The organism is Streptomyces sp. NPDC053541 (assembly GCF_044544705.1).
In the GTDB taxonomy this organism is placed as follows: Bacteria; Actinomycetota; Actinomycetes; order Streptomycetales; family Streptomycetaceae; genus Streptomyces.
Genome location: NZ_JBITXM010000005.1, coordinates 508924 through 564122, shown reverse-complemented (window position 1 = coordinate 564122; position 55199 = coordinate 508924). Strand labels below are relative to the sequence as shown.

Below are 55199 nucleotides of genomic sequence, written 5' to 3'. Positions count from 1 at the left end.
GGGACCACCCCTTCACGCGTACCAGACGGCATTCGGTGTCGCGGAACGTAGCCGCCGGGGCGCGAACATTCAATACTGATGAACCGTCAGTTCTGCGGTCTCTCCGTCGAGCCCGTCGATCCACCAGATCTGCGCCGAATCGAACCAGTCCGAGGCGCGCGGGCCGCCGCCCTCGTCGTGGCAGTGGAACGCGGCCCAGAAGAGGTCGGCCGGCAGGGCCTCCCGCGGCGCGTACACGCGGTAGACGTACTGCCGCCCGTCCTGCGCGAGGAGGGCCACCATCCAGAACATGCCTCAAGGGACGATAAAGGACGGCCCCGTGGTTGCGCGGAGGGCGTAGGGCAAGGCGGCGCGCGCCCCCGGGGCGGAACTTCCGCGATCTCATCCGCAAGGAGGAGGCGGCGGGCGCCGGAGCACGACCCGGGTGGGATGCGCACATGCTCCTCACCGGGGATGACCTGGCCCTTCGGGCCTGATGAGGTGGAAGGGTGCAAGCCCCCGTCCCTCCGGTCCCGCCGCCCGACCGTGCCTCCGACCGCGCCCCCGACTCCGCGTCCCCGTGCCTTCCCGTCCGCCCGCCGGCGCCCCGGGTCCCGCGACTGCTGCCCGCCGAGCGCCGCGCCGAACTCGCCGACCGGCTGACCGCGGAGCTCGTGACCGCCCTCGACGGCGCCCGGCGCCGGGCCCTGCGGGACGGCGACCGGCAGATCGACACCGCCCACCTGCTGCACTCCCTCGTCGAGTCCGACCCCGAGGCCGCCGCCGCGCTCGGCGACGGCGAGCGGCTCGCCCGCGTCCTCGGCTACCTCGTCCAGCGCTCCATCGGCTACGGGCTGCGCTGGCAGCGCTCGGTCGAGGACACCGGCACCTCCCTGCCCGTCCTGCGCGGCGCCGCCGCCGGCACCGCGGGCTGGTCCCCCGCGGCCGCCGCCGCCCTGGCCACCGCCTTCGAGCGCGCCGCGCGCCGGGACGACCACGGCGGCGCCCACCCGGACGACCGCCGGGTCCGCGGCCTCGACCTGCTCGCCGCGCTGGCCGCCGACCCGGACAGCCGGGCCGCCGAGGTGCTGCGCCGGGCCGGGGTCGAACCCCGTGCCCTCACCGCCCGGATCGAGCGCCCGTCTCAACAGGTGTAACGGGGGTTACGCCCCTGACCGGGTCCTGTCATCATGGCCCGATGCACGCGTCTCAGGGGAGAAGCGCCGGCCTGGGACTCGCCCTGGCCTCGGCCTTCGCATTCGGTGGTTCGGGAGTGGCGGCCAAGCCGCTCATCGAGGCGGGACTCGACCCGCTCCACGTGGTGTGGCTGCGGGTGGCCGGCGCCGCCCTCGTCATGCTGCCCGTGGCCTGGCGCCACCGGGACCTGGTGCGCCGCAAGCCCGCCCTGCTCGCCGGCTTCGGCCTGCTCGCGGTCGCCGGCGTCCAGGCCTGCTACTTCGCCGCGATCTCCCGGATCCCGGTCGGCGTCGCCCTGCTCATCGAATACCTCGCCCCCGCGCTCGTCCTCGGCTGGGTGCGCTTCGTCCAGCGCCGGCCGGTCACCCGGCGCGCCGCGCTCGGCGTGGTGCTCGCCGTCGGCGGTCTCGCCTGTGTCGTCCAGGTCTGGTCCGGGCTGAGCTTCGACCTGCTCGGACTGCTCCTCGCGCTCGCCGCCGCCTGCTGCCAGGTGGGCTACTTCGTCCTGTCCGACCAGGGCAGCGACGAGGCCGAGCCCGCCGACCCGCTCGGCGTCATCGCGTACGGACTGCTCGGCGGCGCGCTCGTGCTCACCGCCGTCGCCCGGCCCTGGGGCATGGACTGGTCCGTCCTCGGCGGCACCGCCGACATGAACGGCACCGAGGTGCCCGCCGGACTGCTCATCGGCTACGTCGTCCTGGTCGCCACCGTCCTCGCGTACGTCACCGGCGTCATCTCGGTGCGCCGGCTCTCTCCGCAGGTGGCCGGCGTGGTGGCCTGCCTGGAGGCGGTCATCGCCACCGTCCTCGCGTGGGTGCTGCTCGGTGAGCACCTGGCCGCCCCGCAGATCGTCGGCGGCGCGGTCGTCCTCGTCGGCGCCTTCATCGCCCAGTCCTCCACCCCCAAGGCGGCGGCCGCCGAGCCGGTCGCGGGCTCGGCCGCGGCCCCCGCGGCGGATACCGGCGTGACGGCCGGGCGGACCTCCGCGTAGGGTCCCCCCATGCACGCGACCGTTCTTCCGCCCCCCGCCCCGTAGCGCGGGCGGCACCTTCCGCTGACGAAGACCGGGCCCGGGGCGGGCCGATCCGGCCCCCGGGTGGTTCGTCGCTGCCCGCCCGCGGAGCCGAGCGACCACCTCACCCCCGTCTTCACACGGAGAACGCACGTGTCGACTTCCTTCGGTCCCGCCCTGTCCACGGGGCGGAGCCTCACCTATCTGATCGTCGCCGGAATCGCCTGGGGCACCGCCGGGGCCGCCGCCTCGCTGGTCTTCCGGGCCAGCGACATGGGGCCCCTCGCCCTCTCCTTCTGGCGCTGCGCCGGCGGCCTCGTCCTGCTGCTCGGCGCACAGGCGCTGCGGCGCGGGCGCGGTGCGGGGCCCGCCGGGCCCGCCGAGCCGAGGGGCCGGCGGCTGGTCCGGATCCTCGGGACCGGCATCGGCCTGACCGTCTTCCAGAGCGCCTACTTCGCCGCCGTCCAGGCCACCGGCCTCGCCGTCGGCACCGTCGTCACGCTCGGCGCCGGACCGGTGCTGATCGCCGTCGGCGCGCGCGTCCTGATGGGCGAGCGGATCGGGGCCGGCGGCGCCGCCGCGGTCGGCGGGGCGCTCGCCGGACTCGGCGTCCTCGTCCTCGGCAGCGGCGGCGCGGAGGTCCGCCCGCTCGGCGTCCTCCTCGCCGTGCTGTCGGCCGCCGGATACGCGGCGATCACCCTGCTCACCCGCTGGCTCGGCCGCACCGGCGGCGGCAGCGGCGACGCGCTGTCCACCACCACCTGGGCCTTCGCCGTCGGCGCGGCGGGCCTGCTGCCCATGGCCGGCGCGGAGGGCCTGCTCCCGCACGCCGACGCGCCGCTGCGGCTGCTCGCCCTGCTGCTCTACGTCGCGGCCGTGCCGACCGCCCTCGCGTACGCCCTCTACTTCGCCGGGGCGGCCGTGGTCCGCGCCGCCACCGTCTCCGTGATCATGCTCCTGGAGCCGGTCAGCGCCGCCGTCATCGCGGTCACCGTGCTCGGCGAACGCCTCACCCTCGCCACGGTCGCCGGCACCCTGCTCCTGCTCGTCGCCGTCACCGGCCTCGCGCTCACCGAGGCCCGCACGCCGACGGCCGCGGCGAGCTAACCCTCCGTCCCGGGCGTGCGGCGGGCCTTGTGGGTGAGGGCCGCCGCGTCGCCCGGGGCGCCGCGGGCGGTCAGGCGGGCGGTGACGCGGTCGCGGATCGCGGGCGGCTTGTTGCCGCCGTACTTGAACTTGGCGCGCACGTCGGTGACCTCCAGGCGCAGCATCCGGATGCCCGGGAGCAGCCGGCCGAAGGGCGCCTCGCCCGGGACGGCGGGGGCCGTGCCGCCCTCCGGCTGGAAGTGGGCGACCTGGCGGTTGAGCGGGGCCGCCTTCTCCTCCGGGTCGTCCACGACGTGGGCCGTGCAGCGCAGCTGGACGGCCGCGTAGAAGGAGGTCGGGGTGCCGTGCTCGGGCGGCGCGCCGTCCGGGGCGGTCCAGTGGCCGGGGACGTAGACGTAGTCGTCGACCACGCTGAGCAGCACGGTGGGCGAACGCTCCAGGTCGTGCCAGAGCGGGTTGGGCCGGGCCAGGTGGGTGAGCGCCCGGCCGTACGGGCCGGGCTCCGGCTCGTAGCGGAAGTGCAGCGGCTGCACCCACGGCGGCTCGCCGGGCGCGCCGTTCACCGCGAGCTGCCCGAAGTCGTGGCGGGCCAGCCAGTCCCGCCACTCGCCCTCGTCGAGCGCGGCGTCCCAGGGGTGGATCAGCACGGGGTCTCCTGGAGGGCGGCGAGGTAGCCGGGGAACGGCAGGGAGGCGGGCTGGTCGGCGGCCGGAACGGGGGTGCCGTAGCCGCGCCGAACCGGGACCACGCCGGCCCAGTGGGGGAGCGCGGCGTCCTCGGGCTCGTCGTTGGGGCCGCCGGTGCGGACCTTCGCGGAGACCTCGGCGAGGTCGATGCGGAGCACGGCGGTGGCGGCGAGCTCCTTGGCGTTGCCGGGACGGGAGTCGGCGGCGCGGCCGGGGACCACGTGGTCGACGAGCGCGTCGAGCGCGGTGCGCAGCTCCTCGGGGTCGGTGACCTGGTGGGCGGTGCCGTGCACCACGACGGAGCGGTAGTTGATCGAGTGGTGGAAGGCGGACTTGGCGAGCACCAGCCCGTCCACGTGGGTCACGGTCAGACAGACGGGCAGGCCCGGGGCGTCCTCGCCGCGGCCGGCGGCGCGCAGCGGCCGGGAGCCGGTGGACCCGTGCACGTACAGGCGCTCGCCCATCCGCCCGTAGAGGGTGGGCAGTACGACCGGCGCGCCGTCGCGGACGAAGCCGAGGTGGCAGAGGTAGGTCTCGTCGAGGATCGAGTGCACCAGCTCGCGGTCGTACGAGGCGCGTTCCCGGGAACGGGTCGGCACGGTGCGCTCGGTGGGGGCGTACTCCCGGGCGGTGGTGGGTGCTTCCGTCGCGGTCATTGCGGACTCCATTGCACTAGTGCATAATCTGTTTTGTGCTAGGAGAGTATCGGATCGAAGGTCGTCGCGCATCGGAGATCGCCGCCAGCGTCGAGCGCGGAGTCGGCACCGGGCAGCTCAAGCCCGGACAACTCCTTCCGCCCATGCGGGAGTTGGCGGCTGACCTCGGGGTGAATCCGAACACCGTCGCCGCCGCCTACCGCACCCTGCGCGAGCGCGGGGTGATCGAGACCGACGGGCGGCGCGGCAGCCGGGTGCGCTCCGCCCCCGCGACCACCGCGCGCGGTTCCCTCCGGGTCGAGGCCCCCGAGGGCGTCCGGGACGTCAGCAACGGCAGCCCGGACCCCGCGCTGCTTCCGCCGCTCGCCGAGGCGCTCGCCGCCGTCGCGCGCGAGTACGCCGAGCGGCCGCCGATGTACGGGGAGGCGCCGGTGGACGAGGAGTTCGCCCGGCTCGCCCGGGCCGCCTTCGACGCGGGCGGGGTGCCCGCCGGGCCCGTCGGCGTCGCGTCCGGCTCGCTCGACGCGGTCGAGCGGGTGCTCGCCGCCCATCTGCGGCCCGGCGACGCCGTGGCCGTCGAGGACCCGGGCTGGGGCAGCCTGCTCGACCTGGTGCCGGCCCTCGGTCTGCGGCCCCTGCCGGTCGCCGTGGACGACGAGGGGCCGCTGCCCGAGGCGGTGGCCCGCGCGCTGCGCGCCGGCGCCCGGGCCGTGATCGTCACCGACCGCGCCCAGAACCCGACCGGCGCCTGCGTCACCGCCGAGCGGGCCGCCGCGCTGCGCGCGGTCCTCGCGGCCCACCCGGACGTGCTGCTCGTCGAGGACGACCACGGGCACGGCATCGTCGCGCAGCCGCTGCACCCGCTGGCCACGGGGGAGGGGAAGTGGGTCTTCGTGCGCTCGGTCGCCAAGGCCTGGGGCCCCGACCTGCGGATCGCCGCCTTCACCGGCGACCCCGAGACCGTCGACCGGGTGCTCGGCCGGCAGCGGCTCGGGCCCGGCTGGGTCAGCCGGCTGCTCCAGCGGGCGGTCGTGCACCTGTGGACCGCGGGCGCGGTGGACCCGGCCGAGGTCGCGGCCTCCTACGGGGCGCGGCGCGACGGCCTGGTGCGGGCGCTCGCCCGGCGCGGCGTCGAGGCGCACGGACGCAGCGGCATGAACGTCTGGGTCCCGGTCGCCGACGAGACCGGCGCCGTCGCCCGGCTCCTCGCCGCGGGCTGGGCGGTCGCCCCCGGCGCCCGCTTCCGCATGGACGCGGGCCCGGCGGTCCGCCTCACCGTCTCGGGCCTCGGCCGCTCCGACCTGGAACCGCTGGCCGACGCGGTGGCGTACGCGGCGGGGCCGGCGCCGGCCCGGAGCTACGGCTGAGCGGGTCCGGCAGGGGTGGCGCCGCGAGCGGATGGCGGTGCTACGAGCGGATGGCGGGGCTACGAGCGGCCGGCCGTCGTCTCGGGCCGTGCGGTGCGGGGCGGGGCGGCGGCCACCGGGGGCTCCGGGGAGCTGCGGCGAGGGGCACGGGTCTGGGTGAGGGCGGCGCCCGCGAGGACGACGATCGCGCCGACCGGGGTGTTCCAGGAGAGCTGCTCGCCGAGCAGCGCGACGCCGGCGGCGGTGGCGATCACCGGGATGAAGTACGTGACCATGGACGCCGTCGTCGGGCCCACCTCGGCCACCACCCCGTACTGGAGCAGCATCGCGCAGCCCGTGCCGAGCGCGCCCAGGGCGATCACCGAGAGCAGCGGGAGCACCTCGACCGAGCCCGGCCAGTCGGTGAAGAGCGGGGTGACCAGGGCCAGTTGGAGCGTGGCCAGACCGACCTGGGAGCCGGCGAGGGAGAGGTTCGAGGCGCCGGTGCCGGCCAGGGTGCGGCGGACGTAGATCCAGCCGACCGCGTAGCTGAAGGAGGCGAGCAGGGCCATCGCCGTGCCCGTGACGTCCAGGCCCGAGAAGCCCTGCCAGGCGCCGAGCACCGTGAGCACCCCGACGAAGCCGATGCCGAGGCCCGCCGCGCGGACCCGGGTGGGCCGGTCCTCGGAGAGCGCCACCAGCGACAGGAGCATGCCCCACAGCGGGGTCGTCGCGTTGCAGATGCCCGCCAGCGTGGACGGGATGGTCAGCTCGGCGTACGAGAACAGCGAGAACGGCAGCGCGTTGAGCAGGAAGGCCGCCACCGTCAGATGGCCCCAGGTGCGCGCGCCGCGCGGCAGCCGGTCGCGCTTCACGGCCATGGCGACGGCCAGCACCGCCGTACCGAACAGGAGCCGGCCGAAGGTCACCTGGAACGGCGCGAAGCCCTCCGTGCCGACCTTGATGAAGAGGAAGCTGAAGCCCCAGATCAGGGCCAGGGCGCCGAAGCGGACGCGCCAGTCGACCTGCGGCCGGCGGGGTGCGGAAGAGGTGGCGGGGCTGCTCATGCCGTCCAGCCTGGCCGAGCCGACCTCGTAGTACAAGCGAGAATTCTTGGAGGGGACCTCTTAGAATCGCTTACATGTTGAATCTGGAGCGCCTGCGGACCCTGGACGCCGTCGCGCGGCACGGCTCGGTGAGCGGCGCCGCCGACGGACTGCACGTCACGACCTCCGCCGTCTCGCAGCAACTGGCCAAACTGGAGCGCGAGATCGGGCAGCAGCTGCTCGCCCGCAGCGGACGCGGGATCCGGCTCACCGACGCCGGACTGCTGCTCGCCGAGCACGCCGCCCGGATCCTCTCGCAGGTGCAGCTCGCCCAGGCGGACATCGAGGCGCAGCGCGGCCAGGTGGTCGGCGAGGTGCGGATCGCCGCCTTCCCCACCGCGATGCGCGGTCTCTTCCCCGCCGCCATCCGGTCCCTCCGCTCCGCCCACCCCGAACTGCGGGTCCACACGGCCGAGCTGGAGCCCGACTTCGGGACCCGGGACGTGCTGCGCGGCGACAGCGACCTCGCCGTCGTCCTCGACTGGAACAACAAGCGGGCGCCCGTCCCCGCCGGGCTGGAGCGCGCCCATCTGCTCGACGACTCCGCCGATGTCGCGCTGCCCGCCGACCACCCGCTGGCCGGCCGGGCCTCCGTCGAGCTCGACGACTTCGCCGACGAGGAGTGGGTGTCCTGGCCGGCCGGCGAGTTCTGTCACGACTGGCTGATGTTCACGCTGCGCGACAAGGGCATCGAGCCGCGCATCGCGCACGTCGCCGGTGACCACCACACCCAGCTCGCACTGGTCGCGGCCGGGCTCGGCGTGTGCGTGGCGCCCCGGCTCGGCCGCCCGGCGACCATGGACGGGGTGTCCTTCGTGCCGGTGCGCCAGCCGGTGCGCCGGCACATCTACGCCACCTGGCGCGCCGACGCGGGCCGCCGCCCCTCGATCCGCGCGGTCGTGGCGGCGCTGCGCGAGGCGGGGGCCGCGTACGACGGGTGAGGTGACCGGGCCGGGCGGGGCCCGTGTACGACGGATGAGGTGACCGGGAGGGGCGGGGGCGGCCGGGGCCGGGGTGCGTGCCACCGGGCCGGGGCCGCGTCAGATCTTGCGGAAGTCCCAGGAGGCGATCGCCTCCGGGGTGAGCCGCAGCCAGGCGTGCCGCCCGTCGTGCGGCATCGCGTCCAGGCCGAAGTTCTTCGCGGCGAAGAGGCGCTCGGGAGCCTCCAGTTCGGGGCAGGGCTCGCCGGTGCGCGGGGCCTCGCCGACGAACTCCACGGTGCCCGACAGCTCCACGCCGCGCAGCTCCCCGTACTCCACGCCGTCGTCGACCACGACCGCGACCTGGGGCCGGGCCCGCAGCTCGGCCCAACGGCGGCTGCGGGTCAGCGAGTAGAGCCAGAGCGAGGTGCCGTCCCAGGCGAACCAGAGCGCGCTGACGTGCGGGCGGCCGTCGGCCGACACGGTCGCGACCCGGCAGGTGCGCTGTTCGGTGAGGAAGGCGTCGAGCTCGGCGGGGGTCATCATGATCCTGCGGCCGCGGCGCTGTGCGACGGTCATCGTGCGCACCCTTCTGGATTTCTGATGGCGTGTCAGAAATCATGGGGCCTGGGAGTGGCCGGCGACAAGGAGGCGGACGGCATGGGACAGCGGGAACAGCTCAGGGAACTGCTCGCACCGGACGGTGCCGTGCTGCTCACGGTCGAGTGCCAGCAGGGGGTGGTCGGCAGCGAGAGCGCCCTGCCCGAACTCGCCGCGGTGGCCCGCGCGTCCGGGGCCCTGCGCAACGTGGCCCGACTGGTCGCCGCCGCCCACGCGGCCGACGTCCAGGTCCTGCACGCCGTCGCCGAACGGCGCCCCGACGGGCGGGGTGCCAACCACAACGCGCGTCTGTTCCGGGCCGCCGCCCGGCTCCCCGTGCAGCAGTACACCGGCAGCTCCGCCGTACGGATCGCCGCGCCGATCGAGGTGGCCGCGCAGGACCTGGTGGTGCGGCGGCTGCACGGCCTCTCGCCGATCGCCGGCACCGACGTCGACGCGCTGCTGCGCAACCTCGGCTGCCGCACCCTGGTCGTCACCGGCGTCTCCGCCAACGTCGCCGTCCCCAACGCGGTGTTCGACGCCGTGAACCTCGGCTACACGGTGGTCGTGCCCTCCGACGCCATCGCGGGCGTGCCCGCCGACTACACCCCCGCGATGATCCGCAACACCCTGGCCCTCGTGGCCACCATCACCACCACCGACGAGCTGCTCGGCTGCTGGAAGGCGCCCCGGCGCGCGTCGCGCCCGACCTCCGGCTGACCCCTCGCGGCGTCAGCCCAGCCGGATCGCCTCGCCGGTCACCTCGATCGGCATCGGCTCCAGCGGCTTCGTCGCCGGCCCCTGCTTCACGCTGCCGTCGTTGACGTCGAAGCGGCTCTGGTGGCACGGGCAGACGATCACGCCGTCGGCCACGCTGCCCACCGCGCAGCCCTGGTGCGTGCAGCGCGAGGAATAGGCCTTGAACTCGCCCTGCTTGGGCTGCGTGATGACCACACCCTTGTCGGCGAGCACCTTCCCGCCGCCCACCGGGATGTCGCCGGTCTTCGCGAGCGGCGCGTTCTCCTCGTGCACCTCCGTGCCGCCGGAGCCGTTCTTCCCGCCGTCACCGCTCCCGCCGCAGGCGGCCAGGGCGGCCGTCAGACCCGCTCCGCCCGCCGCCGCGACGACGGTCCTGCGCGCCACACCACTCATCTCGTCCCTCTCGCATGTTCCGCGTGGTCCCCGTGCGCCGCCCATGCTGGCGGACGGAGGGGCGCCACGTCAGCAGGGCGCGGGCAACGGATCGCGCGGGGGACTGGACGCCGCCCCCGCGACGGCGCGGACCCGCAAAGGAAACCGAGTTGAATATGTAACTCGGTAATGTTTTCATGAGGGCATGAAGCACAGCGACCTCGCACCCGTCCTCGTGACCGGCGCCACCGGCCGGGTCGGCCGGATCGTCATCGACCACCTCCTCGACGCCGGCGCACCGGTCCGCGCCCTCGTCCGCCGCCCCGAGGCGGCCGCGACCCTGCCGCCCGCGGTCGAGGTCGTCCTCGGCGACCTCACCGTGCCGGAGACGCTCGACCCGGCCCTGAAGGGGGCGGGCGCGGCACTCCTCGTCTGGACCGCGCCGCCCGGCAGCGCCGAAGCGGTCGTCGAGCGGATCGCCGCACACGTACCGCGGGTCGTCTTCCTCTCCTCCCCGCACCGGACCCCGCACCCGTTCTTCCAGCAGCCCAACCCCATGGCGCTGCTGCACGCCGACATCGAGCGGTTCATCGCGGCCGCCGGCCTCGGAGCGACGATCGTCCGCCCCGGCATGTTCGCCTCGAACGCGCTCGCCTGGTGGGCGCCGGCGCTGCGCGCGGGCGATGTCGTCCGCTGGCCCTGCGCCGCCGCCGAGGCGGCCCCCGTCGACGACCGCGACATCGCGGCCGTCGTGGCACGCACCCTCCTCCACGAGACCCACATCGGCGGGGACTACGTCCTCACCGGGCCGGAATCGCTGACCCACGCCGCCCAGGTGAGCGCCATCGGCGCCGCCCTGAACCGCCGGATCGCGTACGAGGAGATGCCGCCCGAGGAGTTCAGGACCCGGTCGGGCGCCCCCGGCCCGGTCGTCGACATGCTGCTCGCCGCCTGGAACGCGTCCGTCGGCCGGCCCGCGTACCTCACCAGCACGGTCGCCGACCTCCTGGGCCGGCCGCCCCGCACGTTCCGCCAGTGGGCCGCCGACCACGCCGCGGCGTTCACGGGCGACGCCGGCGCCGGGTCCCGCACGGCCTGACCGGGGCCGGCGGCGCGCGTGGCCGGATGACCCCGCCGCAGGGTGTTCCCGCCGATTTCGGCGTACCAGAGTTTTCCGCAACGCCCTTGCAGAGATGATCGGTTGTGACCACTCGGCAGCAGGACCCGGTCGTGCGGCCGGCGCTCGCCACCAGGAGAACGATGAACCAGAGACTGCGACGCTTACTCGGCACCGGCTCCGCCGCCGCGTGCGCGATCGCGCTGCTGGCCGGCTGCGCGAACGGCCCCGGGGCGGAGGAGCCCGGGGCCTCCCGGAGTCCCGGGACCCCGCGGGCCCCGCAGACGAAGGCGGCCCCGCCGGGACGCTTCGCCTCCGCCGACCCCGGTTCCGTCAACACCTACTGGATCACGGCGCCGGACGGCCTGGTCGTCGTCGACACCCTGCGCACTCCCGCGGACGCCCGGAAGGCGATCGAGGCCATCAGGAAGACCGGGACGCCCGTCGCCGCCGTGCTCCTCACCCACTCGCACCCCGACCACGTCGGTGGCGCGGGCGCCTTCCACGAGGCCTTCCCCGACGCGCCCCTCTACGCCTCCGCGTCGACCGACCGGGCCATGCGCGAGGACAAGCGGGGCTTCTACCCGCTGGCCCGTTCCGCCAACTCCGCCTTCCCCGCCCGGATCACCTACGCCGACAGGACGTTCCAGGACGGTACGCCACTGCAGGTCGCCGGCCTGCGCTTCGAGACCGCCACCTTCGACCACGGCGAGTCCGACACCGCGACCGTCTACTACCGCCCCGACACCGGCGACCTGTTCGCCGGCGACCTGGCCACCAGCAAGGTCACGCCCGCCCTGCTCGAAGGGAACAGCTGCGGCTGGCTGCAGATCCTCGACGCACTGGGCCGGCGCTTCCCCGAAGCCAGGACGACCTACCCCGGGCACGGCCTGCCGGGCCCCGCCACGCAGCTCGCCGCCCAGCAGCGCGACTACCTCGTGCGGTTCCGCGACCTCGTCCGGCCCGCCGTCGCCGCCGGCTCGCCCGCCGGGCGGACGGTCGCCCCCGGCGAACAGAAGACGATCACCACCGAGATGGGGCGCTCCTACCCCGGTCACCCGCCGGTCGCGGACCTGCCGACCCTCGTCCAGGAGAACATCAAGGCCGTCGCCCGGGAACTGACCGCCGAGAATCCCGCCAGGCTCCCCGCGGCCTGCTCCGACAAGCCGCGGGAAGCCGCGCTGCTGCCCCCGGTCGACGCCTACGTCGACGCCGTCAACAAGGGTGATCTCGACGCCCTGACGGGCGCGTTCGCCGCGGACGCCGAGGTCGTCGACGTGGGCCGGCGCATCCAGGGGCGCGCCGCGATCCGCGCCTGGGCCGAGAAGGAGGTCATCGGCGGCCGGCTGACCGTGCTCAGGGTCGCCGAGACCCGCCCCGGCCACCAGCGTCTCCTGGTGCAGTTCGCGCCGGGAGGCACGGGCGGCTTCGGCGCCTTCTACGCCTTCACCGTGGAAGGCGCCTCGATCACCAAGGCCGAACTCGCCTACGCCCCTTGAGCCCGACGCCCGGAGGGCCCCTCCCGCGGTCGACGCGGAACGCCCTCCTCAGGCGTCCTCCCGCTCGAAGGCCCGCAGCAGGTCGGCGGCCACGCTCACCGCGATCGTCGCGGGCTCCTTGCCCGTGACGTACGCGAGGCCGATCGGCGTCTTGATCCGGTCGATCGTCGCCTCGTCGTGGCCGCCCTCGGTCGCCAGACGCCTGCGGAACCGCGCCCACTTGGCCGCCGAGCCGATGAGCCCGATCGAACCGAGATGATCCGCGCGCAGCGCCGCGTCGCACAGCGCCGCGTCCTCGGCGTGATCATGAGTCATGATCAGGACGTGCGTGCCCGGGGGGAGTTCGGCGAGCACCTCCTCGGGCAGCAGCGGCGCGTGGTGTACGTGCACCTGCGCCACCGCGTCCGCCAGCGCGGCGAGCCGCTCCTGCGCGAGCATGTCCGCGCGGGAGTCCACGAGATGCAGGTCCAGTTCCTGGCGCGCCAGGATGCGCGCCAGCTCCATTCCGACGTGCCCCACGCCGAAGATCGCCACCGCCCGTGCCACGGGCAGCGGTTCGAGCAGCACCGAGACCGCGCCGCCGCAGCACTGCACGCCGTGCCGGCCGGTCACCTTGTCGTTCAGGGCGAAATCCATCAGCTCCGGCTCCCGCTGGGACGAGGCGATCAGCTCCCGGGCGCGGTCGATGACGACGGCCTCGACGTTGCCGCCGCCGATCGACCCCCAGGTCCCGCTCCGTCCCACGACCAGCTTCGCGCCGGCGTCGCGCGGGGCGTGGCCGCGCACGGTCGCGACGGTCACGAGCACGCCGGGCTCCCGGCGCGCCCGCAGCCGCGCGACCGCGGCGAACCACGTCACGTCAGACACCGGCCGGCACGTCGGCCGACGCTCCGGCGACGGCGGCGGCGCCCGCCGCGGCACCGCGCGCCGACTCGATCGCCCAGTACACCGCCTCCGGCGTCGCCGGCGAGGCGAGTTCGACGCTCACCCCGTCCGGGCCGAACGCCGCCGCGGCCTGCCGCAGCGCCTCCCGTACCGAGAACGCCAGCATCAGCGGCGGCTCGCCCACCGCCTTCGAGCCGTACACCGCGCCCTCCTCGGTCGCGTTCCTGAGCAGCGTGACGTGGAACTCCTCGGGCATCTCCGAGAAGCTCGGCAGCTTGTACGTGCTCGCCGCCTGGGTCAGCAGACGGCCCCGGTTCGGCCCGTCGCCGGTGTCCCAGCGCAGGTCCTCCAGGGTCAGCCAGCCGGCGCCCTGCACGAAGCCGCCCTCGACCTGGCCGATGTCGATCAGCGGGGACAGGCTGTCGCCGACGTCGTGCACGATGTCCACCCGCCGCAGGCGGTACGCGCCGGTGAAGCCGTCCACCTCGACCTCGGCCGCGGCGGCGCCGTGCGCGAAGTACTTGAACGGCGAGCCGTGGAAGGTCCCCGCGTCCCAGTGCAGGCCCTCCGTGCGGTAGAAGCCGGCCGCCGACAGCTGGACCCGCTGGAGGTACGCGGTGCGCACCAGCGCGTCCCAGGGCAGCTCGTCCTCGCGGCCGAGGGCGCGCGCGACGCCGTCCACGATCCGTACGTCCGAGGCGTTGACGCCGAGCTGCGTCGCGGCGACCTGGAGCAGCCGTTCCTTCAGCTGCTCGCAGGCGTTCTTCACCGCCGCGCCGTTGAGGTCGGCCCCGGCGCTCGCGGCGGTGGCGGAGGTGTTGGGGACCTTGTCGGTACGCGTCGGGGCGAGCCGCACCTTGTGCAGCGGGACGCCCAGCGCCGTCGCCGCCACCTGGAGCATCTTGGTGTGCAGGCCCTGGCCCATCTCCGTGCCGCCGTGGTTGATCAGGACGGAGCCGTCCTTGTAGATCAGCACGAGCGCGCCGCCCTGGTTGAAGGCGGTGAGGTTGAAGGAGATGCCGAACTTGAGGCCGGTGAGTGCGAGACCGCGCTTGGTGTGCGGGTGCGCGGCGTTGAACGCCGCGATCTCGCGCCGCCGTTCGTCGAAGCGGGCGTCGCTCTTGACCTGCTCCCAGACGGCGGTGATCCGCTCGGGGCGGGTGACCGGCTGCCCGTACGGCGTCGACTGGCCCGCCCGGTAGAAGTTGCGCTCCCGCAGCTCCGTCGGGTCCAGGCCGAGGAGCGGCGCGCAGCGGCCCATGATGTCCTCGATCACCAGCATGCCCTGCGGTCCGCCGAAGCCGCGGAACGCGGTGTTGGAAACCTTGTGGGTGCGCGCGACGCGGCCGGCGACGCGGGCGTTGGGGATCCAGTACGTGTTGTCGATGTGGCACAGGGCGCGCGCGACGACCGGCTCGGACAGGTCCAGGCTCCAGCCGCCGTCCGCCGTCAGGGTGGCGTCGAGGGCCTGGATGCGCCCCTCGGCGTCGAAGCCGACCCGCCACGTGGCGTGGAAGCCGTGCCGCTTGCCCGACATCGTCAGGTCCTGGGTGCGGTTGAGCCGCACCCGCACCGGGCGGCCGGTCAGCTTCGCGCCGAGCGCGGCGACGGCGGCGAAGCCGTGCGGCTGCATCTCCTTGCCGCCGAAGCCGCCGCCCATCCGCAGGCACTGCACGGTCACCTCGTGACTGTGCAGGCCCAGGACGTGGGCGACGATCTCCTGCGTCTCGGACGGGTGTTGGGTGCTGCTCTGCACGAAGACCTGCTCGGCCTCGTCGACGTAGGCGAGCGCCGCGTGCGTCTCCAGGTAGAAGTGCTCCTGGTCGGAGAACTGGAACTCGCCGCTGAAGACGTGCGCGGAGTCGGCGAAGCCGGCGTCGACGTCGCCGGTCACCATCACGGGCCGGGTGCCGTGGAAGCTCCCGGCCTCGATCGCCTCCCGCAGGGTGACCAGCGAGGGCAGTTCGTCGAGCTCCACCTCGACGGCCGCGGCGCCGAGCCGGGCCGCCTCCAGGGTCTCGCCGAGCACCCAGGCCACCGCGTGCCCGTGGAACATGACCTCGTCCGGGAACAGCGGCTCGTCGTGCTTCATCCCGGCGTCGTTGACCCCCGGGACGTCGGCGCCGGTGAGCACGCGCACCACGCCCGGGACGGCGAGCGCCGGCTCGGTGCGCAGCGCGGTGATCCGGCCGTGCGCCTTCATCACCTGCACGGGGTGGGCGTGCAGCACGTCCTTGGTGCGCTGCACCAGGTCGTCGGTGTAGAGCGCGGTGCCGGTCACGTGCAGGGCGGCGCTCTCGTGCGGCAGCGGCAGCCCGACGACGGGCTTCTCGGGGCGTTGGGACAACTGGCTCATGACGACACCGCCTTGGTGGTACGGGCCTCGGTGGCAGGCGCCTCGGGCGCACGGGTTCCGGTGGTACGGGGCTCGGCGGCCCGCGCGTACAGCTTCCGCAGGCTCTGGCCGAGCATCGCGGAGCGGTAGGCGGCGCTGGCCCGGTGGTCGTCCATGGGCGTGCCCTCGGCGCGCAGCACCGCGGCCGCGGCCTCGACCGTCTGCGCCGTCCAGGGCATGCCCTCCAGGGCGGCCTCCGTGGCGAGCGCGCGGACCGGGGTGGCGGCGACGCCGCCGAGGCCGATGCGCGCCTTGTGGACGACACCGTCCCGGAGGTCGAGCGCGAAGGCGACCGCCACGCTGGAGATGTCGTCGAAGCGCCGCTTGGCGATCTTGTGGAAGGCCGTGACGGGCGACAGCGGCAGCGGGATCCGCACCGCGCGGATCAGCTCGCCGGGCCGGCGCACGCTCTGCCGGTACCCGGTGAAGTACTCCGCGAGCGGGACCTCCCGCTCGCCGTCGGCGTCGGCGAGCAGCACCGACGCCTCCAGGGCCAGGAGCACCGGCGGGCTGTCGCCGATGGGGGAGCCGGTGCCCAGGTTGCCGCCGAGGGTCGCGCCGTTGCGGATGAGCCGGGACGCGAACTGCGGGAACAGCTCGGCGAGCAGCGGCACGGAGCCGTCGAGGCGGCGCTCGATCTCGGTGAGCGTCAGCGCCGCGCCGATCTCGATCGCGTCGGACTCGACGCGCAGCGCGCGGAGTTCGGGCAGCCGGTCGACGGCCACCACGCAATCCGCCCGCCGGGCGCGGATGTTGACCTCCACGCCCCAGTCCGTGGAGCCCGCGACCACCACCGCGTCGGGCCGCTCGCGCAGCAGCCGCAGGGCCTCCGCGAGGGTGCCGGGCCGGACGAACGAGCGGTCACCCTGGGCGTACCGGGTGGCGACGGGCGCGGGCGGCGCCTGGTCGCGGCGCCGGGCCAGCGGGTCGTCCTCGGCGGGCGCGCCGACCGCGAAGGCGGCGTCGCGGATCGGGCGGTAGCCGGTGCAGCGGCACAGGTTTCCGCTCAGCGCGTGCAGGTCGAAGCCGTTCGGGCCGTGCTCGGCGTCCCCGTCGCCGTCGGCCCCGGCCGCGTCGGCGGACGGCGCCGGGTGGGCGCAGCGGTCGGGGCGGTAGTACTCGGCGGCCATGCTGCACACGAAGCCCGGCGTGCAGTAACCGCACTGGGAGCCGCCGCGGACGGCCATCTCCTCCTGCACCGGGTGCAGGGCGGGCGCCGTGCCGGGCGCTCCGGCGGTGGCGAGGCCCTCGGAGGTGACGACCTCCTGCCCGTCGAGGGCGGCGACCGGCACCAGGCAGGCGTTGACCGCCACCCAGTCGGTGGGCCTCTCCACACCGGGCCGCGCCACGAGGACCGAACAGGCGCCGCACTCGCCCTCGGCGCAGCCCTCCTTGGTGCCGGTGAGGCCGCGCTCGCGCAGGAAGTCGAGGACGGTGGTGTGCGGGGCGGCCGGGGCGATCGGCGCCTCGGTCCCGTTGACGGTGATCCGCGGCTCGGTCATGCCGGGCTCCCGTCACGGCGCGGGTGCGCGCGAAGGACCGTCGGTGTGGTCGGTGTGGTCGGTGTCGTCGGAGCGGTCGGTGGCGTGGGATGCGTCGGGTGCGCCGTGTCGGCCAAGGCTCGGGAGCTTTCTGTGTGCGGGGTGCGCTGCGGCACCACGGGAGGCGGAGGGCGCCGCACGCGCCGGGGAGGGCGCGCCGGCGGCGTACCGCGGGGGAGGAGAAGGAGGCGTCGTCGGGGGGCGCCGGCACCGGTCGGGTGCGCGGGACGCCGAGGACCGCGGCGAACGCGCGGGAGGCGCAGACCACGGAGGACGCCGGAACGGAAGCGCGCGGGCGCGCGACGGAGGTGCGGAAGACGGGCGCCGCGCTCCCGCGGCGCCCCGGAACGGCGCTGTCAGCAGCCGTGCGCTATGCGACCCGGTACCCAGACGGTGCTGCGGGCGAGGCGACCCAGGTCAGAGCTGGTGCACATCCGACGGTCGCCTCCCTCCGGTCGTCATGGTCCGATGCCCCGCAAAGTAGTTGCTGCCCTGACCATGGTCAAGAGCCCGTCCGCACCTGGGGACACCAGGGGCGGACGTCCGGGTCAGGCGCGCCGGGCGCGCCCGGCGGCCCGGCCGAGGAACAGGCCCATCAGGAGCATCGCCAGGCCCAGGCCGAAGTGGAGCCAGTTGTCGGGCTCGTTCACCGGCACGAAGTTGGCGTCGCTGCCGAGGTCGATGAGCAGTCCGTACAGCCACAGGACGAGATAGATCAGCCCGCCGCCCACGAGGTACGAGCGGGCGGTGGGCGCGGTCCTCGACATGGCGATGCCGGCCACGCCGAACAGCAGGTGCACGATGTTGTGCAGCACGGACACCTGGAAGACGCCGAACAACTCGGCGCCCGAGTCGTGCTCCGCGAAGGTCATCGCGTCGTAGCCGGTGGTCACGCCCGGAACGAACCCGAGGATCCCGACCACCAGGAACACCGCGCCGACCAGCAGCGCGGCCGTCCGGAGAGGTGATGCCGCGCCGGCCGAGGAGCGGCTTCGAGTCATCATGGCGGTTCCCTTCTGCCCACACGCCCGGCGCACCGCCGGGCACGGTCGCTCGACCGGCGGGTGCCCCGCCCCACGCGATTCATGGCCGGCCGGGCGACGCGGGCCCGGAATCCGCCCGTCGCCGCGCCCCGGCCCCCTCGCCCACCAGTACCGCGCGGCCGGCCGCCCCGTGCTTGACGCCCGCGCAGGGCGGGCATCACCGGAGCGTGAAGTCACGGCCGTACGGGCGGAGTTGGTACCGGGAGCGGCTTCCCCCGTGGTTACGGGGGCTGGTCCTCCTCGCAGTCGGGTGGGCCCTCGTGCTCTGCGCGCAGCAGGTGGTCGACGGATACGGCGCCACCATGGACTACCGCCGGGCGCCGCTCTGCGCGGAGACGGACGACGGCGGCGCCTGCGTACGGCGCGAGGCCGGCACCGTCCTCGACCGGCGGGAGGGCGAGCACTGCACGACCAGCGGCGCCGGCGGCGGCACGAACGCCGGCACGACCGGGGGCGCCGGCACCACCACCTGCACCCCGTACTACGACCTCAGGGTCGCGTGGAGCGGCCGCACCGAGTGGCTGGGCGTGGCCTCCGAGACGTACCGGGAGGCCAGGGCGGGCGACCGCGCCGAGCTGCGGCTGTGGCGGGACGAGGTGGTGGGCCTGGATGTGCGCGGGCACACCCGCACGTACCCGCCGGCCTCGCAGACGGGCGTCCGGCTGTGGCTCGCGGCCGCCTGCCTGCTCCTCGGCATCGGCGCCTGGGCGGCGGTGAGCGGCCGGCCCTCCGGCCTCCTCTCCTTCTCCGGCTACGGCTGGCTCTTCATCGCCTTCGGCGCCGGGTGGCTCGGCTCCATGGCCCTCTTCGGCGGGCACCCCGTCGTCTGGGCCTTCGCCGCCCTGTGGACGGGCTTCGCGGTCTTCTGGACGGTGAGCGCCCGGCGCATGGCCTGACCACCCGGCCCGCCGGTCAGCTGCCGAGCAGGGTCCCGAGCGGCGACAGCTGGTTGCCCGACAGGGGCAGGTTGTCGAGCGGCGGCGTGCCCTGCGCGACGCTCGGCGCCGCGGCCGGACGCGGATCCGGCGCCTGGCCGTCGCCCGGGCCGGCGGCCAGGGCCGCTCCGGCCGAGCCGAGGGCCACGGCCCCGGCCAACAGCACTCCACCGACGAACGTGGACCTCATGGAACCGCCTTCCGAGAGAAGCATCAGGACGTGCGTGTGCGGCCTGGTCAACGACGCCGGCCGGCCGAGGACACCGGCACCCGCCGGGCGGGGCGGCGGCGGGCCCTGGCGGCGGGTGCGGAAACGAAAGGGGGCGGGCCCGCCGTCCGGCGGCCCGCTCCCCTCTCGTCATGCCGTGGCGGCGGCAGTGGCCGTGGCCGCGGTCGCCGTCTCGGGGGCTTCCTCCACGGTGGCCGGCGCGCCCACCCGCTCGGTGCGGGCCGTCTGCCGGGCCCGCAGGCCGAGGCGGGCGATGACGGCGACGAGCGCGAAGGCGGCGGCGCCGATCCAGAAGGTGAGGGTGAAGCCGGACTCCGCGGGCAGGGCCGGGACGCCCGCGGGCAGGTGCTCGATCGTCCGCGAGGCCAGGATCGTGGTGACCACGGCGCTGCCGATCGCGCTGCCGGTGGAGCGGGAGATGGAGTTGATGCCGTTGGCGATGCCGCTCTGGTGGTGCGGGACGCTCGCCATGATGACGGCGGGCATGGCCGCGTAACCGAAGCTGACCGCCGCGCCGACGATCACGCCGGCGCCGATGACGGAGGCGGTGTGGCCGTGGTCGAGGGCGAGCCAGCCGAAGCCCACGGCGCCGAGTGCGGCAGCCAGGGTCAGCGCGGTGCGGGGGCCGCGGTGGCGGACGAGGCGGCCGCCGATCGGCGAGGCGAGCAGCGAGACGATCGCGCCGGGCAGCAGGAACTCCACGGAGGCGCGCAGGATCGAGGCGCCGAAGCCGTAGCCGGTGAGGGGCTCGGGCATCTGGACGAGGTAGGAGACGCCCAGGAAGTTGGCGAACATGCCGAAGCCGACGAGGACGCCGGCCAGGTTGGCCATGAGCACCGGGCGGTGCACGAACATCCGCATGTCGACGAGGGGTTCGCGGACCTTGAGCTCGGTGAGGACCCAGACGACGGTCATGACGGCCGCGGCCGCGAAGCTGCCCAGGGTACGGCCGGAGGTCCAGCCCCACTCGTGGCCCTGCGAGATCGGGAGCAGGAGCAGCAGCAGGGTGGCGCCGAGGGTGAGCGCGCCGAGGAAGTCGGTGCGGCCGCCGGTCTTGTGGCGGGTCGCGGGGACCAGGAACACCACCGCGAGGAGGGCGATCGCGGCGAAGCCGGTGGCCATCCAGAAGGCGCTGCGGTAGTCGGCGTCGGAGCCGGAGGTGAGCAGGCCGGTGGCGACGAGCGCGAGGCCGCTGCCGAACGCCAGGGTGCCGCTGACCAGGGACATCGCGCCGGGCAGCTTCTGCGGGCGGATTTCCTCGCGCAGCACGGAGAGGGCCAGCGGGAAGATCGCGGTGGCGGCGCCCTGGAGGACGCGGCCGAGGATCAGCAGGGGGAGCGAGGTCGCCAGGGCGGCGACGACGGAGCCGGCGACCATGACGCCGAGGACGGCGACCAGGGTGGGCTTCTTGCCGTGCTGGTCGCCGAAGCGGCCGAGCAGCGGGGTGAAGACGGCGGCGGAGAGCAGGGTGGCGGTGGTCACCCAGCTCACGTTCGCGGCCGAGGTGCCCAGGTCGGCGCGGATGAGGCCGAGGATCGGGACCGGCAGGGTCTGCATCATCGACACGACCATGGCGGCGAGGCTGAGCGCGAAGACGACGAGCGTCTCGCGCCGGGGGTCGGCGGCGGGCGGAGCGGTCTGGTGGCTCATGAGCGGGGGAACCTTCTTGGTGCTTCAGTTCGTAGATGTTTGATGTCCTCAAGTAATACGTCGAAGGTAGGGGGCGATGCTTGAGGTCGTCAAGTAAATACTTGACCATCTCAAGGAGCGGGCCTCGGGGTCGCGCCCGGTGGTCCCGCACGCTCGGTACGCGGGAAGGACGGCGCCGGGCGGATCTCCGCCCGGCGAGGACGGGGGCGACAGCCGGCCCGGGATCTCGTTCCGGAGGGGCCCGACCGGGCCCGGCCCGCTGCGTCGAGTGGCCGGTACCGCGCATCCGTCCGCCCCGAACGGAGGACCATCCGCCGCTCAGGGCCGCGGCGCGGAGCGCGGAGGAGGTGGTGCCGGTCTTCGTCCGCCCGGCCGGCCCGGTGTCCGCGCCGAACCGTCTCCCGGACGGTCCCCTCCCTATTCGGGGATCCGCGGCCTGCCGGGCGCCGCGACGCCGGCAAGGTGCTCGGCGTACGCGTCGAGGGCGGCCAGCGCCTGGGTGTCGTCGCGGTCGATGAGCCAGTTGAGGGTGAGGCCGTCGAGGAAGTTCAGGCCGTAGCGGGCGAGGACGGGGACCTCGACGGTCCAGTGGATGCCGGCGAGCTCGGCGATGGCCTCGAGGTGGTCGATGTTGGCCTGGAGATAGTGCTGGTACTGGCGCCGGGCCACGTCGGCGAGGCCCGGCTCGCGCAGTGCGTGCTGGGTGAGCTCGTAGGTGACCAGGTGCTCGGCGGGGCGGGCGCGGATTCCCTCCCAGTACGCGTGCAGTGTGGAGCGGATGATGTCGCGGGGGCCGTCGCCGTGGGCGGGGGACGCCGGTGCGAACGTCAGCGATCTGAGCATGATCCGTTCGATCACGCTGTGCAGGAGCTCCTGCTTGGAGCGGAAGCAGTAGTGGAAGGCGCCCAAGGGGAGCCCGGCCTCGCCGACGACGGCTCGGGTGGTGGCCTTGGCGACGCCGTCGCGGATCATGACGCGGATGGCGGCCTCGACCAGTTGCTCGCGGCGGGCGTCGGCCGACTGGCGGGCCATGGGGGCTCCCTGGATCGTGGCGTGGGGCAGGTCGGGGGCACCGTACCCCGGGTCAAAGCCCCGGGTCACAGGAAGGCGTGGCCCTCTCCCCGGTAGGTGGGGACGACGTCGACGATCCTGCCGCCGTCGACGAGGTGCAGCCGGTCCACGCGTTCGCACAGTTCGCCCGCCTTGGCGTGCCGGAACCACACGCGGTCGCCGAGCCGCAGCCGGTCGGCCGCCTCTCCGGTGAGCGGGGTCTGCACCTCTCCGGCTCCCTCGCGCGGCACGTAGCGCAGACCGGCGGGCCACACGGGGGTGGGCAGCCGGTCGGTGCCGGGCGCCCCGGAGGCGACCCAGCCGCCGCCGAGCACGGTCACGTGGCCGGGCGCGGGGCGGCGGACCACGGAAAGGACGAAGTGGGCGGCGGGCAGCGGGCGGAAGCCGCGGTAGTGGTGGAAGAGGCCGGGTGCGTACAGGCCGGAGCCCGCGCCGAGTTCGGTGACGGCGGGTTCGCCGGAGGTGCCCTCCAGGCTGCCGGTGCCGCCGCCGTTGACGAACTCCAGGGGCGTCAGGGCCCGTACCGCCCTGACGGCGGCGGCGCGGCGCTCGCGCAGTTCGCGTGCGGAGATCCGTTGCATCAGCCGGACGGCGGTGCGGGCGAGGGCCGGGCCGGGCCGGTCGTCGCCGACGCCGGCGATCTGCCCTTCGTACGACATGATGCCGACGAGCCGGAAGCGCGGCCGGGCGAGCACCGCGCGGGCCAGGTCGCGGGCCTCGTCGGCCGAGTGCACGGGCGACCGGCGCATGCCCAGGTGGATCCGGCCGCCGAGGACGCGCAGGGAGGCGTCGAGGTCGAGGCAGACGCGCAGCGGCGGGCCGTCCGGGCCGACGACCGCGGCAAGCAGGTCGAGATGGGCGACGGAGTCGACCATGAGGGTCACGCGGGCCGCGAGCTCGTCGTCTCCGGCCAGGCGGCGCAGCGCGACCGGATCCACCGACGGGTAGCCGACGAGGACGTCCTCGTGCGTCTCGGCCAGCCACAGCGCCTCGGGAAGGGTGAAGGCCAGGATCCCGGCGAAGCCGGGCAGTCGCAGCACGTGGTCGATCAGGGGGCGGCAACGCAGCGACTTGCTGGCCAGGCGGATCGGCTTGCCGCCGCAGCGCCGGGTCATCTGCGCCGCGTTGGCGCGCAGGGCACCGAGGTCGACGACGGCGAAGGGCGGCTGGAGCTCCGCCGTGGCCTCGTCCAGCGCGGCGAAGCCGGCCGGTGCCGTCGTCCCGTCGAGAGCTCGCTTCGTGGCGGTCTGCGTCGGGCTTCCCATGGCGGACGGGCCTTTCTGTCGGCGGACCGGGCGGCGCCAACCTCTCTTGGACAAGTGTCCAAGTCAAGAGGTCGCATCTCTTGACTTGGACGCCTGACCAAGTTCAACTTCCGGGAACCGCGCCCGGTCGCGGGCGGCCGTCGATCCATGCGAGAGGACTTCCGGTATGACCGAGGTATGGCGCAACTGGGCGGGAAACCAGGAGGCCCGGCCCGTACGGGTCCTGCGTCCGGGGAGCACGGCCGAGGTGGCCGAGGTCGTCACGGACGCGGCCCGTGCCGGGCGGCGGGTCAAGGCCGTCGGAGCAGGGCACTCGTTCAGCGCGGCCGCCGTCGCCCCTGACGTCCAGCTGCGCCTCGACCGGCTGGACGGCCTGCGCTCGGTCGACCCGGACAGCGGCCTGGTCACGGTCGGGGCCGGGATGCCGCTGTGGAAGCTCAGCCCGCTGCTCGCCGCCCACGGACTGGCGATGGAGATCATGGGGGACATCGACCGGCAGACCGTCTCCGGGGCGATCTCCACCGGAACACACGGTTCGGGCCGGCGGTTCGGCGGCATCGCCACCCAGGTCCGGGCGTTGCGTCTGGTCCTGGCGGACGGATCGGACGTCCGCTGCTCCGCCGACGAGCGCCCGGAGCTGTTCGAGGCCGCGCGCGTCGGACTCGGGGCGCTCGGGGTCCTCACCGAGGTCACGTTGCAGTGTGTCCCGCAGTTCGCCCTGCACGCCCGGGACACCGCGCTGCCGCTCGCCGAGACGCTCGGCCGGCTCGACGAACTCGTCGAGCACAACGCCCACTTCGAGTTCTTCTGGTTCCCGCACAGCACTACCACACTGACCCGACGCTTCGAACGCCTGCCCGATGGCACCCCGCTGAAGCCGCTGGGCGCGCTGAGCCGCCGTGTCGACGAGGCCGTCAGCAACATCGGCTTCGAGGGGCTGTGCCGGCTCGGCACGAGGGTCCCCTCCCTGGTGCCACCGATCACCCGGCTCGCGGCACGGGCCATGTCCGCCCGGGAATGGACCGACCTGTCGCCGCGCGTCTTCGCCTCGTCGCGCGAGGTCCGCTTCCACGAGGGCGAGTTCGCGATCCCCCGTGAGCACGCGATCGACGCGCTCGAGGAGATCAGGCGCTGGGTCGACACCCACGACGAAGCGGTCTCGTTCCCGCTGGAGGTCCGTTTCGCCGCCCCCGACGACATCTGGCTGTCGACCGCTCAGGGCCGCGAGAGCTGTTACATCGCCTTCCACCAGTACCACCGGATGCCGTACGAGCGGTACTTCCGGGCCTGCGAGGAGATCCTCGGCGGTTTCGGAGGCCGCCCGCACTGGGGCAAGATGCACACCCTCGACGCCCAGGCCCTGCGCCCCCGCTACCCGCGCTTCGACGACTTCGTCGCGCTGCGCGACGCCCTCGACCCGACCGGGGTCTTCGCCAACCGCTATCTCGACCGCGTCCTCGGCCTCGCCCCGCGGGCGACCCCCGTCACCGCCGAAGGCGCCGCCCGCGCCGCCTGACCACGGGCCGGACGCTCAAGCCGCGCCTCGAACGGGTCGATGCCCGCCAGGCCGTGCAGCAGGACCTGGGCGTGCAGGTCGTACCGGCCGCTGACCGAGGCGCACAGCCGGACCTGGTCGAGGCGGGCCAGTGCCCGTCCCGTGGCGCCGGGGAGGCCGTGCGGTACGGACATGAGGTAGACGACCGTGGTCGGCGGCCCGGCGAGCGGGTGCGCGAAGTCGCAGACGCCGACCGGACCCGACCCCACCAGGACCCCGCCCCGAGCTCACCGGAACTCCGACGGCGCGGGCACGGCCGACGCCGACGCTCGGCCCCACCCGGCCCGCATCCGCGCGCCGCCGAAACGCCGAAGAAGCGGCAGGGCGCGTGTGCGCCACGTCGATCGGTGAAACGGATCAGCGCATGAACACTGCCACCCCGGCCGAAGGCGCCCGCTGTCTGGTGACCGGCGCGAGCGGCTACATCGGGGGCCGGCTCGTGCCGGAGCTGCTCGGCGCCGGTCACCGCGTCCGCTGTCTGGCCCGGCACCCGGACAAGCTGCGCGACTTCCCCTGGGCCGACCGCGTGGAGACCGTGCGCGGGGACGTCACCGACGCGGCGAGCCTCCGAGAGGCGTTCGCCGGCGTGGACGTCGCCTACTACCTCGTCCACTCCATGAGCTCCACGCCCGACTTCGAGGCCACCGACCGGCTCGCCGCCCGCACCTTCGCCGCCGAGGCGCGTGCGGCCGGCGTGCGGCGCATCGTCTACCTGGGCGGCCTCGTCCCACGCGGCGTGCCGGAGCGCGAGCTCTCGCCCCACCTGCGGTCCCGCACGGAGGTGGGCCGCATCCTCCTCGACTCGGGCGTCCCCACCACCGTGCTGCGCGCGGCCGTGGTCATCGGCTCCGGATCGGCCTCCTTCGAGATGCTCCGCTACCTCACCGAACGGCTGCCCGTCATGGTCACCCCGAGCTGGGTCGGCAGCAGGGTCCAGCCCATCGCGGTCCGCGACGTGCTGAGATACCTGGTGGGCAGCGCCGGGATGCCCCCGGACGTCAACCGGACCTTCGACATCGGCGGCCCCGACGTGCTCACGTACCGGGAGATGATGGAGCGGTACGCCGAGGTCGCCGGTCTGCGCCGACGCCTGATCGTGCCCGTGCCCGTCCTCACCCCGCGGCTGTCGAGCCAGTGGATCGGTCTGGTCACCCCGGTGCCGGCCTCGCTGGCCAAGCCGCTCACCGAGTCGCTCCGGCACGAGGTGGTGTGCACCGAACACGACATCACGCGTCACGTACCGGACGCACCCGGGGCGCCCGTCCCGTTCGTGGAGGCCCTCCGGCTGGCCCTGCGCCGGGTGCGGGACGCACAGGTCACGACCCGCTGGTCCTCGGCCTCGCCGCCCGGGGCGCCGAGCGACCCGCTGCCCACCGATCCGGACTGGGCGGGCGGCAGCCTCTACACGGACGAACGCGCGCGCACCGTCGAGGCGAGCGCCGAGTCGCTGTGGCGGGTCATCGAGGGCGTCGGCGGGGAGAACGGCTGGTACTCCTTCCCGCTCGCCTGGGCCGTCCGGGGCTGGGCGGACCGCCTCGTCGGGGGAGTGGGGCTGCGCCGGGGCCGCCGTGACGCGGCGCGGCTGCGGGTCGGCGACGCGCTGGACTTCTGGCGCGTCGAGGAGATCGACCGCGGCCGTCTGCTGCGGCTGCGGGCCGAGATGCGGCTGCCCGGTCTCGCCTGGCTGGAGATGGCCGTCGACCGGGACGAGCGCGGCCGGACCTCGTACCGCCAGCGGGCTCTCTTCCATCCCCGGGGCCTCGCGGGCCAGGCGTACTGGTGGAGCGTCTCCCCCTTTCACGCCGTGGTCTTCGGCGGCATGGCCAGGAACATCGCCCGCACCGCCGAGACGGAGAACGGACGGCGGGTCGCGCCGTGAACGGGAAGCGGCCTCTGCCGCACCCGTCCGCCCCGCGTGGCTCCCGCACCCCCAGGCCGTGAGCAGTGACACGAGGAGGCTGCCGCCATGAGCCGTTCATGGGATCTGCAGGGACGCACCGCGGTCGTCACGGGCGCCGCCCGAGGGCTGGGGGCCGACCTGGCCCGCGGCCTCGCCGCCCGGGGGATGCGGGTGGCCCTGCTCGGTCGGGAAGCCGCCACCCTGGAGGCGGTCGCCGGGACCCTGCCCACCCGGAGCCACGTCGTGGAGGTGGACGTCACCGACGACGCCGGGATGCGCCGGGCCGCCGACGAGGTGGCCCGCGGCCTCGGCGCCCCGTCGGTCGTCATCGCCAACGCCGGTGTCGCGGAGGGCGGGCCCTTCGAATCCTCCGATCCGGAGATCTGGCGCCGGGTCATCGAGGTCAACCTCGTCGGGAGCGCCGCGACCGCGCGTTCCTTCCTCCCCGGACTGCGGGCCACCCGCGGCTACTTCCTGCAGATCGCCTCGACCGCGGCCTTCGGCGCGGCTCCCATGATGAGCGCCTACTGCGCGTCCAAGGCGGGCGCCGAGGCCTTCGCCCGCTCGCTCCGCGCCGAAGTGGCCCCGGTCGGCGTCGTCGTCGGCGTGGCCTACCTGCACTGGACCGACACCGACATGATCCGTGACGTCGACCGCCACACGGTCCTGCGGGAACTGCGCGGGCACATGCCCGCCCCCGCACGCCGGGTGTACCCAGTGGACCGTGTCGCGGCTTGGATCGGCCGGGGCGTCGAGCGGCGGTCCGCCACGGTCTACGCACCCCCGTGGCTCCGGCTCGCGCAGGCCGGACGCCCGGTCTTCCCGTTCGTCGTCGACCTGGTGTCGCGGCGCGAACTGCCGCGGCTCATGGACGAGTACACGTTCGAGCAGACCGGACTGCTTGGCCGCGGCGGCCGCATCGAGGAGGCGTCGCTCCGCCGCCCCGGCACCGCCCCCGCGTCGGGGGACGGGCAGGGACGACCATGACGTGCCGAGGCCTGCCGCTTCCGCGGTCCGCCTCGGGGCCCGAATCGGGGCCCGAATCGGGGCCGGCGGTCAGGCGGGCTCCGTGGCCGCTCCGGGCTCGGCCTCGGAAACCGGTCCGGTGGCCGGGGCCGGGCCGGAAGGGGCGGAGGGCCGCCAGGTGCGGCCCGTGCAGGCGGCCGGGAAGGTGGGGAAGAGATGTCCTGCCGGCTCGATGCGCCACAGGTGGGTGCCGCCGCAGTCGCACACGTAGGTGCCCGGCGCGGGGGAGTGGCTTGCCGGAGGGAAGGGCTCGGTAGTGCTCATGGCGTTCTCCGTAGGGGGGCGGCCGGGGGAGGCCGCCGGGATCCCGTTCTTCGGGACTGGTGCGGTGAGCTGATGCACAGGGGCCGCAGAGCGGCCGATTCCGTGTTCCCGAAGCGTCCGCATAGGCTTGCCGCGTGGGTGACGGGCAGGCGGAGAAGAGCGTGACGGAGAACGGGACCAGGACCGATCTGCGGGCCTTCGCGGTCGCCCTGCGGAGGACGATCGGCGAGGCGAACCGCCTGGTGCACGGCTTCGCCTCCGCGGAGAGGCTGCATTCCACCGACGTCCACGCGCTCTCGTTCGTGCTGGACCACCCCGACACCGCCACCCCGGGGCTGCTGAGGGAGCATCTCGGCCTGACCTCGGGCGCCGTGACCGCCTGCCTGGACCGTCTGGAGAAGGCGGGCCACATCCGCCGCAGCAGGGCGGACGACGACCGGCGGGTGGTGCGCATCCACTACGTGCCGGGGGCGCGGGCCGTGGCACGGGCCCACTTCATGCCGCTCGCGCAGGCGGCGGAGCGGGCGCGCGAGCGGTTCAGCGACGAGGAGCTCGCCGTCGTCCTGAGGTACCTGGACGCGCTGAACGAGGAGCTCGGCGAGCTCCGCGCCCCGCGCCACTAGAAAACCGCTGCCACCGTCGACCCACGTGCATCCGTGCGGTGTCGGAGCCCGGAAGGGGGTGTGGTTCAGTTTATTTCAATCATTGAGATTATTGATCGTCGAGATGCTTGGGGGTTCCTCCATGTCCGCACCCCTGCGGTGGGCGCGCAGACTGCTGCCGCTGCTCGTGCTCGTCGGCTGGCTCGCCATCGGCGGAGGGCTGGGCCCCTACGCGGGCAAGCTCGGTGAGGTGGCCACCAATGACCAGGCGGCCTTCCTGCCGCGCAGCGCCGAGTCGACACAGGTGCTCAGGGCCCAGGAGGCCTTCCGCCAGGAAGAGACCCTGCCGGTCCTGGTCGTCTGGACCGCCGAGCGCGGCGGCCCCACGCCCCCGTCCGCTCAGGCGGCCGCCACCCGCGCACTGGCCTCTCTGACGGGTGCCGCGGGCGTGGTCGGCGCCCCCTCGCCGGCCTTCCCTTCCGAGGACGGCGAGGCCCTGCGGGGCGTCGTCCAGCTCCGGCCCGACCTCGGCGACCGGCTGCCCGAGATGCTGGGCACGGTCGAGGCGGCTGCCTCCGCCGTACCGGGCACCGAGGCGTGGCTGGGCGGCCCGGCCGCCTCCCAGGCGGACCTGAGGGACGCGTTCGCGGGCATCGACGGACTCCTCCTCGTCGTCGCCCTGGTGACCGTCCTGGTGATCCTGCTCCTGGTCTACCGGAGCGTCCTGCTGCCACTGGCGATCATCCTCGGTGCCGTCTTCGCCCTGGGGCTGGCCTGCGCCCTCGTCTACGTCCTGGCCGACCACGACGTCGTACGCGTCGACGGCCAGGTGCAGGGCATCCTGTCCATCCTGGTCATCGGCGCCGCGACCGACTACGCCCTGCTGCTGGCGGCCCGCTACCGGGAGGAGTTGGGAGCCCGCGACGGCGACCGGTTCCCGGCCATGCGTGCGGCCCTGAAGCAGTCGCTCGGCACGATCCTGGCCAGCGCCGCAACGGTCGCCCTCGGTTTGCTCGCGCTCCTCCTCAGCGACCTCACGAACAACCGGGCGCTCGGTCCCGTGGGCGCCCTCGGCATCGGCTGCGCCGTCCTGAGCGCGGTGACGTTCCTTCCTGCCGTCCTGGTCCTCCTCGGCCGGGCCGCGTACTGGCCCGCCCGGCCCCAGGAGCCCACCGGGGACGACGCCCACCCCGCCTGGCGCAGGGTCGCCGCGCTCGTCGACCGCGTGCCGCGCAAGGTCTGGGCCGGTTCCCTCGCCGCCCTGCTCGCCTGCGCCGCCTTCTCCCTCACACTCGACTCCAAGGGCGTCCCGCTCGACGAGATCTTCGTCAAGGACGCCCCGTCCGTCGCCGCCCAGGCGCGCCTGAGCGCGCACTTCCCGGCCGGTGCCGGCCAGCCCGCCGTCGTCGTCGCCGACGCCGATGCCGCGGAGCGGGTCCGGACCGCCGCGCTCTCCGTCGACGGAGTCGACTCCGCGACCCTCTTCGCCGCCCCCGGCACGCGACAGCCGCTCGTCGCCGACGGGCGGGCACGGATCGACGTCACCCTCGCCGACGCCGCCGACTCCGACGCCGCCAAGCAGACCGTGGCCGCCCTGCGCGACACCCTGCACGCCGTGCCCGGCGCCGACGCCCTCGTCGGCGGCTTCACCGCGCAGCAGTACGACACCCAGGTCACCGCCGAGCACGACAGGAAGCTCATCGTGCCCGTCGTGCTCGCGATCATCCTCGTGATCCTGGTCGGCCTGCTGCGCTCGCTGCTGCTGCCTGTGCTCCTGGTGGTCACGGTCGGGCTCAACTTCCTGGCCACCCTGGGCGTCTCCGCCCTCGTCTTCGAGCACGTCCTCGGGTTCACCGGGACGGACGCCGCGGTCCCCCTGTACGGATTCGTCTTCCTGGTCGCCCTCGGCGTCGACTACAACATCTTCCTCATGTCACGGGTGCGCGAGGAGACGGTGCTGCACGGAACGCGCGAGGGCGTGCGCCGGGGACTGGTCGCCACCGGAGGGGTCATCACCTCGGCGGGCGTGGTCCTCGCCGCCACCTTCGCCGCCCTGGCCGTCATCCCGCTGGCGTTCCTGGTCCAGATCGCCTTCATCGTGGCCTTCGGCGTCCTGCTCGACACGCTGGTGGTCCGCTCGCTCCTGGTGCCCGCCCTGGTCCGCGACATCGGCCCCGCCGTCTGGTGGCCGGGCGCGCTCCGGCACCGGCCCTGACCCGCAGCGCCCTTCGCGGTCCCCGGACCGGCGGGGCGGGACGCGTCCCTCGCGCGCCCGCCCCGGCGGCGGTGGGGGCGCGGACACGGGCACGATGGTCTCCCGGCCCGGCGAAAGCGCCCGCCCCGCCCGCATCCGCTCCCCGCCGCGGCGGGGAACCGCGGAGGTAGGAACGGGAAACCAGTACGCCGGGGGACGAGCGCGCCACCGGCGGCCGAGCAGGGAGGACGCGATGACCGTCGCCGTCGTTCTGTACACCTCCGATCTCCGGGTGCACGACCACCCGCCGATGCGGGCCGCTCTCGAAGGGGCACGGGAGGTGGTGCCGCTCTTCGTGCGGGATCCGGCCGTGGACCGGGCCGGCTTCGCGGCCCCCAACCGGCTGGCCTTCCTCGCGGACTGCCTGGCCGACCTCGACCGGGAGCTCGGGGAGCGGGGCGGCCGGCTGGTGGTGCGCGACGGTGACACGGTGGCCGAGGTACGGGCCCTGGTGCGGCAGACCGAGGCCGACGAGGTCCACCTGTCCGCCGGTGTGACGGCCTTCGCCCGGGCGCGGGAGGAGCTTCTGCGCAAGGTGCTGGAGGAGGACGGGCGGCGTCTTTACGTGCACGACGGCGTGGTCGACGTCGTGCCGCCCGGTGACGTCACCCCGCAGGGTTCCGACCACTTCGCGGTCTTCACGCCGTACTACCGGCGCTGGGCGGACGAGCCCCTGCGCACCCCGCTGGCCCCGCCCAGGGCGGTGCCGGTGCCGACGGGGCCGCGCTCGGAGCGGGTGCCGCCGCGCTCCGCGATCGCGGACGTCTCGCCGGGCCTCGCCGCGGGAGGGGAGAGCGAGGGCCGCAAGCGGCTCGGCTCCTGGCTGGCGGCGCACGGGGACGAGTACGAGCAGCGCCACGACGACCTCGCGGGTGACGTCACCTCGCGTCTCTCGCCGTACCTTCACTTCGGGGCCGTCTCCGCCCTGGAGGCCGTCCAGCGGGCCAGGAAGCGCGGCGGCGCCGGAGCGGAGGCCTTCGTGCGCCAGCTGTGCTGGCGCGACTTCCATCGCCAGGTGCTCGCCGCCCGGCCCGGGGCCGCCGCCGCGGACTACCGCCCGCGGCACGACCGCTGGCGCCGGGGAGCCGAGGCCGAGGCTGACCTGGCGGCCTGGCGTGAGGGACGGACCGGCTATCCCGTCGTCGACGCCGCCATGCGCCAGCTCGCCCACGAGGGGTGGATGCACAACCGCGGCCGGCTGCTCGCCGCCTCCTTCCTGACCAAGACGCTGTACATCGACTGGCGGGAGGGCGCCCGCCACTTCCTCGATCTGCTGGTCGACGGCGACGTGGCGAACAACCAGCTCAACTGGCAGTGGGTGGCGGGCACGGGGACGGACAGCCGGCCCAACCGCGTGCTCAATCCCGTGCTCCAGGGCAAGCGGTACGACCCCGACGGCGCCTACGTACGGCGCTGGGTGCCCGAGCTCGCCGGCCTCGACGGGGCGGCCGTGCACGAGCCGTGGCGCCTGACCGGCCTCGACCGGGCGGCCTACGACTACCCGGAGCCGCTGATCGAGCTCTCCGAAGGTCTGGCGCGTTTCCGGCAGGGCCGGGACACCGCCTGAGCCCGGCCGCCGCGCTGCTCCGCCCGCGGGGAGCGAATCGATGCGCATCGCCATTCGATATCGATGCGGAAACGATGCGAGTTGAGTGAGGGTGCTCCGTCGCCGGAGTGTGAGGAGACGGAATCGACGCGGTTCCGCCGCACCGCCGCTTCAGCGGCGGTCGCACGCCCCGCAGAGCCGTGACGCCACGCGCCACCGCCCGGAGGAGGAACAGTCATGACCGTGACCCGGACGACCGGCCACCTCGCCACCCCGGCGGAGCCGCGGCCGCCCCGCGCACCGCGCGACACGGCGGCCGACGACGCCAGGATCGCGGGCGGACTGGTCCAGGGAGACGAGCGCTGCTTGGACGAGGCCTACCACCGCTGGGGACGGCTCGTGCACACCCTCGCGGCCCGCGCCCTCGGCGACCCCCGCGAGGCGGAGGACATCACCCAGCAGGTGTTCGACGCCGCCTGGCGGGGCCGGGCGAACTTCCACCCCGACCGCGGGACCCTGCCGGCGTGGCTGACCGGCATCACGCGCCGGAAGATCGCCGACGCGCTGACCGCCCGCACCCGGCGCACCATGCTCACCGCGGCCCTCGGAGCCGCCATGGAACGTACCGGCGGCTCCACCGAAGGACCCGAACGGATCATCGACCGGATCGTCGTCACCGAGGAACTCGCCCGGCTGCCCCGCGTCCAGCGCGACGTCCTGGAGCTCGCCTACTTCGCCGACCTGACCCAGACGCAGATCGCCGACCGCACCGGCATGCCCCTCGGCACCGTGAAGAGCCACGCCCGCCGCGGCCTCCAGCGGATGCGCCTGAGCCTCGACCTCGCCGCGGCCGGTGGGTGACCCGACCCATCCGGCGGCGCGAGCGCTCCGAACGACCGACAGCAGAACCAGGGCCGCCGCCTCGACGGGCCGCGGCCACCACACGACGGGTGGGAACGATGAACGCACGCAGTATCGCCGTGATCGGCGCGGGGGTTGCGGGGCTCACCGCCGCGCACCTGCTGCACCGCACGCACGACGTGGTGCTGTACGAGGGCGAAGGACGGCTCGGAGGACACGCGCACACCCACGAACTCCCCGCGGCCGGGGGCGGCACCCTCCGTGTGGACACGGGCTTCATCGTCCACAACGAGCGCACCTACCCCCACCTCCTGCGTCTCTTCCGCGAACTCGGCGTCCCCACACAGGACTCCGAGATGAGCATGTCCGTCCGCTGCGACGGCTGCGGCCTCGAATACGCCGGAGCCCGCGGCCCGCGGGGCCTCCTCGGCGGAGGCAACGCCCTGCGCGGCCGCCATCTGCGCATGCTCGCCGACGTCCCGCGCTTCCACCGCGCCGCCCGACGGCTGCTTGCCACCGGCGACTCGACCGCCTCCCTCGCCGACTTCCTGCGCGCCCACCGCTTCTCCGCCCACTTCGTCAGCCACTTCGCCGCCCCCCTCGTCGCCGCCGTCTGGTCCTGCGCCCCCGACACCGCGCTGCTCTACCCGGCCGCTTACCTGTTCCGCTTCCTCGACCACCACGGACTCCTGTCGGTGACCGGCTCCCCGCAGTGGAAGACCGTCACCGGCGGATCCGCGACCTACGTCGAACGGATCGCGAAGAACCTTTCCTCCGTACGGACCGCCACCCCCGTCCGGGCCGTCGTCCGCGGCGCCCACCGGGCGACCGTCGTCACCGCCGACGGCGAGTCGGCCGAGCACGCCGCCGTGGTCATCGCCGTCCACCCCGACCAGGCCCTCCGCCTCCTGGCCGATCCCACCGACAGCGAGCGGCGGGTCCTCGGCGCCTTCACCTACTCCCGCAACCCCACGGTCCTGCACCGCGACACCAGCCTGCTGCCGCGCTCGCCGCACGCCCGGGCCTCCTGGAACTACCGGCTGCCGTCCTGCACCGCCCGACCGGGGGCCGTCCAGGTCAGCTACGACATGAACCGGCTCCAGCGCCTTCCCGGCGACGAGCCGCACATCGTCACGCTCAACCCCGGCGACCGCGTCGACGAGTCCACCGTCCTGGCCCGCATGACATACGAACACCCCGTCTACACCGCGAAGTCCGTGGCAGCCCAGCAACTCCTGCCCACCCTCCGCAGCCCGGTCACCGCCTACGCCGGCGCCTACCACGGCTGGGGCTTCCACGAGGACGGCTGCCGCTCCGGCGTCGAAGCCGCCCGCCACCTGGGGGTGAACTGGTGATGACCGGCCCGGTCCCGCCACCCGTGCCCGCCCTGTACGCGACCGAGGTCGCCCACACCCGCGTCGACCCCGTCCACCACGCCCTGCGCCACCGCACCTACCTGTGGCTGGTCGACATCGACGACCTGCCCGTCCTGCCCCGGCCGCTGCGCCCGCTCGCTCGCTTCGACCCGCGCGACCACTTCGACGGAACCGCACCCTCGCTGCGGGCCGGAATCGACGCCTACCTGGCCGCGCAGGGCGTGCGGAACGCGGACGGCCGGGTCCTGATGCTCGCTCACGCCCGCGTCCTGGGGCACGTCTTCAACCCGCTCACCCTGTACTGGTGCCACGACCGCGCCGGGCGCCCCGTGTGCGTGGTCGCCGAGGTCCACAACACCTACGGCGAACGCCACTGCTACCTGCTGCACCCCGACGCACGGGACCACGCCGAGACCGCCAAGGAGTTCTACGTCTCGCCGTTCCTCGACCTCGACGGCACCTACCGCATGCGGCTGCCGCTCCCCGGCGAACGCCTCGACCTGACCGTCCAGTACCGCCGGCCGAACGGGTCCCGCCCCCTGACCGCCACGGTGCGCGGCGCCCGCGGCCCCGCCGGCCCGGCCGCCCTGCTTGCGGCCGCCCTCCGCCACCCGTGGTCCACCGCCGCCGTCTCCCTCGGCATCCGCCGCCACGGCATCCACCTCTACCTCAAGGGGCTGCGCGTCCGGCCGCGGCCGCCCCGCAGGACCCCCGCCCAGGAAGGCACGTCATGACCCTCCCGCCTCCGCCGACCGCGCCCGCCACCACCCGGGCCGGCCAGGTTCCGGTCGACCCGGACCGCTGGCCCGACGTCGCCCGCCTGCCCCGCGCCTCGGCACTGCGCACCGCCGTCGCCCGCCGTCTCGTGGAGCGTGCCCTCACCCGGCTGCCCCTGGGGATACGGACCGGCACGAGCCTGCTCCCGGGACCCACGCCGCCCGGTGGGCACGGCACCGTGCCCACCCTCACGCTCCACGACCCCGACGCGTTCCACCGCCGGATCGGCGCCGACGGGCTGATCGGCTTCGGAGAGTCGTACATGGCCGGCGAGTGGGACGCCGACGACCTCGTCGAGGTCCTCACCGTCCTCGCCCGGCACGTCGACGACCTCGTCCCCGGGCCGCTGCACCGGTTCCGGGGCGCCTGGGTCCGGCGCAGACCCCGGGCGGACCTCAACACCCCCGACGGGGCGCGCGAGAACATCCACCGTCACTACGACCTCTCCAACGAGCTGTTCGCCCTCTTCCTCGACCCCGGTCTCAGCTACTCCTCGGCGGTCTTCGACCCCCTCCCGGCCGGGCCGGCCCCCCTCCCCGACGCGGAGTTCACCGCGGCCCAGCACCGCAAGATCGACCGGCTCCTCGACCTGGCCGGGACCGGACCGGACACCGACCTCCTGGAGATCGGCACCGGCTGGGGCGAGCTCGCGATCCGCGCCGCCGCCAGAGGCGCCCGGGTCCGCACCGTCACCCTCTCCGAGGAGCAGCTCGCCCTCGCCCGCCGGCGCGTGGCACAGGCTGGCGTCGCCGACCGCGTCACCGTCGAGCTCCTCGACTACCGCCACGTCCAGGGGCGTTACGACGCCGTCGTGAGCGTCGAGATGATCGAGGCCGTCGGCGCCGAGTTCTGGCCCGACTACTTCACCGCGCTCCGCCGCCTCCTCGCCCCCGGCGGCCGGATCGCGCTCCAGGCCATCACCATGCCGCACGCGCGGATGCTCGCCACCGCCCGCACGCATACCTGGATCAGCAAGTACGTCTTTCCTGGCGGCCTGATCCCCTCGCCGGAGGCCATCGCGCGCGAGAGCGCCGCCGCCGGCCTGCGCATCGCCCACGACCAGGGCTACGGCGCCCACTACGCCGAGACACTGCGCCAGTGGCGCACCCGCTTCCTCCACCAGGAGACCGCCGTCGCCGCGCTCGGCTTCGACCCCGTCTTCCGGCGCATGTGGGAGTTCTACCTCGCCTGGTCCGAGGCGGGATTCCGCGCCCACTACCTCGACGTCCGCCAATTCCTGCTGACCGCCGACACCCCCCGGGAGGCCGGCGCGCCCGCCGGACCCACCGGCCTCGCCGGCCGGCCGGAGGAGAGGCCGTGAGCGCCGTCGACCCCGGTGCCCTCGGGCTCGTGCTCGCCGCCTCGGCGGCCACCGCCGGCGCCGTCATGCTGACGGCCTTCGCGATCGGCACCGCCAAGGGACTCCACCGGATTGTGGACGTCGCCTGGGGAGCCGCCTTCGCCGCCGTTGCCGTCGTCGCCTGGTTCCTCTCGGCCGGGCACGGCGACGACGTGCGCCGGACCGCCGTCGCGCTCGCCACCGTCGTCTGGGGACTGCGGCTCGCGACCCACATCGCCCTGCGCGGACGCGGCCACGGTGAGGACCCCCGGTACGCCCGGATGCTCGCCCGCGCCCGCGGCAACCCCACGCTGTACGCGCTGCGGAAGGTCTACCTCCTGCAGGGCGCCCTGGTCTGGCTCGTCTCCCTCCCCGTCCAGTTCGCCGTCCTGTTGCCCGGGCCGCCGGGCGCGACCCTGTGGGCGGGGCTCGCCGTGTGGGCCGTGGGGCTCGGCGTCGAGGCGGTGGGGGACCGGCAACTCGCCCGGTTCAAGGCCGACCCGGCGAACCGCGGCCGGATCATGGACCGGGGGCTGTGGAGCTGGAGCCGCCACCCGCACTACTTCGGCGACTTCCTCGTGTGGTGGGGCCTGTACCTGACGGCCTGTGCCACCTGGAAGAGCGCCCTGCTCACCCTCGTCTCCCCACTCGTCATGAGCGGCCTGCTCATCTGGGGCAGCGGCAAGCGGCTCCTGGAGGCCCACATGGCGGAACGCCCCGGTTACGCGGCCTACCGCGCCCGCACCAGCGGCTTCATCCCCCGCCCGCCCCGCCGAGCGGCGGAACCGGCCCGGGACGGCGGCGACGGCCCGGCCCGGACCGACACCTGAGAGAGGGGCCCTCACGCCTGAGACGGGAGCCCTGCCCGTACCGGGGACAGATGGGGGCCCTGCCCGTACCGGAGACACGAGACAGCGGTCCGGACAGCCGGCGGCGGCCCGCGAGGCGAACTCAGGCCTCGGGACGTCGGCCGGGCTCCCCGTACAGTCGGGCGATCACGCCGATCGCCTCGCGCAGCCCTCCGGGGCGCACCATCGCCGGCGCCAGAGGCCGGCCGAGCCAACCCGGCCCCGCCAGCAGGACCAGGGGCGCCGTACGGGCACCCCGCACCCCGAACGCCGTGCCGGCGACATGCCGGGCGAGGGCGTGGTTCGCGGTGGACCGTGCCTGGGACCACAGGGCGACGGCGGCCGGTCCCGACCGGCGCACCGCCGCGTCGAGGGCCTCCGCGGGCACCGCCGCCCCGAACATCCGGGTCGGCAGGCCCCGCTCGGCCAGTCCCGCCGCGAGCGCCTCCAGTGGCAGTGTGTGCTGCTCCCCGGGGGCGCAGGCCAACACGACGGGCGCGGCCTGGGAACCCGTCGCCGGGCCGGTCACGGCGGCGCGCCGCAGCGCGGTGGAGACGTGCCAGGAGAGCAGGTGCTCCACCTCGACATAGCGGTCGTCGGACGACTCCCACTTGCGGCCCACGGCGTGCAGCGTCGGCATCATGATCTCCTGCCACGCGGTGACCAGGCCGTGCTCGGCCAGCGCCTCCTGGAGCAGCCCTTCCATGGCGGGGCCGTCGAGGCGCACGGCGGCACGGGCCAGCCCGCGGGCCTCCTGTCGTACGTCGCCCAGGGGAAGCCCACTGCCGGGCCCCGCCCGACGGCCCCTCCCCTGGGGCACACCGCCCGGGGCTGAAGGGGCGGCGGGAGCGGACGGAGCGGCGCCGGCGGCGGATTCGAAACCCGCACGGGTACCGGCACCGGCTTCGGCGTCAGCACCGGCCACGGCGACGGGAACGGGAACGGCCGGATCCACCGCGGGCCGCGCCTGCCGGGCCGCCCGGGCGGCCTCGGCGGGCGGGACGCCCGCGGCCGTGAGACGGCACATCTCGTCGAGCACCGCGATGTCCGCGGGGCTCCACCGCCGGTGCCGTCCGTCCGGGCGCACGGCGGGACCGATGCCGTAGCGCTGGTCCCAGGAGCGCACCGTGGTGGGGGAGACGCCCAGGCGCCGGGCCACGGCACCGGTCGTGATCCCGTGAGCCGTATCGGACATGCCACCCACCCTACGACGCGAAACGATGCGGAAACGATGCGTGCCGGGCGGCCGCGAGGAGGGCGCCGTCACAGGTCTTCCGCTTCGGCTGCCTGCGGAAGCCGTGTGGCCACCGCGTCACCCAGCCGCTCGAACTCCGACCGCAGGAACGGCTCGGCGAGGCGGGCGAGGCCCTTGAACGCCAGCGACGCCCGATACGTCAGCCGGGTGCCCGTCCCCTCGCCGGCGAAGCGCAGGACGTCGGTCGCCCGTACCGTACGGTTCTCGCCGACGAACACCAGTCGCCCGGGCTCGCGCACCACCAGCTCGTAACGGAGCTCGGTCGTACGGCCCCGGAACCGCGAGGTGTTCCGCCAACTCGCACCCGGTCGTACCGGCCCTTCGTCGAGCCGTACGCAACGGACGGTGCCGGGATCCCACTCCTCGGTGCGCGCGAAGTCCGCCAGATAGGCCACGAGCTCGGCCAGCGGACGGCGCACCGCGATGACGCGCTCCACAGTGATCACCGTACGGTCCTCCTCCTGCGTTCCGCCGGGTTCGCGAACCGCCCCCGGCACCCGTCCTTCCGGCCGGAGGGCCCCGGCGGATGCGCCGCGCCCCGCGCCGGGTGCGGGACGGGTGCTTCACGCGGGCAGGCTCAGTACGAGGAGGGGGGTGGTGGTGGGCCGGGAGGAGCCCGTGGCGGGTTCGAGGGTGAGGCCGAGTGCCGTCGCGTCGGCGGGGTCGCCGTCGACGAGGACGGTGCCGTCCTGGTGGACGAGACCGGCGGGGAGCATGGTGCCGTCGTGCTGGAGCCACAGCTGGTAGGTCCTGCCCGGCGCGGGTGCGGGAAGACCGGTCGCGGTGAACACGGCCCTGTTCTGGCTGGTGGAGGTGACGACGGTGGTGAGCGCTCCGTTGGCGGTCTTGCCGTGCACGGTCTGCGCGTCGGGCGCGGCCAGGACGCCGCTGATGGTGTCGAGGTTCTGCTGCGCCCGCCGGCTCTGCTGTTCCGCGTCGCGTGCCTCCTGGTGCTGCCAGGCGGCGAGACCGGCGAACGAGGCGGCGGCGACGAGAGCCGCCGCGAGCCCCAACGGCAGGGCCTTGCGGCGCAGCCGGCGGCCCCGGTCCGGCGTCGCGGACGGGGGGGTGAGGCGCGGCGGGAGCTGGCGGACGCCGTCGATGGCGTCCAAGGTGCGCTGCTTCAGCGCGGCGGGCGCTTCCCTGGTGGTGGCGGCGGCGAGCCGGGCCGTGGTGGCGTGGAACTCCGCCACCTCGCGTCGGCAGGCCTCGCACTGGTCGAGGTGACGGGCGAACGTGTCGGTCTCTTCGGCGTCGAGTGCGTCGAGGGCGTAGGCGCCGGAGAGGGCGTGGATGTCGGACGCGTGGTGTTTCACGTGGTCACCCCCATGCAGTCGCGGAGCCGGATGAGCCCGTCGCGCATGCGTGTCTTGATGGTGGGAAGCGGCGTGCGGAGGGTCTCGGCGACTTCACGGTAGGTGAGTCCCTGGTAGTAGGCCAGGGTCACGGCCTGGCGCTGGAGTTCGGTCAGGCCGCGCAGGCAACGGCGTACCTGCTCGCTCTCCAGGCGCGTCTCGACCTGTTCGGCGACGTCGTCGTGGGCGGTGCGGTGGTCGCGGACGGCCTGGGCGTGTTCGCGGTCGATCGCGGCCTGCGCGGAGCGGACCCGGTCCACGGCACGGCGGTGGGCGATCGTCGCCGCCCAGGCGGTGACGGAGCCGGAGTCGCTGCGGTAGCGGGCCGCCTGGCGCCACAGGTCGATCATGACCTCCTGGGCGACCTCCTCGGACTGCGCGGGGTCGCGCACGACTCGGAGCACGATGCCGAAGACCATCGGGGCGAGCGCGTCGTACAGGGCCGAGAAGGCGTCCTTGTCGCCCTGGGCGACCCGCTGCATGACGGCGGGAAGGTCGGGGGACCCGGTTGTGCTCCGGGTGCTTCGGAAGGGGAGCGGCTCGTTCACCGGACGCTCTCCGCGCGAGAAGACCAGGCGGAGACGCCGGTCGGGGCCGGTCGGGGCAGGGCGGTCCATCGCATGCTGGTCCTTCGTTGCCGGAGCTCGTTCGGTGCTGTCACGGGTGAGACGCCCCGGAGCGCATGACCGCGGGACACCTCTGCATGTACTTCGTTGCGGACGCCCGAACGGATGGGACCCGTTTCGTCGCCGCGTCCCGCGGCCGGACGCGGGAACGCGGCCGTCTCGGCCCCCGGCCGTCGGCGCGGCGCCACCGCGCGAGACCGGCCGGGCATGCCGGGCAGCTCACGGGCCTCCGGCCCAAGCGCCGGCCGGGCATGCCGGGCAGCGCACGGGATCCGGCCCAAGCCGCACGGACCGACCGGTCTCCCGCTCGGCGAGCCTGCCACGATCGCCGTCAGGGACACGGCGGCTGACACTCTTTCGGGTGACGGACCCATCCGCCGAGCGGTGGTCGCCGAATTCCCGTCGTGAGCAACTTCCGCAACACCGTCAGCAGGGCGTGGCCGGGACCCCTGGCCGGTCTGGTCGCGGGCCTGTGCGCCCTGGCCGTGGCCGAGCTGGTGGCCGGCCTCCTCCGTCCGGCCGCCGGGCCGGTCACGGTGGTGGGCGGGGCGGTGATCGACAGGACTCCGGCCGCCGTGAAGGACTTCGCGATCCGGACCTTCGGCGAGAACGACAAGACCGCCCTCCAGATCGGCATCCTCGCCGTCCTGGCCGTGCTCGCGCTGGTCGCGGGAGCCGTGGCCCTGCGTCACCGGCGCGCGAGTACGGCCGGGATCCTGCTGTTCGGCCTGGTCGGGACGGTTGCGGCGCTGAGCCGTCCGGACGCAGGCCCCCTCGACGTACTGCCGTCCGTGGCCGGCGCCCTGGCAGGAGCCACGGCGCTCTACCTGCTGACGGGCAAGGCGCGCCGGGCGGCGGCCCCCGTTCCGGCCGTCCCGCCGGAAGGGGACGGAGCCGGCTGGGACCGACGCGGATTCCTCACGGCCACGGCCGTCACCGCCGGGGCGGCGGCGGGCGCCGGTGCCCTCGGCCGGTACCTCGGCGGACGGCGGGGGCAGAGCGCGGTCGCCTCCCGCACCCGCCTCGTCCTGCCCGCCCCCGCCTCACCCGCCCCTCCGGTACCGCCCGCCGTACGCGCGAAGGCTCCCGGCATCAGCCCGTTCGTGACGCCGAACCGCGACTTCTACCGCGTCGACACCGCCCTCGTCGTACCCAAGGTCGACGCCGAGACCTGGCGGCTGCGGATCCACGGTGAGGGAGTCGCCCGCCCGCGTACCTACACCCTCGCCGACCTTCTCGCCCGTCCCCTCATCGAACGGGACATCACGCTGACGTGCGTGTCGAACGAGGTCGGCGGCCCCTACGTGGGCAACGCCCGCTGGCTCGGCGTCCCGCTCGGCGCACTGCTGGCCGACTGCGGGGTGCGCCCGCCGTCGCGGGGCGGGCGTGCCGACCAGCTGGTGGCGCGCTCGGTGGACGGCATGACGCTCGGCTCCCCGGTCGAGGACGTGATGGACGGCCGGGACGCCATGCTCGCGGTCGGCATGAACGGCGAACCGCTGCCGTTCGAGCACGGCTTCCCCGTACGCATGCTCGTGCCCGGCCTGTACGGCTACGTCTCGGCCTGCAAGTGGATCGAGGACATCGAACTCACCACCTTCGACGCGTACGACCCGTACTGGGTGAAACGCAAGTGGGCCCGCAGGGCACCGATCAAGACCCAGTCCCGCATCGACACCCCCAAGCCCTTCGCCCGCCCCTCCGCGGGCGCCGGCCCCGTCACCGTCGCGGGCGTCGCCTGGGCCCAGCACCGTGGCATCAGCCGCGTCCAGATCCGCATCGACGACGGCCCCTGGAACGACGCCGAACTCGCCGCCCAGGACACCGTCGACACCTGGCGCCAGTGGTCCTACCGCTGGCAGGCCGCCCCCGGCGGCCACACGCTCACCGTCCGTGCCACCGACGGCACCGGACAGGTCCAGACGGAACGGCGTACCCGGACCGTCCCCGACGGCGCGAGCGGCTGGCACAGCGTGTTCGTCACCGTCACCTAGACCACCGGCCGGCGCCGCCGGCGCCGGCCGGTCAGCACCGACACTCCCAAGGAGCAACTCAGATGAACTCCCTCCGTATTCGCCGCGTCGCACTCGCCGTGACCGCCGCCGTCGTCCTCCCCTTCTCGCTCGCGGCCTGCTCGGACTCCGACAGCGGCTCCGGAACCAAGGACGCGGCAGCCACCTCGGCCGCCGCCGACCCGAGCACCGCCGCGACCCCGCAGGAGGGCGCGACCGCCATGGACGAGCCCTTCGGTCCGGCCTGTGCCGGCGGGCCGAAGGAAGGGGCGGGCTCCTTCGAGGGCATGGCCAAGGACCCGGTGGCCACCGCCGCTTCGAACAACCCGGCCCTGTCCACGCTGGTCTCCGCGGTCAAGCAGGCCGGGCTCGTCGACACCCTCAACAACGCGGAGAACATCACGGTCTTCGCGCCGACCAACGAGGCCTTCGCCAAGATCCCGAAGGCCGACCTGGACAAGGTGCTCGCCGACAAGGCCACGCTCACCAAGATCCTCACGTACCACGTCGTCGGCCAGCGGCTCACGCCGGCGCAGCTGGAGAACGGCTCCTTCGAGACCCTCCAGAAGGGCACGATCACCACGAAGGGCTCCGGCGAGTCGTACACCGTCAACGACACCGCGAAGGTGGTCTGCGGCAACGTGAAGACCGCCAACGCGAACGTCTACATCATCGACACCGTCCTGATGCCCAAGTAACCGCCGACGGCGGGCACCTGACAGACGCCTGGGCTCCCCGGCCTTCGCGGGGGAGCCCAGGCGTCGCACCTGTGAGGACCCGGCGGTGACGCAGTGCCGCCCCGGCCGCCGGTTTGCGCTACGGGGCCGAGCCGGGCCCCGGTCGGACGGGCGGGGCCGGCCGGATTCGAACCGGCTCCTCCCGCACGCGGTGAAGGCGCGACAACTGCGCTACGAGCCCCGTCCCGCTCGCGATCCCACGGGCCGGCCGCACCGCGTCGCGGCCGTCCTCCGCGAGGTCGTCCAGGGCGCCCGCTCGGCGGCCGACAGCTGGCACGACGGACAGCGCCTCGACATGGCCGCCGAAATGGCCGGCATCACCAGCGCATCGTCGTGCGGACCACCGCACCAGCGGGACCATGGCACACCAGGCGAGGATCCCGGCCACCGCCCCCCGCCCCAGTGGGTCGGCGCGGAAGACCGCCGACAGGGCGCACAGGGCCGGGCTGAAGGCCCACTCCGTTCGGATCACGAGCGCGGAAGGGATTCCCCGCCAGGCCCAGACGTGGGCGCGGATGAGCGCGGAACCGCCGGTGTGGATCAGGTCGACTACGAACGCGGCCCGCCTCACGTTCGGAGCCGAGTACGGGCGATTCACGGAAGGCTGTACTTCGCCCTGCCGAAGAACTCAAGCGTCACATCGAAGCATTCCCGCCGGTAGAAGTGGAGCTGCCGTGGGGCCGCAGGGGGAGAGGAAGAAGTTCTCCCTGCTGCTCACCACGCGTTGCCTTGGCCAAGGCGGGGGGGGCATCCCGCCGCGCGCCGAGGGGGCGACAGCCTGGCAGTGGGCGGCGGCTCCGAAGGGCGGCTTCCATGTGCTTCGGCACACCTACGCCTCGATCATGTGGGAAGCCGGAGAGTCCGTCGTGACCCTGGCTCGGTGGCTCGGACACTCCTCGCCTGCGATCACTCTCGGTTACTATGCTCACTTCATGCCGGAGGCCGGCAGCAAGGGACGCGGCACCATCGACGGTCTGCTTGGGGAGCGCGGGAGATCAGCTTGCCAGCCGAAACTCCCCAGATTCTCCCCAGCGCTATCGACCCGTGTTCCCGGCCTCTACGCTCCGGAGAAGCCTTCCGTGGATTGCAAGGTTGAAGAGATGGGTGGCCTGGGAAAGTGTTGCAAGAGGTCGTAGCGACCCGCTATGTCACGCCCCTGCGTGAGGGCGGATCGCTCCCCGGGATCGTCGAGGCCGACGATCTCGGCACGTACGTCATGAAGTTCACCGGTGCCGGGCAGGGGCGCAAGACCCTGGTCGCCGAGGTCATCTGCGGGCAGCTGGCCCGGCGGCTCGGGCTGCGGGTGCCCGAGCTCGTCGGCATCCAGCTCGATCCGGTGATCGGGCTGTCGGAGCCCGACCAGGAGGTGCAGGAGCTGCTCAAGGCGAGCGGCGGGCTGAACCTCGGGATGGACTTCCTGCCCGGCTCGCTCGGCTTCGACCCGCTCGCGTACGAGGTCGACCCGAAGGAGGCCGGGAAGGTCGTCTGGTTCGACGCCGTCATCAACAACGTCGACCGCTCGTGGCGCAACCCCAACATGCTGGTCTGGCACGGCGACCTGTGGCTCATCGACCACGGCGCCACCATGATCTGGCACCACAACTGGCCCGGCGCCGAGGCCTCGGCCGCGAAGCCGTACGACGCCTCCGACCACGCCCTGGCCTCCTTCTCGCCGGACATCGCCGCCGCTGCCGCCGAGCTCGCCCCGCTGGTCACCCGCGAGCTCCTGGAGGAGGTCGCCGCCGACGTGCCCGACGAGTGGCTGGTCGACGAGCCCGGCTTCGACGGCACCGACGCCCTGCGCGCCGCGTACGTGGCGGCGCTGCTGCCGCGCGCCGCCACCATCCACGAGCGGATCACGCTCGGGCCGCGCACCGAGCGCCGCCCCCAGCAGCCCCCGGGCTGGCTCGCCGAACGCCTCGCCCCGCGCACCACCGAGAAGGACAGCACCCCGTGACCGACCGCGACGTCTTCGAGTACGCGCTGCTGCGCGTGGTGCCGCGCGTCGAGCGCGGCGAGTGCTTCAACGCGGGCGTGGTCGTCTACTGCCGCGCCCGGTCGTTCGTGGCCGCCCGCACCCATCTGGACGAGGCCAAGCTGGCCGCGCTCGACCCCGGCGCCGACGCGACCGGCGTACGGGCCGCGCTGCACGCCGTCGAGGGCGTCTGCACCGGGGGCGAGGCCGCCGGGCAGGCCTCCCGGGACGACGCGGGCCGGCGCTTCCGCTGGCTGATCGCGCCGCGCTCCACCGTGGTCCAGCCCGGCCCCGTGCACACGGGACTGACCGCCGACCCCGAGGCCGAGGTGGAGCGGCTGCTCGACCTGCTCGTCCGCTGACCCGCCCGGGGGGGCGCCCGCCGGGGGCGCGCCGGTCAAGCCGCGCGCCGCGTGATCCGGTGCACCCGGTGGGGCGTTGACACCGGGTGCCAGGGCTTCTAGCGTCTCGTCTGCGGGCAATACTAAGCGGTCGCTCACCTCCCGGCGCGAGGGTCTCCGGGTGCGGGCGGGCCGCCGGGTGGGCACCGCATCCAGGGACGAGCCAAGGGCGAGGAGAACAAGCATGTCCACCACCGAGCAGCGGGTAGCCGTCGTCACCGGTGCGGCGCGGGGCATCGGCGCCGCCACCGCGATCCGGCTGGCGGCCGAGGGCCGCGCCGTCGCCGTACTCGACCTCGACGAGGCGGCCTGCAAGGACACCGTCGAGAAGATCACGGCCGCGGGCGGCACCGCGCTCGCCGTCGGCTGCGACGTCTCCGACGCCGCCCAGGTGGAGGCGGCCGTCGCGCGGATCGCCGCCGAGCTCGGCGCGCCCACCATCCTCGTCAACAACGCCGGCGTGCTGCGCGACAACCTGCTGTTCAAGATGTCCGAGTCGGACTGGGACCTCGTCATGAACGTGCACCTGAAGGGCGCGTTCCTGATGACCAAGGCCTGTCAGAAGCACATGGTGGACGCGGGCTTCGGCCGGATCGTCTCGCTCTCCTCCTCCTCGGCCCTGGGCAACCGCGGCCAGGCCAACTACTCCGCCGTCAAGGCCGGTCTGCAGGGCCTGACGAAGACCCTCGCCAAGGAGCTCGGCAAGTTCGGCATCACCGCCAACGCCGTCGCCCCCGGCTTCATCGTCACCGACATGACCGCGCAGACCGCGGAGCGCGTCGGCATGGGCTTCGAGGAGTTCCAGGCCGCCGCCGCCTCCATGATCCCCGTGCAGCGGGTCGGCCGCCCCGAGGACGTCGCCAACGCGATCGCCTTCTTCACGGGCGACGACGCCGGCTTCGTCTCCGGCCAGGTCATGTACGTGGCCGGCGGCCCGCTCAACTGACCCGGGCCGCGGCGGAACAGGCGAGAGGAACATTCCCATGAGCAGCAAGGAGCTGCCCGAGCTCTCGGGCAGGGTCGCCCTGGTCACCGGCGCGAGCCGGGGCATCGGCTACGGGGTCGCCGAGGCGCTGGTCGCCCGCGGCGACCGGGTGTGCATCACCGGCCGGGGCGAGGAGGCCCTCAAGGAGGCCGTGGAACGGCTCGGCGCGGACCGCGTCATCGCCGTCCCGGGCAAGGCCCACGACGAGGCCCACCAGGCCGCCGCGGTCGAGGCCACCATGGAGGCCTTCGGCCGGGTCGACTACCTGGTCAACAACGCCGGCACGAACCCGGTCTTCGGCCCCATCGCCGAACTCGACCTGAACGTGGCCCGCAAGGTCTTCGAGACGAACGTGGTCTCGGCCCTCGGCTTCGCCCAGCAGACGTACCGCGCCTGGCAGAAGGAGCACGGCGGGGCGATCGTGAACATCGCCTCGATCGCCGGCGTCTCCGCCTCGCCGTTCATCGGCGCGTACGGAATGAGCAAGGCCGCGATGATCAACCTGACCCTCCAGCTGGCGCACGAATTCGCCCCGCTGGTGCGCGTCAACGCGATCGCCCCGGCCGTCGTGAAGACGAAGTTCGCCGCCGCCCTGTACGAGGGCCGGGAGGCCGAGGCCGCCGCCCGGTACGCGCTCGGCCGGCTCGGACAGCCGGAGGACATCGGCGGCGCCGCGGCCTTCCTGACCTCGCCCCAGTCGGACTGGATCACCGGGCAGACGCTGGTCGTCGACGGCGGTCTTTTCCTGAACGCCGGTGTCGAGTGACCGGTATCCGGACACCTCGCTGAATTCTTGACCGGATTGGCCCCGGTTATCCATCGAATGCCTCGAGTGCCCCGCCAGGGCGGACCATTGACCTGGCGGGGCGCTGCGGTATGGTCGGCCGACCCCAGGCTGAACGAGGAGCGTGCACGTGTTCAACCGGACCAGTCTGCAGGCCGCTGCAGCCCTTGCGTCCATATCCCTCCTGTCCGGATGCAGTGTGTTTTCGGACAGTGAATCCGTAGCGGACCAGAGAATCGTCGTGGGGACGACGAGTTCTCCCAGCACCCTCGATCCGGCGGCCGCCTGGGACAATTCATGGGAGCTCTTCCGGAATGTCTTCCAGACACTGGTGGCATTTCCGACCGGGAGCACGACCCCGCAGCCCGACGCCGCCGACTGCGCCTTCAAGCAGGGCTCGTCGAGCCGGGTCTACGAGTGCCGCGTCCACGACGGGCTCACCTTCTCCAACGGGCACAAGCTCGACGCCGAGGCGGTGAAGTACTCGATCGAGCGGATCCGCACCATCGACGTCGAGGGCGGCCCCAACGGCATGCTCGGCTCGCTCGACCGGATCGACGTCACCGACCCGCAGACCGTGGTCTTCCGGCTCAACAAGCCGGACGCCACCTTCCCCTTCATCCTCGCCACCCCGGCCATGTCGCTCGTCGACCCGGCCGAGTACCCGGCGGACAAGCTCCGCGAGGACGGCAAGCTGATCGGCTCCGGGCCGTACGTCCTCGACTCCTACACCGAGGGCGACAAGGCCGAGCTCAGCCGCAACGCCAGCTACAAGGGCTTCGCCGACCGCAAGAACGGCGGCGTGACCATCCGGTACTTCAAGGAGTCCGAACCGATGGTCGCCGCCCTCAAGGCGAAGGAGATCGACGCCACCTACCGCGGTCTCACCGCCGAGGAGGTCGTCGACCTGCAGTCCGACAAGCCGGAGAACCAGCACCTCCAGCTCGTCGAGTCCACCGGCGCCGACATCCGCTACCTGGTCTTCAACGCCAAGGACCCCTCGGTCGCCCAGCCGGCCGTCCGCCGGGCCATCGCCCAGCTGGTCAACCGCGACGAGCTGGTCAACAAGGTCTACCAGGGCACCGCCGAGCCGCTGTACTCGATGGTCCCCAAGGGCATCGCCGGCCACACCACCAAGTTCTACGACCGCTTCGGCGCGCCCGACGCGGCCAAGGCCAAGCGCATCCTGCGCGAGGCCGGCATCACGGAGCCGGTGAAGCTGGACTTCTGGTACACCACCGACCGCTACGGCTCCGCCACCGCGCCCGAGTTCGCCGAGCTCAAGCGCCAGCTGGAGGCCTCCGGGCTGTTCGAGATCACCCTGCACGGCAAGCCCTGGAAGGAGTTCCAGGCCGCCTACCAGAAGGGCCAGTACCCGGTGTTCGGCCGCGGCTGGTTCCCGGACTTCCCCGACGCGGACAACTTCATCGCCCCGTTCGTCGGCAAGGAGAACGTCCTCGGCACGCCGTACCTCAGCCCGCGGATCACCGGCGAGCTCATCCCCAAGTCCCGGCGCGAGAGCGACCGCGCGGCCGTCACGGACGAGTTCACCGAGGCGCAGGAGATCATGGTGCAGGACGTGCGGCTGCTGCCGCTGTGGCAGGGCAAGCTCTACATCGCCGCGAGCGAGGACATCGGCGGCGGCGAGCGGGCCCTCGACCCGCAGACCGTCATGCAGATGTGGGAGCTGAGCCGCCGCACCAGCTGGTAGGCCACGTAGCCGCGCACCGCGCTCCGCCGACCTCGCACGCCGTCCGCCGCCCGGAAATCCCGGGCGGCGGACGGCGTTGTCAGTGGGGCCCGGTAGGTTCTGGTTCTGATCAGACGAACGCCCCACCGGAGGTTCCCGACGTGACCGACACCGACCTGCTGCCCGAGTCCTGGCGCGGCGTCCTCGGCGAAGAGCTGGCCCAGCCCTACTTCAAGGAGCTGACCGAGTTCGTCGAGGAGGAGCGGGCCCGGGGGCCGGTCTACCCGCCGCGCGAGCAGGTCTTCGCCGCTCTCGACGCCACCCCCTTCGACAAGGTCAAGGTCCTCATCCTCGGCCAGGACCCCTACCACGGCGAGGGCCAGGGCCACGGCCTGTGCTTCTCGGTCCGCCCGGGCGTCAAGACCCCGCCCTCGCTGCGCAACATCTACAAGGAGATGCAGGCCGAACTCGGCCACCCGATCCCGGACAACGGCTATCTGATGCCGTGGGCCGAGCAGGGCGTCCTGCTGCTCAACGCGGTGCTCACGGTCCGCGCCGGCGAGGCCAACTCGCACAAGGGCAAGGGCTGGGAGAAGTTCACCGACGCCGTCATCCGCGCCGTCGCCGGCCGCCCCGACCCGGCCGTCTTCGTCCTGTGGGGCAACTACGCCCAGAAGAAGCTGCCGCTCATCGACGAGGAGCGGCACGCGGTGGTCAAGGGCGCCCACCCCTCGCCGCTGTCGGCGAAGAAGTTCTTCGGTTCGCAGCCCTTCACCCAGATCAACGCCGCCGTCGCCGCCCAGGGCCACGAGCCGATCGACTGGCGCATCCCGAACCTCGGCTGAGCCCCACCGGATCCGGCGCGCCGAAGGCACACCCGGGGCGCCGGATCCGGCAGGCTCGGAGCGGGACCGAACACGGGGAGGCCGTGATGACCGGGCAGCAGGTGTCGGACGACGCCGTCATGACCAGGATCGGGCAGGCGATCATGCTGCTCCACGGCGGCGACCGGGAGGAGGCCCGCAACCGCCTCGGCGCCATCTGGGACCAGCTCGGCCCCGACGGGGACCCGCTGCACCGGTGCACCCTCGCGCACTACATGGCGGACGCCCAGGACGACCCGGACGTCGAGCTGGCCTGGGACCTGCGCGCCCTGATCGCCGCCGAGAGCCTCGACGAGGACCGGCTCGCCCGCCACGACTCCTCGGTCGCCCTGCGCGCCCTCGCCCCCTCGCTCCACCTCAACCTCGCCGCCGACTACGTGAAGCTGGCCCGCCCCGACGCGGCCCGCGTCCACCTCGCCCGGGCCCGCGCCGCCGCCGAGGCGCTCGACGACGACGGCTACGGCAACGGGGTGCGGGCCGCGATCGAGCGCCTCGCCCTCCGGCTCCGGGACTTCCCGGACGACCTCGCGATGTGATGGGGGGCCGGATCGAGCAGAGCGGGCGGCCGCGGACCGTGATCCCACAGCCGGTGGACCCAGGTCCGTCGGCGGCGCGGCTCGAACAGCGGGAGTCCGCCGACGTTCGACCCCGAGGCGTACAAGGGACGCAGCAGCGTCCAGCGGTGCATCGCCCGGCTGAAGCAGTGGCGCGTCCTGGCCATGCGAACGGACGAGCTCGCCGTCGCCTACCAGGCCGCGTTCCACGTACCTACGCGCTCCACGATGCCGGACCGCACCACTGATTGAGCTCGTTGAGGCACCGCTCGACCGTGTTCCGCTGCTCGTACGCCTCACGGTCGAAGGGCGAGGCGATCCGAAGGAGACGGCCGGCCGAGGCCGGAGTCGCTGCCCCAAGTGCTGCCCTTCCGGTCCTGCCGGGGACACGCTGCGAACAGGTTTCGTGGAACACGTCCCATCTCCCTGAGAGGCACGCCGTTGACACAGCACGGACACCGCCACGAGCAGACAAGCAGCCCGAGCCCCCAGTTCCCGACGCCTGCCAGACCGGCCCACACGAGCCCGGCGGGACTCCTCGCCCTGCAGCGCACTGCGGGCAACGCCGCCGTCCTCCGCATGCTCCAACTTTCCGGGCACCCCTACGCCCAACCCTCTGTCGAAGGCAAGAACGAAGCTGCCGAACGGCACGTCCACGGCGCCGGCTGCGGACACCAGCAGGCCGCCGTCGAACAGGCACCCGCCGCCGTGCAGCGGTCTGCCGTCCACGACGTCCTCGCAGGCAGCGGCCGCCCCATGGACGCCCCGCTCCGTGACGAAATGGAAGCCCGCCTCGGCGCCGACTTCTCCGACGTCCGCATCCACGACGACAGCGCCGCCCGCGCCTCTGCGGCCGAAATCGGTGCTCGCGCCTACACAAGCGGCAACAACATCGTCCTCGGCGACGGCGGGGGAGACAAACACACCCTCGCCCACGAACTCACCCACGTCATTCAGCAACGCCAGGGCCCCGTCGCAGGAAGGGACCAGGGCAACGGGCTACGCGTAAGTGACCCGTCAGACCGCTACGAACAAGAAGCCGAAGCCACCGCACACCGAGTCATGAGCGAGCCGGCACCAGTTCAGCGGGACACCTCGTCCACCCCGCCGGAGACACGTTCCTACGTCACCATCGACGAGACCCCGGCGATCCAGCGGAAGATAGCACTCAGCAATCCGAAGGATGCTCAGAGCTCTCGGGTCCTGGCAAGCGTCACAGCCGTCCAAGCATTCCTTGAGACCCATGGTATTTCGATAGTCGGACGCGTCGCCGCTTCTGAGGGGACACTCACCCTCTCCCGAGGAGCGGAAATAGGGTACGAAGCGAACGCCATCATGCAGGACATGGTGGAGAACGCGACGGTGCTCACCTATAGCGACGACAAAGCAGGCGCAGAGGCCCTCGCCGCAGCCATCTGCGATAGATTCGACAAGGCTTCCAACAGGCGCTACTTGAATTCGGGTGAATCTTCGTCGCAGGGGGCGAGTCGGCTGGGGGCGGTGGACAGGATACTGGGCGCGGTGGGAGACAGAATCGAGGAGAAGACTGAGGGTCTCTCATTCGGTGACGGATTTGAGTCGGGAGTGAAGAAAGCGTTCAAAGACCGAGCCGACGCGCTACAAGGCAACATGAAGGTTCCGACGCAGGGAGATCTGAAGAAGCTGGCCGAAAACCTCCCGGACGGCGGAAAGTTCGCCCTCTACGCCCTGATCAACGGACAGGACGATCTGCAGAAGCTCATAGCCGAGGCTGCGTCGTACGGCAGTCAGGAGGGGGGCGAAAAGTTCAACAAGCAAGCCAATGAAGGGTTGGACAGGGTCAAGCAGAATGCGGGGGGTGTGATTGCCGGCGGCATCGTGACGTCGGGGGCGTTCGGGATGCTGGCAACACTTGTCAACCCTGTGCTCGGAACGGCGGTCAGAGTTGGTTCTGCGGCGGTTGGGGCTACAAGCGTCGTCAACGAGGGCGTCAAGGCTGCCCAGGCGTTGGAAGAGATCAGAGGTGCCCACCCGGTGATCTACGATCGCGTCATGCAGAAAGTCGATAAGAGCCTGGAGCAGACGTACGACAACGTAGGGAAAACCCTCGGTGAAAGCGCGCGGAATCACAGCAAGGAAATGCCGGAACATTTCAGGGACACTTTCGGTAATTTCTAGGATCGCCTGATCGTCGTGAGCGGCAAGGGCCGCACCCGGCCGACGCGATCGGACCACGGCCCGGTTTCCCGCGCTTGCGCAGGCGCTTGCGGGTCGCGCGGGACGAGCAGGCCGGGCGGCGCGACCGCGGGCCGGGTTCTGGAACTGTCCGCAGGGCCGGGTCCGGGTGGTCAGTGTCCGTGCGTGCCCTTGCAGAGCCGCGCCTGCGGGCTGTCCGGGCTCCAGCCGCCGTAGGCCTGGCCGAGGGCGCACACCCCGGCCCGGTCGCGCGGCACCTCCGGGACCCCGGGGACGTGGACCTCGGGGGTCCGCGGCCGCGGGTGCTTCTGCTGCGGTACGGCGGAGGGGCGCGGGCGCTCCGTGCGGCGCGGCGCGGCCGGGGCGGAGGGGGCGTCGGTGCGCCGCCGCTCCACGGCCGCCCGCGGCTCCGGCGGATCGGGCAGCGCCGCCTCCAGGGCCTCGCGGGCCGGACCCGGCACGATCTGCGGGGCCACGTCCTGAGCGGCGGGGGAGGCCGCACCGCCGGAGGCGGCGGGGGCGGGGGCCGCGGGCGGCGGCTCGACGGCGACACAGCCCGTCAGGGCGGCGGCCATGGCCACGCCGGCGAGCAGCGACAGTGGGGTTCGGGTTCCATGCACCGGGCAACTGTGCTGGTCGGAGCGGCCCTCGCGCGCCCCTACTCGCGGGGAATGCCCCGCATGAGTGATCACCGAGCGCGGGCTGACCCGGCGCCGGGCGGTCAGGCGCCGGTGGCGCCGTCGACGCGCTCGCGGATCAGGTCGGCGTGGCCGTTGTGGCGGGCGTACTCCTCGATCATGTGGAGGTAGATCCAGCGCAGGTTGATCGGGTCGCCGGTGCGGTAGTGCGGGCTCGCGGCGAGGTCGTCGAGGGCCATCCCCCCGGCCAGCTTCCGGGCGTGGGCGATCTCCGCCTGCCAGGCGGCGTGGGCCTCCTCGTAGGTGTCGGCCCCGGTGACGTGGATGCTCCGGTCGAAGTCCTCCTCGTCGGCGTAGAGCCAGGGGGCCTGCTCGCCGCCGAGGATCCTGCGGAACCAGCCGCGCTCGGCGTCGGCCATGTGCCGGACCAGGCCCAGCAGGCTGAGCTCGGAGGGCGGTACGGAGAGGGTGCGGAGCTGTGCGTCGTCGAGGCCGGCGCACTTCGTGGCGAGGGTGGCGCGATGGAAGTCCAGCCACTGCTCCAGGGCCTGGCGCTCGCCGGTCGTGGTGTCCGGGTAGAGGCGTTCGGGCGCGGCGGTGTGATCGCTCGTCATGGGGGCATCGTCGCGGCCCGCCGGGCCCGCGTGCCAGTGGTTTACGCCCCGCCCAGCATCCCCCGCAGCAACTCCTGGAAGCCGGTGCGCGGTTCCGCCCGCCCCGCCGTCGCCCTGCGGGACGCCGCCGCGACCGCCGTCTCGCGCTTCGGCCCCGGCCTCATCCTGCGCGGCTTCGACGGCATCGCCGACTGGCGGCCGCCCGCCGCAGACCCGGCCGTCGACGGCCCGTCCCCCCGCGTAAGCTGACCGCGGCCCGGAGGACCGGCGACAAGGCGAACAGGAGAACTCCTCGTGAAGGTTGGCTGCATCGGCCTCGGCGACATCGCGCGCAAGGCCTACCTGCCCGTCCTGGCCGCCCTCCCCGGGGTCGAGCTGCACCTCCAGACCCGCAGCCGCACCACCCTCGACGAACTCGGCGACACCTACCACCTGCCCGCCGCCCGCCGGCACGCCGACCTCGGCTCCCTGCTCGCCGCCGGCCTCGACGCCGCCTTCGTGCACGCCGCCACCACCGCCCACGCCGAGATCGTCACCCGGCTCCTGGAGGCGGGCGTGCCCACCTACGTGGACAAGCCGCTCGCCTACGACTACGCCGACTCCGAGCGCCTGGTGGAGCTCGCCGAGAAGCGCGGCGTCGGCCTCGCCGTCGGCTTCAACCGGCGCCTCGCCCCCGGCTACGCCCAGTGCCTGGAGCACCCGCGCGAACTGATCCTCATGCAGAAGAACCGCGTCGGACTGCCCGAGGACCCGCGCACCTTCGTCCTCGACGACTTCATCCACGTCGTCGACACCC

At 73.7% G+C, this 55199-nt stretch carries 54 protein-coding genes, 1 tRNA gene and 1 pseudogene (1 of these 56 running past the window's edge); 34 read left to right on the top strand and 22 right to left on the bottom strand.

The window, feature by feature from the left end:
- Nucleotides 1-69 precede the first annotated feature (69 nt).
- Nucleotides 70-291 (bottom strand): hypothetical protein, encoded by a 222-nt coding sequence (locus tag ACIGW2_RS16320; protein WP_361588086.1) that lies wholly within the window; start codon nt 289-291, stop codon nt 70-72.
- 311 nt (nt 292-602) lie between these two features.
- Here ACIGW2_RS16320 and ACIGW2_RS16315 point away from each other — a divergent pair, with 311 nt between their 5' ends.
- From ACIGW2_RS16315 to ACIGW2_RS16305, 3 genes are all read left to right on the top strand, one after another.
- Entirely contained in the window at nt 603-1136 is a 534-nt protein-coding gene (locus ACIGW2_RS16315; protein WP_399844148.1) for a Clp protease N-terminal domain-containing protein, read from the top strand.
- A gap of 41 nt (nt 1137-1177) precedes the next feature.
- Complete coding sequence (locus ACIGW2_RS16310; protein ID WP_361588084.1) at nt 1178-2167, top strand: EamA family transporter; 990 nt, start codon at nt 1178-1180, stop codon at nt 2165-2167.
- A 174-nt stretch (nt 2168-2341) separates the two neighbouring features.
- A complete protein-coding gene (locus ACIGW2_RS16305; RefSeq protein WP_399844105.1) occupies nt 2342-3295 on the top strand; it encodes a DMT family transporter in 954 nt (317 codons plus the stop codon).
- Here ACIGW2_RS16305 and ACIGW2_RS16300 read toward each other — a convergent pair.
- Nucleotides 3292-3942, bottom strand: coding sequence for an FMN-binding negative transcriptional regulator (locus ACIGW2_RS16300; protein WP_399844103.1), 651 nt, complete (start codon nt 3940-3942; stop codon nt 3292-3294). The two genes, ACIGW2_RS16305 and ACIGW2_RS16300, sit on opposite strands and share 4 nt — an antisense overlap.
- Nucleotides 3936-4637: a pyridoxamine 5'-phosphate oxidase family protein gene (locus ACIGW2_RS16295; RefSeq protein ID WP_399844101.1), complete on the bottom strand. Its 702-nt coding sequence runs from the start codon at nt 4635-4637 to the stop codon at nt 3936-3938. The genes ACIGW2_RS16300 and ACIGW2_RS16295 overlap by 7 nt, the downstream gene beginning before the upstream one ends.
- A gap of 35 nt (nt 4638-4672) precedes the next feature.
- Between ACIGW2_RS16295 and ACIGW2_RS16290 the strand changes: the two genes are divergently transcribed.
- Nucleotides 4673-6004, top strand: a complete 1332-nt coding sequence (locus ACIGW2_RS16290; protein ID WP_399844099.1) for an aminotransferase class I/II-fold pyridoxal phosphate-dependent enzyme — start codon at nt 4673-4675, stop codon at nt 6002-6004.
- 59 nt (nt 6005-6063) lie between these two features.
- On the opposite strand, the gene ACIGW2_RS16285 is transcribed toward ACIGW2_RS16290, so the two are convergent.
- Nucleotides 6064-7050, bottom strand: coding sequence for a DMT family transporter (locus ACIGW2_RS16285; protein ID WP_399844097.1), 987 nt, complete (start codon nt 7048-7050; stop codon nt 6064-6066).
- 74 nt (nt 7051-7124) lie between these two features.
- On the opposite strand from ACIGW2_RS16285, the gene ACIGW2_RS16280 reads away from it, so the two are divergent.
- A complete protein-coding gene (locus tag ACIGW2_RS16280; RefSeq protein WP_356060917.1) occupies nt 7125-8030 on the top strand; it encodes a LysR family transcriptional regulator in 906 nt (301 codons plus the stop codon).
- Nucleotides 8031-8129: 99 nt separating this feature from the next.
- Here ACIGW2_RS16280 and ACIGW2_RS16275 read toward each other — a convergent pair whose 3' ends face one another.
- Entirely contained in the window at nt 8130-8588 is a 459-nt protein-coding gene (locus tag ACIGW2_RS16275; protein ID WP_391656908.1) for a pyridoxamine 5'-phosphate oxidase family protein, read from the bottom strand.
- 81 nt (nt 8589-8669) lie between these two features.
- On the opposite strand from ACIGW2_RS16275, the gene ACIGW2_RS16270 reads away from it, so the two are divergent.
- Entirely contained in the window at nt 8670-9329 is a 660-nt protein-coding gene (locus tag ACIGW2_RS16270; protein WP_391656909.1) for a cysteine hydrolase, read from the top strand.
- Between the two features lie 12 nt (nt 9330-9341).
- Here the strand turns inward: ACIGW2_RS16270 and ACIGW2_RS16265 are convergent, their stop codons facing one another.
- Complete coding sequence (locus ACIGW2_RS16265) at nt 9342-9761, bottom strand: Rieske (2Fe-2S) protein (RefSeq protein WP_399844094.1); 420 nt, start codon at nt 9759-9761, stop codon at nt 9342-9344.
- A 184-nt stretch (nt 9762-9945) separates the two neighbouring features.
- Here ACIGW2_RS16265 and ACIGW2_RS16260 point away from each other — a divergent pair, with 184 nt between their 5' ends.
- Complete coding sequence (locus ACIGW2_RS16260) at nt 9946-10839, top strand: NmrA family NAD(P)-binding protein (RefSeq protein WP_399844093.1); 894 nt, start codon at nt 9946-9948, stop codon at nt 10837-10839.
- A gap of 161 nt (nt 10840-11000) precedes the next feature.
- Nucleotides 11001-12356, top strand: a complete 1356-nt coding sequence (locus tag ACIGW2_RS16255) for an MBL fold metallo-hydrolase (protein WP_399844091.1) — start codon at nt 11001-11003, stop codon at nt 12354-12356.
- Nucleotides 12357-12404: 48 nt separating this feature from the next.
- On the opposite strand, the gene xdhC is transcribed toward ACIGW2_RS16255, so the two are convergent.
- The 4 genes from xdhC to ACIGW2_RS16235 form a co-directional block, all read right to left on the bottom strand.
- Nucleotides 12405-13214, bottom strand: a complete 810-nt coding sequence (xdhC, locus tag ACIGW2_RS16250) for a xanthine dehydrogenase accessory protein XdhC (RefSeq protein WP_399844146.1) — start codon at nt 13212-13214, stop codon at nt 12405-12407.
- A gap of 1 nt (nt 13215) precedes the next feature.
- Nucleotides 13216-15597: a xanthine dehydrogenase molybdopterin binding subunit gene (gene xdhB / locus ACIGW2_RS16245; protein ID WP_399844089.1), complete on the bottom strand. Its 2382-nt coding sequence runs from the start codon at nt 15595-15597 to the stop codon at nt 13216-13218.
- On the bottom strand, nt 15594-17138 hold the full coding sequence (locus tag ACIGW2_RS16240) for a xanthine dehydrogenase small subunit (protein ID WP_399844087.1): 1545 nt from the start codon (nt 17136-17138) through the stop codon (nt 15594-15596). Before ACIGW2_RS16240 ends, xdhB begins: the two co-directional genes overlap by 4 nt.
- Before the next feature lie 587 nt (nt 17139-17725).
- Complete coding sequence (locus tag ACIGW2_RS16235) at nt 17726-18181, bottom strand: DUF4383 domain-containing protein (protein ID WP_391656915.1); 456 nt, start codon at nt 18179-18181, stop codon at nt 17726-17728.
- 299 nt (nt 18182-18480) lie between these two features.
- Here ACIGW2_RS16235 and ACIGW2_RS16230 point away from each other — a divergent pair, with 299 nt between their 5' ends.
- A complete protein-coding gene (locus ACIGW2_RS16230) occupies nt 18481-19116 on the top strand; it encodes a hypothetical protein (RefSeq protein ID WP_399844085.1) in 636 nt (211 codons plus the stop codon).
- A 16-nt stretch (nt 19117-19132) separates the two neighbouring features.
- On the opposite strand, the gene ACIGW2_RS16225 is transcribed toward ACIGW2_RS16230, so the two are convergent.
- The 4 genes from ACIGW2_RS16225 to ACIGW2_RS16210 form a co-directional block, all read right to left on the bottom strand.
- Nucleotides 19133-19345 (bottom strand): hypothetical protein, encoded by a 213-nt coding sequence (locus ACIGW2_RS16225; protein WP_361588056.1) that lies wholly within the window; start codon nt 19343-19345, stop codon nt 19133-19135.
- A gap of 168 nt (nt 19346-19513) precedes the next feature.
- Nucleotides 19514-21034 (bottom strand): MFS transporter, encoded by a 1521-nt coding sequence (locus tag ACIGW2_RS16220; RefSeq protein WP_399844083.1) that lies wholly within the window; start codon nt 21032-21034, stop codon nt 19514-19516.
- 417 nt (nt 21035-21451) lie between these two features.
- Nucleotides 21452-22066 (bottom strand): TetR/AcrR family transcriptional regulator, encoded by a 615-nt coding sequence (locus ACIGW2_RS16215; protein ID WP_391656918.1) that lies wholly within the window; start codon nt 22064-22066, stop codon nt 21452-21454.
- Nucleotides 22067-22131: 65 nt separating this feature from the next.
- Entirely contained in the window at nt 22132-23370 is a 1239-nt protein-coding gene (locus tag ACIGW2_RS16210) for an amino acid deaminase/aldolase (RefSeq protein ID WP_399844080.1), read from the bottom strand.
- 166 nt (nt 23371-23536) lie between these two features.
- On the opposite strand from ACIGW2_RS16210, the gene ACIGW2_RS16205 reads away from it, so the two are divergent.
- The 3 genes from ACIGW2_RS16205 (at nt 23537) to ACIGW2_RS16195 (ending at nt 27812) form a co-directional block, all read left to right on the top strand.
- Nucleotides 23537-24886, top strand: a complete 1350-nt coding sequence (locus ACIGW2_RS16205; RefSeq protein WP_399844079.1) for a D-arabinono-1,4-lactone oxidase — start codon at nt 23537-23539, stop codon at nt 24884-24886.
- 403 nt (nt 24887-25289) lie between these two features.
- A complete protein-coding gene (locus ACIGW2_RS16200; protein WP_399844077.1) occupies nt 25290-26804 on the top strand; it encodes an SDR family oxidoreductase in 1515 nt (504 codons plus the stop codon).
- An 87-nt stretch (nt 26805-26891) separates the two neighbouring features.
- Nucleotides 26892-27812 carry an SDR family oxidoreductase gene (locus ACIGW2_RS16195; protein ID WP_391656407.1) on the top strand — a complete coding sequence of 307 codons (921 nt, stop codon included), beginning with the start codon at nt 26892-26894 and terminating at the stop codon, nt 27810-27812.
- A gap of 69 nt (nt 27813-27881) precedes the next feature.
- Here ACIGW2_RS16195 and ACIGW2_RS16190 read toward each other — a convergent pair whose 3' ends face one another.
- Nucleotides 27882-28115: a hypothetical protein gene (locus ACIGW2_RS16190; RefSeq protein ID WP_391656406.1), complete on the bottom strand. Its 234-nt coding sequence runs from the start codon at nt 28113-28115 to the stop codon at nt 27882-27884.
- A gap of 134 nt (nt 28116-28249) precedes the next feature.
- Here ACIGW2_RS16190 and ACIGW2_RS16185 point away from each other — a divergent pair, with 134 nt between their 5' ends.
- The 8 genes from ACIGW2_RS16185 (at nt 28250) to ACIGW2_RS16150 (ending at nt 37700) form a co-directional block, all read left to right on the top strand.
- The gene (locus ACIGW2_RS16185) at nt 28250-28738 is read left to right on the top strand and encodes a MarR family winged helix-turn-helix transcriptional regulator (protein WP_391656405.1); all 489 of its coding nucleotides are present in this window, start codon (nt 28250-28252) and stop codon (nt 28736-28738) included.
- A gap of 121 nt (nt 28739-28859) precedes the next feature.
- The gene (locus ACIGW2_RS16180; RefSeq protein ID WP_399844074.1) at nt 28860-30932 is read left to right on the top strand and encodes an MMPL family transporter; all 2073 of its coding nucleotides are present in this window, start codon (nt 28860-28862) and stop codon (nt 30930-30932) included.
- Nucleotides 30933-31164: 232 nt separating this feature from the next.
- Nucleotides 31165-32538: a cryptochrome/photolyase family protein gene (locus ACIGW2_RS16175; protein ID WP_399844072.1), complete on the top strand. Its 1374-nt coding sequence runs from the start codon at nt 31165-31167 to the stop codon at nt 32536-32538.
- 216 nt (nt 32539-32754) lie between these two features.
- On the top strand, nt 32755-33378 hold the full coding sequence (locus ACIGW2_RS16170; RefSeq protein WP_391656402.1) for a sigma-70 family RNA polymerase sigma factor: 624 nt from the start codon (nt 32755-32757) through the stop codon (nt 33376-33378).
- Nucleotides 33379-33476: 98 nt separating this feature from the next.
- Complete coding sequence (locus ACIGW2_RS16165) at nt 33477-34733, top strand: NAD(P)/FAD-dependent oxidoreductase (RefSeq protein ID WP_391656401.1); 1257 nt, start codon at nt 33477-33479, stop codon at nt 34731-34733.
- Nucleotides 34733-35488 carry a DUF1365 domain-containing protein gene (locus tag ACIGW2_RS16160; protein ID WP_391656400.1) on the top strand — a complete coding sequence of 252 codons (756 nt, stop codon included), beginning with the start codon at nt 34733-34735 and terminating at the stop codon, nt 35486-35488. The genes ACIGW2_RS16165 and ACIGW2_RS16160 overlap by 1 nt, the downstream gene beginning before the upstream one ends.
- Nucleotides 35485-36852, top strand: a complete 1368-nt coding sequence (locus tag ACIGW2_RS16155; protein ID WP_391656399.1) for a class I SAM-dependent methyltransferase — start codon at nt 35485-35487, stop codon at nt 36850-36852. The genes ACIGW2_RS16160 and ACIGW2_RS16155 overlap by 4 nt, the downstream gene beginning before the upstream one ends.
- The gene (locus ACIGW2_RS16150) at nt 36849-37700 is read left to right on the top strand and encodes a DUF1295 domain-containing protein (protein ID WP_391656398.1); all 852 of its coding nucleotides are present in this window, start codon (nt 36849-36851) and stop codon (nt 37698-37700) included. Before ACIGW2_RS16155 ends, ACIGW2_RS16150 begins: the two co-directional genes overlap by 4 nt.
- 121 nt (nt 37701-37821) lie before the next feature.
- Here ACIGW2_RS16150 and ACIGW2_RS16145 read toward each other — a convergent pair whose 3' ends face one another.
- From ACIGW2_RS16145 to sigK, 4 genes are all read right to left on the bottom strand, one after another.
- Nucleotides 37822-38913 carry a MerR family transcriptional regulator gene (locus ACIGW2_RS16145; protein ID WP_399844068.1) on the bottom strand — a complete coding sequence of 364 codons (1092 nt, stop codon included), beginning with the start codon at nt 38911-38913 and terminating at the stop codon, nt 37822-37824.
- Between the two features lie 68 nt (nt 38914-38981).
- On the bottom strand, nt 38982-39419 hold the full coding sequence (locus ACIGW2_RS16140; protein ID WP_399844066.1) for an SRPBCC family protein: 438 nt from the start codon (nt 39417-39419) through the stop codon (nt 38982-38984).
- A gap of 117 nt (nt 39420-39536) precedes the next feature.
- On the bottom strand, nt 39537-40289 hold the full coding sequence (locus ACIGW2_RS16135) for an anti-sigma factor domain-containing protein (protein WP_399844064.1): 753 nt from the start codon (nt 40287-40289) through the stop codon (nt 39537-39539).
- Nucleotides 40286-40876: an ECF RNA polymerase sigma factor SigK gene (gene sigK, locus ACIGW2_RS16130; RefSeq protein WP_391656416.1), complete on the bottom strand. Its 591-nt coding sequence runs from the start codon at nt 40874-40876 to the stop codon at nt 40286-40288. Before sigK ends, ACIGW2_RS16135 begins: the two co-directional genes overlap by 4 nt.
- A 473-nt stretch (nt 40877-41349) precedes the next feature.
- On the opposite strand from sigK, the gene ACIGW2_RS16125 reads away from it, so the two are divergent.
- Both ACIGW2_RS16125 and ACIGW2_RS16120 read left to right on the top strand, forming a co-directional pair.
- A complete protein-coding gene (locus tag ACIGW2_RS16125; protein WP_399844143.1) occupies nt 41350-42948 on the top strand; it encodes a molybdopterin-dependent oxidoreductase in 1599 nt (532 codons plus the stop codon).
- 62 nt (nt 42949-43010) lie between these two features.
- A complete protein-coding gene (locus ACIGW2_RS16120) occupies nt 43011-43664 on the top strand; it encodes a fasciclin domain-containing protein (protein WP_399844063.1) in 654 nt (217 codons plus the stop codon).
- 151 nt (nt 43665-43815) lie between these two features.
- Here ACIGW2_RS16120 and ACIGW2_RS16115 read toward each other — a convergent pair.
- Nucleotides 43816-43885 (bottom strand) — tRNA-Thr (locus ACIGW2_RS16115).
- A 177-nt stretch (nt 43886-44062) separates the two neighbouring features.
- Between ACIGW2_RS16115 and ACIGW2_RS16110 the strand changes: the two genes are divergently transcribed.
- From ACIGW2_RS16110 to ACIGW2_RS16065, 10 genes and pseudogenes are all read left to right on the top strand, one after another.
- The gene (locus tag ACIGW2_RS16110) at nt 44063-44839 is read left to right on the top strand and encodes a tyrosine-type recombinase/integrase (protein ID WP_399844061.1); all 777 of its coding nucleotides are present in this window, start codon (nt 44063-44065) and stop codon (nt 44837-44839) included.
- Entirely contained in the window at nt 44821-45660 is an 840-nt protein-coding gene (locus ACIGW2_RS16105; protein WP_391656392.1) for a HipA family kinase, read from the top strand. The genes ACIGW2_RS16110 and ACIGW2_RS16105 overlap by 19 nt, the downstream gene beginning before the upstream one ends.
- Nucleotides 45657-46040 carry a DUF3037 domain-containing protein gene (locus ACIGW2_RS16100; protein ID WP_399844059.1) on the top strand — a complete coding sequence of 128 codons (384 nt, stop codon included), beginning with the start codon at nt 45657-45659 and terminating at the stop codon, nt 46038-46040. Before ACIGW2_RS16105 ends, ACIGW2_RS16100 begins: the two co-directional genes overlap by 4 nt.
- A 223-nt stretch (nt 46041-46263) precedes the next feature.
- Entirely contained in the window at nt 46264-47025 is a 762-nt protein-coding gene (gene fabG, locus ACIGW2_RS16095) for a 3-oxoacyl-ACP reductase FabG (RefSeq protein WP_361588046.1), read from the top strand.
- 37 nt (nt 47026-47062) lie between these two features.
- Complete coding sequence (locus tag ACIGW2_RS16090) at nt 47063-47830, top strand: SDR family oxidoreductase (protein WP_391656390.1); 768 nt, start codon at nt 47063-47065, stop codon at nt 47828-47830.
- A 148-nt stretch (nt 47831-47978) separates the two neighbouring features.
- Nucleotides 47979-49559 (top strand): ABC transporter substrate-binding protein, encoded by a 1581-nt coding sequence (locus tag ACIGW2_RS16085; RefSeq protein ID WP_391656389.1) that lies wholly within the window; start codon nt 47979-47981, stop codon nt 49557-49559.
- A 140-nt stretch (nt 49560-49699) separates the two neighbouring features.
- Nucleotides 49700-50383 carry a uracil-DNA glycosylase gene (locus ACIGW2_RS16080; protein ID WP_361588040.1) on the top strand — a complete coding sequence of 228 codons (684 nt, stop codon included), beginning with the start codon at nt 49700-49702 and terminating at the stop codon, nt 50381-50383.
- 86 nt (nt 50384-50469) lie between these two features.
- Entirely contained in the window at nt 50470-50958 is a 489-nt protein-coding gene (locus ACIGW2_RS16075; protein ID WP_399844056.1) for a hypothetical protein, read from the top strand.
- Between the two features lie 35 nt (nt 50959-50993).
- A pseudogene (locus tag ACIGW2_RS16070) lies at nt 50994-51189 on the top strand (IS5/IS1182 family transposase); the annotation flags it as partial.
- A 366-nt stretch (nt 51190-51555) separates the two neighbouring features.
- A complete protein-coding gene (locus tag ACIGW2_RS16065; RefSeq protein WP_399844054.1) occupies nt 51556-53133 on the top strand; it encodes a DUF4157 domain-containing protein in 1578 nt (525 codons plus the stop codon).
- Between the two features lie 170 nt (nt 53134-53303).
- Here ACIGW2_RS16065 and ACIGW2_RS16060 read toward each other — a convergent pair whose 3' ends face one another.
- Nucleotides 53304-53771 carry a hypothetical protein gene (locus ACIGW2_RS16060; RefSeq protein WP_399844052.1) on the bottom strand — a complete coding sequence of 156 codons (468 nt, stop codon included), beginning with the start codon at nt 53769-53771 and terminating at the stop codon, nt 53304-53306.
- A gap of 101 nt (nt 53772-53872) precedes the next feature.
- Entirely contained in the window at nt 53873-54403 is a 531-nt protein-coding gene (locus ACIGW2_RS16055) for a DinB family protein (RefSeq protein ID WP_399844050.1), read from the bottom strand.
- Nucleotides 54404-54433: 30 nt separating this feature from the next.
- Between ACIGW2_RS16055 and ACIGW2_RS16050 the strand changes: the two genes are divergently transcribed.
- Together ACIGW2_RS16050 and ACIGW2_RS16045 are read left to right on the top strand one after the other, a co-directional pair.
- Nucleotides 54434-54652 carry a hypothetical protein gene (locus tag ACIGW2_RS16050; protein WP_391656384.1) on the top strand — a complete coding sequence of 73 codons (219 nt, stop codon included), beginning with the start codon at nt 54434-54436 and terminating at the stop codon, nt 54650-54652.
- Between the two features lie 45 nt (nt 54653-54697).
- Nucleotides 54698-55199, top strand: the 5' portion of a protein-coding gene (locus ACIGW2_RS16045) for a Gfo/Idh/MocA family protein (RefSeq protein ID WP_392174644.1). Its footprint extends 404 nt past the window's final position; 502 of the gene's 906 nt are visible here — the first part of the coding sequence; the start codon lies at nt 54698-54700; its stop codon lies beyond the right edge, outside the window.

Coding starts and splice junctions, on each gene's coding strand:
- ACIGW2_RS16090 (WP_391656390.1), top strand. CDS start 47,063: ATGAGCAGCAAGGAGCTGCCCGAGCTCTCGGGCAGGGTCGCCCTGGTC.
- ACIGW2_RS16275 (WP_391656908.1), bottom strand. CDS start 8,588: ATGACCGTCGCACAGCGCCGCGGCCGCAGGATCATGATGACCCCCGCC.
- ACIGW2_RS16280 (WP_356060917.1), top strand. CDS start 7,125: ATGTTGAATCTGGAGCGCCTGCGGACCCTGGACGCCGTCGCGCGGCAC.
- ACIGW2_RS16180 (WP_399844074.1), top strand. CDS start 28,860: ATGTCCGCACCCCTGCGGTGGGCGCGCAGACTGCTGCCGCTGCTCGTG.
- ACIGW2_RS16240 (WP_399844087.1), bottom strand. CDS start 17,138: ATGACCGAGCCGCGGATCACCGTCAACGGGACCGAGGCGCCGATCGCC.
- ACIGW2_RS16055 (WP_399844050.1), bottom strand. CDS start 54,403: ATGACGAGCGATCACACCGCCGCGCCCGAACGCCTCTACCCGGACACC.
- ACIGW2_RS16285 (WP_399844097.1), bottom strand. CDS start 7,050: ATGAGCAGCCCCGCCACCTCTTCCGCACCCCGCCGGCCGCAGGTCGAC.
- ACIGW2_RS16255 (WP_399844091.1), top strand. CDS start 11,001: ATGAACCAGAGACTGCGACGCTTACTCGGCACCGGCTCCGCCGCCGCG.
- ACIGW2_RS16220 (WP_399844083.1), bottom strand. CDS start 21,034: ATGAGCCACCAGACCGCTCCGCCCGCCGCCGACCCCCGGCGCGAGACG.
- ACIGW2_RS16260 (WP_399844093.1), top strand. CDS start 9,946: ATGAAGCACAGCGACCTCGCACCCGTCCTCGTGACCGGCGCCACCGGC.
- ACIGW2_RS16145 (WP_399844068.1), bottom strand. CDS start 38,913: ATGTCCGATACGGCTCACGGGATCACGACCGGTGCCGTGGCCCGGCGC.
- ACIGW2_RS16165 (WP_391656401.1), top strand. CDS start 33,477: ATGAACGCACGCAGTATCGCCGTGATCGGCGCGGGGGTTGCGGGGCTC.
- ACIGW2_RS16075 (WP_399844056.1), top strand. CDS start 50,470: ATGACCGGGCAGCAGGTGTCGGACGACGCCGTCATGACCAGGATCGGG.
- xdhB (WP_399844089.1), bottom strand. CDS start 15,597: ATGAGCCAGTTGTCCCAACGCCCCGAGAAGCCCGTCGTCGGGCTGCCG.
- ACIGW2_RS16265 (WP_399844094.1), bottom strand. CDS start 9,761: ATGAGTGGTGTGGCGCGCAGGACCGTCGTCGCGGCGGCGGGCGGAGCG.
- ACIGW2_RS16195 (WP_391656407.1), top strand. CDS start 26,892: ATGAGCCGTTCATGGGATCTGCAGGGACGCACCGCGGTCGTCACGGGC.
- ACIGW2_RS16205 (WP_399844079.1), top strand. CDS start 23,537: ATGACCGAGGTATGGCGCAACTGGGCGGGAAACCAGGAGGCCCGGCCC.
- ACIGW2_RS16210 (WP_399844080.1), bottom strand. CDS start 23,370: ATGGGAAGCCCGACGCAGACCGCCACGAAGCGAGCTCTCGACGGGACG.
- ACIGW2_RS16155 (WP_391656399.1), top strand. CDS start 35,485: ATGACCCTCCCGCCTCCGCCGACCGCGCCCGCCACCACCCGGGCCGGC.
- ACIGW2_RS16120 (WP_399844063.1), top strand. CDS start 43,011: ATGAACTCCCTCCGTATTCGCCGCGTCGCACTCGCCGTGACCGCCGCC.
- ACIGW2_RS16215 (WP_391656918.1), bottom strand. CDS start 22,066: ATGGCCCGCCAGTCGGCCGACGCCCGCCGCGAGCAACTGGTCGAGGCC.
- ACIGW2_RS16170 (WP_391656402.1), top strand. CDS start 32,755: ATGACCGTGACCCGGACGACCGGCCACCTCGCCACCCCGGCGGAGCCG.
- ACIGW2_RS16065 (WP_399844054.1), top strand. CDS start 51,556: ATGCTCCAACTTTCCGGGCACCCCTACGCCCAACCCTCTGTCGAAGGC.
- ACIGW2_RS16190 (WP_391656406.1), bottom strand. CDS start 28,115: ATGAGCACTACCGAGCCCTTCCCTCCGGCAAGCCACTCCCCCGCGCCG.
- ACIGW2_RS16320 (WP_361588086.1), bottom strand. CDS start 291: ATGTTCTGGATGGTGGCCCTCCTCGCGCAGGACGGGCGGCAGTACGTC.
- fabG (WP_361588046.1), top strand. CDS start 46,264: ATGTCCACCACCGAGCAGCGGGTAGCCGTCGTCACCGGTGCGGCGCGG.
- ACIGW2_RS16175 (WP_399844072.1), top strand. CDS start 31,165: ATGACCGTCGCCGTCGTTCTGTACACCTCCGATCTCCGGGTGCACGAC.
- ACIGW2_RS16160 (WP_391656400.1), top strand. CDS start 34,733: ATGACCGGCCCGGTCCCGCCACCCGTGCCCGCCCTGTACGCGACCGAG.
- ACIGW2_RS16225 (WP_361588056.1), bottom strand. CDS start 19,345: ATGAGGTCCACGTTCGTCGGTGGAGTGCTGTTGGCCGGGGCCGTGGCC.
- ACIGW2_RS16295 (WP_399844101.1), bottom strand. CDS start 4,637: ATGACCGCGACGGAAGCACCCACCACCGCCCGGGAGTACGCCCCCACC.
- ACIGW2_RS16235 (WP_391656915.1), bottom strand. CDS start 18,181: ATGATGACTCGAAGCCGCTCCTCGGCCGGCGCGGCATCACCTCTCCGG.
- ACIGW2_RS16310 (WP_361588084.1), top strand. CDS start 1,178: ATGCACGCGTCTCAGGGGAGAAGCGCCGGCCTGGGACTCGCCCTGGCC.
- ACIGW2_RS16270 (WP_391656909.1), top strand. CDS start 8,670: ATGGGACAGCGGGAACAGCTCAGGGAACTGCTCGCACCGGACGGTGCC.
- ACIGW2_RS16200 (WP_399844077.1), top strand. CDS start 25,290: ATGAACACTGCCACCCCGGCCGAAGGCGCCCGCTGTCTGGTGACCGGC.
- ACIGW2_RS16110 (WP_399844061.1), top strand. CDS start 44,063: ATGGCACACCAGGCGAGGATCCCGGCCACCGCCCCCCGCCCCAGTGGG.